The following is a 57,671-nucleotide window of genomic DNA, read 5'->3' on the forward strand; positions in this document are numbered from 1 at the left end:
TAATTATTGTTGTAATAACTGCAAAAAGCGTTGTGAACAAAAACGAATAAACAAGATGCGGATCTTTTAAAGCTCTATAGTAGTTACGAAAACCCACAAACTTACCATCAGTCACAGTAGTGAATTTTCTAAAGCTCAAGTACACACCCATAATAAATGGCACTAAGAAGCCAACAACAAACGCAGCAAACGTTGGCAGCGCAAATAACCACCACCATTTACGTATTGCTTTTCCGCTCATACTAATCATGACTCGTCACTTTCTCCTCCTTGAGCGCGACATCCACGTAGACATCGCTGTCCCGAACCAATAACTTCATTCTACTACATGAATTAGCTATGTCAAACGTTGTCATTTTCGATATGTCACTTCAAACAAATATCAGAATTTAGTTTTAAAAAAATTGCTTATTATCGTTGGCATTCCAGCAAAATTTGCTAAAATAGAAATGTCTGCAAACGTTTGTTTGTTTCGAACTATAAAAGTTCGCACTAAACAATTAAACACAAGGCTGTGCTACACGTTTGTTATACGCGAATAAAGGAGTTCACATGTCGGCAAATATTCAAGATGTAGCGAATAAAGCTCATGTGTCAGTTTCTACTGTGTCGCGTTCATTTACACGACCAAACTTAGTATCTGCATCCACTCGCAATAAAGTATTGGCCATTGCTGAACAATTGAATTTTTCTATTTCGAAATCTGCAGCAGCACTAAAATCTGGTAAAACCTTGCGCATCGCTTTATTGATTAGCGATCAAATTCGTCTATGGTTTTCTGCATCTATTATTCAAGGATTGAATCAAGTATTCCACACAGCTGGATACGATTTGTCAATTTTTCAGATTTCCAGCAGCAAAGAGCGTAGCGAATTTTTCACAATGCTCCCAACTAGACGTAATGCTGACGCCGTTGTTGTGTGCTCCTTTGACGTAAATACCGACGAAATCGCACAACTTAAATCAACAGGTGTACCAATTGTTGGCATAAACTGCTTATATCCACAAAAATGCGATTTTGACGCGACTATCAATATTGACGATGACCAAGGTGCAAGACTTATGGCACGCCACTTAATCGGTTTAGGGCATCGCAATATTGCATATGTGCGCACAACTCGTGACGTTTCACTACATTTCAGCGTATTGCAGCGTTACCATTCTTTTATTGATGAATGCCAAAATAGCGGGATCACACCTACAGAAATTGTGGCACCTGCTAATTCTGATCGCATAAGCGCCATAGTTTCTATGCTTCTTGGAAGTTCAATTATGCCAACAGCAATTGCATGCCAAGAAGATGGTATTGCAATACCGCTTATGTTTCAGCTTGCACGCAGCGGGTATTCTACTCCAAAAGATGTGTCAATTATTGGTTTTGACGATAGTTTTTACGCGCATGAAACTGGCTTAACTACTATTAGACAGGATCCAGTTGATATTGCTTCTACTGCGGCAAATATCACGCTTGCGCTTATAAACGCAGAGGAAGTTGAAGATCCATATCGCATTGTTCCAGCGCAACTTATTGTGCGTTCAAGCACAGCTGCATTATTAAAAGAGTAGACCTTTTATAGTTTTCTAGAAAATATCGAAATAACAAAATCCGCTAGGACTTAGCACTATAATGTGCCAGTATCCTAGCGGATTTGCTTACGTCACCTTTGCTTGCTTACGTCAGCAGGTATAACGTCTGTTTGTTTATTAATGGATCAGTTGTCATCTTCATGAGCCTGAGAATATTCCTTAGCCCAACCATCCACGAATGCTGTCTTGACCTTATCCCACTTGCCGGTGCCCTGAGCGTACTCAAGCAAAGCGGAGCCAAGGTCGTTCTTCCAGTTATCAGATGGCATTACGGTGAAGTTCCAGCTTACTGGAGTCTTACCAGACTTAGCATCTTCAACGGCTGCTTGAGTCAATGGGTTGTCAGACTTGATATCTGCGAAGCTCTTGAATGGAGTAGTGAAGCCCATCTTCTTAGACAAAGCATCCTTACCAGCATCGGAAGTAAGCAACCACTTCAAGAAGTCCTTAGTTGCCTTCTTGTTAGCATCAGATGTCTTCTCATTTATGCACCAATAGTTCTCAGAACCAGTTGCCAAGCCTTGCTTTTCTTCGCCCTTAGCACCAATATAAATTGGAAGCATACCAAGGTCTTCAGCCTTCATACCAGCCTTGGAGAGGTCACCCCAAGCCCAAGTACCATTCTGGTAGAACACAGCTTTACCCTGGGAGAACTCAGCATTAGCATCTTCACCAGTCTTGGAACCAATCTTTGTTGCTGGTGTAGTGGAATCAGTAATGTAAAGATCGAAAATCTTCTTATAACCGTCAAGGAAGCTACCCTTTACCTTTGCAGGCTGCTTGGTAACATGATCTTCCTTGAACTCATAGTACAAAGGAAGATTTGCAAGGTGGGTCTTAAAACGCCAATCAGAGCTGGAATCAAAACCAGCAGAAGTAAAGGCGCCTTCAACGCCAAGATCTGACTTGTGCTTTTGAATATCATCTGCAACAGCCTTCAACTTATCGAAGGAGTTGATTTCTTCAGCAGACTTTACCTTAGCATCCTTAAGCTCGGTGTACTTCTTAAGCAAAGCCTTGTTGTAAATCAAGCCGTAGGTTTCCATTGCATATGGAATACCAACAACCTTATCTCCATCCTTCAAAGCAATATCCTTGTTCTGAAGTTGGCTATAAAGCTCAGTATCCTTCAAATCAGCAGTGTAATCCTTCCAGCTTGCGTAACCAACTGGACCGTTGATCTGGAAGAGTGTAGGAGCTTCATTACCCTTGCTGATTTCACTCTTCAAAGACTGCTCATAAGTTCCGGAAGCAGCAGTTTGAACCTTAACCTCAACACCTGTTTTCTTGGTGTATGCCTTAGCTACTTCCTTCCACTGATCTGCAGCTTCTGGCTTAAAGTTCAAGAAGTAAACCTTACCTTTAGCAGAGCTGTCACTTGAGGAGGATCCGCAAGCTGCAAGCGCGCCAAAAGCCATTGCCGAGCAAGCTACCAGTGCAATTGTTGATTTAATTGTACGATTCATCATCGAACCTTTCTCCTATGCCGACAATCCCGTCATTGGACTGCCACACCTCTAGGTGTCCTTATCGACAATATTTATTATGCCTCAACTGCTGCAATATTGCAAACGATAGCATAAGTAAATTGACGCGTGTCATTATAAAAACACCACCCACTAATATATTCGATAAAATTAGCACGTATTTTTGGCAATAATTAAAGGGATTGCACAACAATTTAGCAAACGATTGTGCAACCCCTTGAGGATTATAGTTCAAAACAAATTATTTAATTAAACTAACTCTGCCCATGAGCAATCTTATATTCCTTAGCCCAGCCGTCAACAAACGCGGATTTAAGAGTAGCCCATGCCTTATTAGCGCCAATAGAAGTCATACCGTCTTTTGTTGCTTGAGCGTATGTAAGCAAATCAGAGCCAACATCGTCTTTCCAACCGTTAGATGGCATAGTAACAAACACCCACTTAACAGGCAATTTGCCAGGCTTAGCAGTGTAATCAACAGCAGCCTGAACTAGAGGATTTTCTGCTTTAGGGAAACCTTTGAAAGGAGCAGCAAAGCCCATTTTATTAGCTAAAGCATCCTTACCATAATTTGTAGTAAGTAACCAATTAAGGAAGACATTAGTTGCTTCCTGATTCCGCCTTGAAGCCTTTTTATTAATGCACCAATAATTTTCCGAACCGGTAGCCATGCCTTGTTTCTCTTCGCCCTTAGCACCAATATAAATTGGTAGCATGCCAACATCGTCAGGCTTTATGCCAGCTTTTGAAAGATCACCCCAAGCCCAAGTACCATTCTGGTAGAACACAGCTTTACCAAGAGCAAACTCATAAACAGCATCCTCGCCAGTTTTAGTACTTAACTGGCTTACAGGAGTTGTGGAATCAGAAATATAAAGGTCAAAAATCTTCCTGAAATTATCAACATAGTCGTAATTAATTGACTGAGGCTGACCATTAACGTTATTCTTAACGAATTGATAATACAAAGGCATATTTGCAAGATGCGTCTTAAAACGCCAGTCGGAGCTTAAATCAAAACCTGCGGACGCAAAAGCACCGTCAATACCAAGCTCATCCTTGCGCTTTTGCAAATCGTCTGCAACAGCCTTCAACGCAGCGAAATTAGTTATTTGATCTTCAAAAGATTTGCCGTTTTCTTCTGGCTGCAACTTTGCATCTTTAAGATCCACATACCTAGCAAGCAAAGCCTTGTTGTAAATCAAGCCGTAATTTTCAGTAACATATGGCACAGCAACCGGCTTACCGTTATCCATAAAAGCAAGATTTTTATTGCTAAGTTGCGTATAAAGAGGGGAATTAGTTAAATCAGCAGTGTAATCCTTCCAGTTAGCGTAGCCAACAGGACCGTTAATCTGGAATAACGTAGGCATGCTATCTGGATTATCTTTATATTTCTCAACTTCGGTTTTAAGTCTCTTTTCATACTGACCGCCAGTTGGCGTAACTATGCTTACTGTAACACCAGTCTGTTTTGTGTATTCTTTAGCAACTTCTTCCCACATAGCAGTAGCTTCAGGCTTCAAGTTGAAGAAAATAACCTTCCCATTAGCAGACCTATCGGCATTTGCGCCAAAAGACTGAGAAAAACCAAAAGCAGTAAACGCACAAGCCGCCAAAACAGCGCAAACCACTAGCGCAATAATCGACTTAACCGAACGACTCATCATCGAACCTTTCCATATACTGCTAATCTCTTACGAACTAACTAATTACTGCTATTGAATACTATTTAAATCACAGTAGTGAGCTAATATTACAGCAAACGCAAGACTCAAATATATAAATATCTTTGCAAAAAATTTGCGCAAATCGCACTAAAATATATGGAAATATCTGAAATTTTAAACCGTATTTCAACAATTCCAATGCACAATTACATTGTCGCCTTTATACGTGCCCAACACAGAATAATGCGCGGTATCCATACGAAGAAGTCGCGCAAAATCTGGGTTTACTCCAAGCCAGCGCGCAGTAAGAATACGCAACACATGAGCATGTGCAACAACAAGCACGTCCTTACCTAATTTCAATTTAGGCATTGCCATATCAATAATCTTTTGAGTACGATCCGAAACCTCTTGCAAGCTTTCTCCAGAAGTCCTGTGCACATCCACTGTCTCTCCACTAGGAAGCACTTCTTTAGCATCACTAACCATGTGAGAAGGAAGAACTTTAGGACCATGTTTCCACACATCCCACGCCTCAACTCCACTTAGTTTAGAAATATCAGCGCGCGTGCGACCCTCAGCAGCACCATAATCCCACTCCAGCGCGCTATCACAAATTGTATACGAAGCAAATCCAGCAAACTGAGCTGTTTGCTGCGCGCGACGAAGCGGGCTTACAAGCACACAATCCTCATCAAAACCTTTTGTGAACACACACTGCAATCTAGCACCAGCCTCTTTTGCTTGCTCAACACCAACTTCAGTAAGAGGCAAATCCGTGCGCCCAGTATGCTGACCAGACACACTCCAAGCGGTTTGACCGTGACGAAGTAACACCAAGCAACCCTGCTTCGAGCATTCTTTCTGAGAGGATTCTTTAGTGCCGTTATTTTGCATAGTCTTCACATTCCTCACCAGCGCCATGTACACACATCGCACTGGACGCCTAGCAGCACGATTGCTTTACGTAAGCATTTCTTAACTTGCAGCCACTTTGCCGCAAATCAAGATTACTGTTCCATGGTACCGCCAAAATTGGTATTTCGTTACCACTAACATAGAAAATATGACGCAATTATCATCGGCTAATACTAAAACTCAACGAAACCATCGTGCGACTCAAGCTACCGTACAACGACTGAATGCAGCGAATCGTAAGATTGATGCGCTTCGCGAGCGCCGATTAAAAAATCCAAATACTTTAGGAGATTCGTTGCTTAAAGCCGCACTTCCGTCTTTTGCAACGTTTATAGCTGGACAGATTGCGCACTTAATATGGGAAAAACATGTTGATACTAGAAAAATCAATTTAAACTCTAATAATCGTCCTAACAATCTTTCTAAAGAAAAAATCACACAAAAGCAACGTGTTAAGCAAGAAGAACCATTGCTAATGTCTCTTGGATTTGCAGTATTTTCTGCGATTCTTACTACGATTGTTGGTCGCTTAGTAAGTCACGGAACCTTGTCTTATGTTGCGCGGAGGCAAAGAAAGCGACAGTTTCGAAAAAATAAATTCTAATTTTGAACAAATGAAACTAAATGCAGAAATAATCGAAGAATAAGGAAAGTAAGGAATAAGAATAACGTGCAAAACTTACGTCACAACGAAACTATTGATACTCTACTGAACCGCCGATCTATTCGCGCTTTTTGCAACGAAGCAATTGACGAAGATACAGTCGCGACTCTTGAAACCGTGGCTCAACGCGCTGCTTGCAGCCAGTTTTTGAACGACTGGTCAGCGATTAAAATTACGAATAGCTCAATTAAGCAGAAGCTTTCCGAAATTGGCAATCAAACATATATTGCTACAGCTCCGCTGTTGTACGTTTTTATTATTGACCAGCACAGAAACGCTGCAATTGCACAAAAAAATGGCATCGATACAGGCAGCGACGAATTTATGCTTAAAACTCGTTACCGCTTTACTCAAGCTCAAAACGACGTCATTTTGGCACTTCACACCATGGAAACTGCCGCGGAATCTTTGGGTCTTGGTTGCGTAATCCTCGGTTCAATTTTGAACAGTAGAACTCAGCTTATTGATATTTTGAATTTGCCTGAATACACGTATCCCGTGCTCGGCTTGGCAATTGGTAAGCCTGCACAAAATCCGGAATTAAAGCCGCGCATGAGTACTAGCATGCAGATTTTTGAAAACACTTACCCTGCTGACGATGCTGAATTACTAGAGAATCTTGCCGATTTCGACAATCGCGTGCATCAATATTACGATTTGCGAAATACTAGCAGACCGGTTGACGCTTTCAGCGCGCAAAGTCTTGCTATAGCAGCAGACGATATTGCCAAAAAACACGAAGCAGAAGATGTTGAGCAGGTTGCAAGGCAAGGTTTTAATGTTGCATAAGATTTAACACCGTTTTAATTTAGTGCCGTTTTAACTTAACGCCGTCTTGGCTTGTACCCGCGCTTTCTAGATTTAGGCTTCGTGCTTGCGGATGGCGAGCGCATATCGGAATACATGCGATTTACCGGGTTTTTATGCGTCAAATGCCAGCAACCACAATATTCACAAGCATAAACCCATAACTGTGTTCCACGCTCTCGCAAACTTTGCTCCGCTGCCATAAGAGCCTGCCCTTTATTCTTGTACATGATTTTTTGGGTAGATTCGCAGCGCCTCGGAGTAAAGAAATACATAGCTTTTATGGTAGCAAACCGCTTAACAGTTTATGATACGTCCAATAATTACATATCCACGTTAGCATCAACGTTCATAACGTACACGTTATTGCGCAATTGCCGCTCTTGCATTCGCGTAATATCCCCATCTTCGTACATGTCATGAATTATACGTAACTCTATTGCGTAACTTTCACGCTTTACTTCTTCAATATTTTCGATTAAACGCACGCTCAAGCTCACATTAGGTCTAGAACGCAACAATCGTTCAACACTCCTGTACTCGCGCAAAAGTGCAGAACAGTACTCAGCTGCGTATTCCTGATTGCTCATGACATTATATAGTCGTTCAATAACGTGCTGAATAACTTCAATATGCAACTGACGAATATGCACAAAAATAACGTCTTCTTGTAAGAGTGGAGCTGTTCTGCGAATCATATTACTTACTCGCATTATGACTGTTCCAATACGACGCTGTAATGCTCTTAACCTTCCGCGAACATGCCACATGAGGGTTCCCAACTGCCTATCAGTGTGAATGTGACGTAAAGAATTCATAATTTGATCCAACAGACGCTCACAAGCTTCAACCTCCAGCAATTCCTGTTTCGATAAAGAACAAGCTTGCTTCAGCTTACGCAAACGCTGCTTAATATAATCTTTTTCCCAGTTAAGAGTTTCAATGCGCAAATCCAAATATTCTTTGGAGTCTCTATGCCCAATATTTTGCTTTAAACGTTCAATTCGTTCGGTATAAGAGTCAACAACAGACAATACTGCACGACGATTTTCGTTAGTAATACTAGAGGTTAATTCTTCAACCGTACGTCTAAGCACTTCAATGGCAATAGGAGTAACTTCCTCAAGTTCAGTATCGTTCTTTTTGGGAGAAATCATGGGTAACAAGAAGTTCGCCATAAGTAGCGTAACCACGATCACTACTCCCGATATAAAAATAAGTTCATTCCTAAGTGGAAACTTCACCGGTAATGTGAACATTAACGCTAAAGTTAAGGTTCCTTTTGCTCCACCTAAAGTCATAATTACAGCAGATTTTAATCCGCCTGTTAATTGGAATTGAGAAGATCTTGCGATGCGAACCATGGTGACCATCCATAAGAACCTCATGCCAACAACCGCAAGCAACGTTACAGCAATAATAGCCACAAGCAACAGGTTATTAACACCATAATCATTCCAACTTGAACTTACAACTTTTGGCAAAGCAATGCCAAGAAGAACAAAAACTGCACCATTCAGCCCAAACGAAAGAACACTCCACACGCTATTGGCAACAATATTAGTGCGCGAAACATTCGGACCTACTCCAGAACGATCAAATCTTGCTAGTAATCCTGCGGTAACTAACGCTAGCATTCCAGAAGCGCCAACACCTTCAGCACCCATGTAGAGCAGGAACGGCAAAAATAGTTCCATTAATATTCTTGTTTTTGTAGTTTCCCAGCCTAAAGATCTAATCTTTTCAAAAAGCCAGTTTGCAGCTAATCCTACAAATACGCCAATTGCAATTCCACCAAAGAATTTTGATGCAAAACTGCTTAGTGCTGGCGTGATATCGAAAACACCAGACGCAGCAACAAGAACTGCAAACTGGAAGCCTACGATTCCGGACGCATCATTAAACAGTGATTCACCCTGTAGTACGCTAAATTGTTTGTCAGTAAGCGATACTTCATGACTTAACGCACTTACTGCCACAGCGTCAGTCGGTCCCAAAGCTGCCCCTAACACAGCTGCAGCGGCAATCGGTATAAATGACCATATTGCAGGTAAAAGCACAGCAACTGCGACCATAGTTGCCAGTACTAAACCAACAGCAAGAGTTGCTGAGTATTTAAATGAAGACAATAACGCTAACTTATTTATCTCACGCGATTCAAAATAAATTAAAGGCGCAACAATTACGATCATAAAAAGCTCTGGATCGAGAGTAACGTTTGGGAAGAAAGGCAGTTCTGAAGCTATAACACCCATGGTTATCTGCACAAGCGGCACTGAAACTCTCGGTATAAAACGTTCCAAGAATGATGACAGCACTACAACCGCCATGATGTACAGAATTAGCTCAAAAACTGGCATACTATTATAACTTCCTCTGTTTATTTACCTTATTTTTCAGCTTATCGAAACATGGCAACTAATATAAAATCTATTGAAATGCAAAATAATTTAAAAATAAAGAGGAACTTGTTCAAAAGTTCAATATAAATTCAAAATAATTTATACCATTTGCAAAAATTCAAAATAAATTCAATTTTTACTTTGCAAAATACAAATTTGCGCGTAAAATCATCACTAAAAATATAAATAGTTCAATTTAATACTTATATTTTGAACTTTGCTATAAACTTGTTCAATTTATAAATGCCGATTTTACAAGAAAGACAGATTATGGCACAGAATTTTGATGATGAGCTTAAAAAAGCTATGAAGCGTAAGGGGTACAAGCAGATTGACGTAATCGAGCTTGCAGCAAAAAACGGTCATAAACTTGGCAAAAGCCAGTTAAGCCAGTATTTAAGCGGCAAAACCGAGCCTCGCAAAGACGTACGTAACATGCTAGCTGAAATTCTTGGAATCAGCGGCGACGGAATCAAAGGCGGTCATTCTTGTGCAAAAATCGAGCAAAACTGCCAGTCTGCAGAAGAACCACAATTAAATCAGCCACAGCTTACAGAAGCTGAACTTTCCCAAACACTTAAACATAGAACCTTCAACAAATCAACCAAACTCGAGCACGTGCTTTATGACGTTCGCGGCCCAGTTGTTGAAGAAGCAAACCGCATGGAAGCGAACGGAACGCATATTCTAAAGCTCAACATTGGAAATCCTGCGCCTTTCGGATTCCGCGCTCCAGACGAAGTGATTTACGACATGCAACAGCAGCTTATTGACTGCGAAGGCTACTCGGATAGTCGTGGACTTTTCTCCGCTCGCAAGGCGATTATGCAATACGATCAGCTTAAGGGCATTCCAGGCGTGCAAATGGAAGATATTTACACTGGAAACGGAGTTTCCGAGCTGATTAATCTTTCTATGCAAGCGCTGCTTGATTGCGGCGACGAGATTCTTATCCCAAGCCCGGACTATCCTCTGTGGACTGCGTGCGCGAGCCTGGCCGGCGGCACTCCTGTGCACTACATGTGTGACGAAAAGTCGCATTGGCACCCAGATATTGCCGATATTCGCTCTAAAATCACGCCTCGCACTAAAGCAATCGTGATTATTAACCCAAATAATCCTACGGGTGTGCTGTATAGTCGCGAAGTTTTGGAAGAGATTGTTAAGATTGCGCGCGAGTTTAATTTGATTATTTTTGCAGACGAGATTTACGACCGTCTTGTTATGGATGGCAAGAAGCATATTTCGATTGCTTCTCTTGCTCCAGACATATTCTGCGTAACTTTCAGCGGACTTTCTAAGTCGCATATGATTGCTGGCTTCCGTATTGGTTGGATGAGTCTTTCGGGAGATAAATCCAAGGCTCGCGACTACATTATGGGTCTTAATATGCTGTCTAATATGCGCTTGTGCTCGAACGTTCCTGCGCAGTCGATTATTCAGACTGCTTTGGGCGGATACCAGAGCGTTGAAAAGTATTTGGAGCCAGGCGGACGCGTGTATGAGCAGCGCGAGTATTGCTATAACGCGCTTCAAGAGATGGATGGCGTAAGCGTTGAGCGGCCAGACGCTGCTTTCTACATGTTTGTAAAGCTTGATCCAAGTCGATACAACATTCACGACGATGAACAGTTTGCTCTTGATTTGCTACGCGATCAGAAGTTGCTGATTGTGCACGGCAAAGGCTTTAATTGGCAGACTCCAGGCTACTTCCGCGTAGTCTACTTGCCGCGCTTGCAAACGCTTCGCGACGCAATGAGCAAACTCTCTAACTTCCTCTCCTACTATCGCCAGTAGAAAAAATAATTTTATATAAACAAAAAAATTATGCATATAGTGCCACGCTAAAAAACTTAACGTGGCACTATATTTTTCATAGGAGGAAGGAATCAAAGTATTTACTACGCAGCCTATTCTCTTATAGATGCTGCTGGGCCAATTGACTCACGCAGCAGCACAGTAATAGGTAGACATACGTGACGGGATGATGCTCGTTCATACCCAGCATTCAAAGTCTCTACTATATATTCAGCAGCTAAACGTCCTTTAGTTGTAACAGGCTGTTTAACTGTTGTCAACGGTGGATTACTACATGCAGACTCATCTAGATCATCAAAACCTGTAACAGAAATATCACGTGGGATTTGCAAACCAAACTGTCTAGCAGCATCCATTACTCCAAACGCAATAACATCACTAAAGCAGATGAACGCAGTTGGGAATGCAGAATTATTTTGTTTAGTTATTTGTGCAAAAGCTTCTTTTCCTCCAGCACGAGTGCATGGCACTTCAATAACATTTTTCTTATCGACCAGTGGGGCTATTCCATTCTCTTCTAAAGCAGAAATCACACCATCAATACGGCGACGAATTGTTCCATGCCAAGAAAGATACCCATCATCATTGCCTGATTCTGGAGAAATCACCACAAAATTGCGATGGCCCAATGAAATAAGATGCTCAGTTAATTCCTTCATAGCGCGCGTCTCATCAATATTGATACTTGGAGCCTGACTATGCACCTCACTGTCAACAATAACAAATGGCTTTCCTTGCTGCATAAGAGCTTCAACTTCACCACGATCTTCTTCTAAACCAGTTACTATAAAACCGTCAACTGCAGCATAAGGAATTGCTTTTAACATAGAATTACGAAGTGGAGGCACTAAAAGAAGCGTCAGTCCCTCTCGCTCACAGATTTGCCCAATACCTTGAATAAATTCCGAATAGTATGGATTTTCTAGCACTCGCCCTAATTGCTGTGGTAGTAACAATCCCAAACTATTTGTCTTTTGAGTTCGCAGCATATAAGCAACAGGATTACGCACATATCCTAGTTCCTTTGCAACTGAAAATATGTGTTCTACAGTTTCTGATGATAAGCGATCAGGAGTATTATACGCAAAGGAGACAGCAGATTTAGAGACACGCGCTGCATCAGCAATATCCTGCATTGTAATTTTCTTTCCCATGTCTCACACTTCTTACTTCTACATTATTTTTACTGTTGAGCTTGCAATACAATCATAGAATTATCTTTATTGGGGCGCCAACTATTTCCAACAGTTACACCATTTATAATTCGCCAATTATGATTTTGCAATTGTTGAGGTAGCTTCGATGAATTATATTCTACCAAATTATTACGTGAAATAATCATCAAAAGAGATTCTTCCTTATGCTCTCGAGAAATAATGACAGTATCTTCGTCAACAGCGTAACAACTTTGCGTGCCTCTTCGCAACGCAATATGATCACGCCGCAATGCATTTAATTGAACAATTGTACGGAATATTTCAGCATTTGCATCAAGACTATCCCACTGCATACCAGAACGACACCCTGGATCATTATCGCCAACCATACCAAGCTCATCACCGTAATAAATCATTGGAGCACCTTCGCAGGCAAACATGCAATAGTACGCGGTTATGCAATCCTCAGTATTATTTTGATGCGCAGTTAAAACACGCTCAGTATCGTGGCTACCCAACAAATTCATCATTCCATGGTGATATCCATACGGTATGCGCTCCTGCAAACGGTTAATACCGTTAACAAAATCGTATGCATTGAATCGCTTTGTCGCGGTAAAACCTAAAACTAAATCACGCAGAGTATAATTCATTGTGCTATCAGTAGTGTCTCCTTGCAACCATTGAGCAGGGTCTCTCCACTCTTCAGCTATCAAACATAATTCCGAATTTTTTGCTTTAACAACTTGCCTAAAGTCCTGCCAAAATTCTGGATAAATAAAATATGGAACGTCAAGACGATAACCATCGATACCTTGATCGATCCAATATCTTGCAACATTAAAATGATGCTCACGCACCTTTGGATTAAACACATTCCACTTCGGTAGATATTCACAACCAGAACAGGTTTTATAATTAGGCACAGGCAATGACTTAACTGGGAAGTTTTTCACTGAAAAATAATTCACATATTCTGAATTCTCTTCATTTTTAACAACATCTTGAAACATCCAATGAGTTTTACCACAATGATTTAAAACTGCATCTAGTACTATACGTATATTCCGCTTATGCGCTTCATCTACCAATGTATGAAAATCTTCAAGCGTTCCTAAAAGTGGATCGATTTTGAAATAATCGTTTGCATCATAACGATGATTTGTTGCAGCAGAAAAAATTGGATTCAAATAGAGCGCGTTGCAACCTAAATCATGAATATAATCAAGTTTTTCTGTAATTCCAGCAATATTACCGCCTAAGAAATTCTCACGCGTAGGCTCAGCATCCCATGGATCAAGCGGCACATGACCTTCAGTTAGCATACCGTAGCCTTCACAACGATGGAAACGATCAGGAAAAATCTGATAAAATCTTGCATCAGGCAACCACTGTGGTATAGACATAATAAACCCCATCCTTAATATTTCTACAATTTCTAATCTTTCATACCCGTATTTGCAATTCCTCTAACGAGCGCACGTTGGAAGAAAAGGAACACAATGATACTTGGTATTGTTGCAGTCAAAGTTCCTGCCATCAAATAATTCCAAGAGGTTCCATAACGCCCTACGAAGGATGCTAAACCAATCTGGATTGTACGAGTTTCATCCGTATTCGTAACCAATAACGGCCAAAGGAAATCATTCCACGCAAAGAGAAAACTGAAAATACCAAGCGTCGCAAACGCTGGATATGACAATGGAACAATCAGTTTGAAGAATATTCCAAACCTGCCACAACCGTCAATGCGCGCTGCCTCATCAAGCTCTCGAGGAATTGTTGCAAAATATTGGCGAAGTAAAATAATGCCAAACACATCTGCAAGTCTAGGAACAACCAAAGCATACAGCGTATCAACCCACCCCAAATTAGCGACTATCTCATAGGACGGAATAACAATCACAAAATTAGGAATCATCAATGCAGAAAGCAGCAGAATGAATATTGTTTTCTTCAAAGGAAATTCTAAGCGCGCAAAAGCGTAGGCAGCAAAGGCATCAAATATTAAATGTCCTACAACAATTCCTACTGTCATCAATAGCGTATTCCAGTAATATTGTGCAAACGGCGCAGCTTGCCAAGCGTGAATATAGTTTTCCCAATGCCATGATGTGGGAAAAATTGAAGTATTCGTGTATGTTTCAGCACGCATTTGCAAAGAAGTAGTGAACATCCACAAAAATGGAATGATTACTGTTGCTGAACCTAAAATCAGAATCGCATGACGCGCCAAACGCGACCATAATGATGATTTCATTATTCTTCTCCTTGTGCTCCAGAAACTTTCCATTGAACCATCGTCACGCCTAGCACTAGCGCAAGTGTAATAAACGCTATTGCTGTTCCATAGCCAAAATCACCAAGCTTGAACGCATCCCGATACATCATCATGCCAAGCACTTCCGTGCCTCCGCGAGGCCCACCACCCGTGAGCATGTATGCAAGGTCGAAGGATTGGAAGCTCGTCACCAATGCCTGAACTACTACAAAAAACGTCATTGGAGACAGCAATGGGAAAGTAATCTTCCATAATTTTTGCCACCCAGTAGCTCCATCTAATGCAGCCGCTTCATACACACTTTTTGGCAATGCTTGTAACGCAGTTAAATACAAAATAGCGTTAAAACCAATATTTTTCCACACGGTCAAAAGAATTAATGCAATAAGCGCAAGCCAGCGATTTTGTAACCAATCTGGTCCGTGTATATTGAATTTCATCAACACACTGTTCACGAATCCAGAAGGATCGAGCATATATTTCCACACAATGGCTGCAGCCACAGAAGATGTAACCACTGGAAGGAAGTAAATACTACGATAAATACTCCTACCTCGTATAGGTGCATCAAGCAAAAGCGCGAGCAACAATCCAGTCAGCACACTTAATACACATACACCAGCAGCATAAATAATTGTTACCATTAAGCTGTTGAAAAACTCAGGATCTTGGAAAAGACGAGCATAGTTTTCCAAGCCAATAAATTTCTTTTCTGGAGAGAATCCATCCCACGATGTTAGTGAAATATATACAGCAGACAACACAGGGTACAGCACGAAACCACCAATAATAAGCACTGCTGGCAACAAGAATACCGCAGCACAAATTACCTGATCTTTCTGGTAGTGCCTGTGCGCAGACTTGAGAAAATGACGTTTTTTCATTACATACTCCTTGATGCAAAGAACTCCGATAGCTGAGCCAACTTTATTTCATTCGACCCAGCTATCGGCACAGTATTTATGCAATCAGCCTTTGGCAATCACGTCGTTTACTGCCTTTTCAGCATTCGCAAGCGCTTCGTCAACACTCTGCTCTCCAGCGAAAGCCTTCTCCACAGCCTTTGCAAATTCGAAGGAAATCTTTGGATACAATGGCGTATTTGGACGTGTATGAGCAATCTCCATTTGTTCCACAAACGGAATTAAACGAGGCTGTTCCTTCTTAACCCAATCCAAATACTTATCAGACTTTGCAACACTCTTCGTTACAGGAAGCATGCCAGTCTTTTGCGACCACTTGATCACCTGTTCTGGCTGCAAGAACCAATTCAAGAACTCGCCAGCAGCCTTGGCACGAGCGTCAGAATTGTGGAAGACGATTGCTTGTTCACCACCGAGATTGGTTGCCTCCTTACCATCCTTTGGATGAGGGGCTTTTGCTACACCGAAATCAAATGGTGGATCTGGCGCCCAGATGCCAACCATCCAGCTACCTTCCTGAGCAGAACCACCCTTGCCCTTTTCAAATTCGCCCCACTTAGCATATGGGCTCACGCCGCTCTTGATGAGATCCATCCAGAAGTTCATAGCCTTCTTGCCTTCTGGCGTATTGAATGCAGCCTTAGAATTATCCTTCGTCAAGAATTCGCCGCCAGCTTGCCACAAGTTGACCTGGAAGTTCCAAGTTAAACCTTCGCCGTTATCTCCTGCTTGAGTAAGCAAATCATACCCTGGCTTGCCCGTCTTTTCCTTGATTGTCTTGGCAACTTTCTTCAACTCATCCCATGTTTGCGGTGGCTTGTTAGGATCTAACCCAGCTTCTTTATAAACATCCTTGTTGTACATGTACGCAAGATTATTGGCAGTCACTGGCACAGAAACTTGTTTGCCGTCAATATGACCATAGTCAATCAATGCAGGAGTCACATCATCGAGCGTTTTCGAGCTGATAACCTTAGAAAGATCAGTCAAATTGCCCATTTTTGCAATCTGTGGCACCCATACCAAATCACTTATAGAAATATCTGGCAAGCTCTTCGACGAAGCCGATGCACGAAGCTTCGTCATAAAATCAGAATTCGGGACGCTCGCAGTCTTAATCTTAATATTTTTATGCGAAGCATTAAAATCCTTCACCATTGCATCAAAGGTATCGGCGTTAGCGCCATCCCAATAATGCCAAATGGTAAGCGATGTTGCACCATTAGCGTCGGACGATTTCGTACTACCGCACGCACTTACGCTAACAATCATTGCAGCAGCACCAATCAGTGCACATATTTTTGTAAGTTTCTTCATTGTAACCTTCTTTTTATATTCATACGTTAACTTGCACTCATTTTGCATTTAGAAAATGGATGACGAACGATTCTCTAAAGCATCAGAAAACAAACTAATAATTTTTTTATTCTTTGTTGTATGACTACATAACAAGCAAACAGTTTTTTAATTGCCACAAACACTGGCTCATATAAATCTACATGTCATGTTCATACAGACACCAAAATCAAAAATGCATGCTTGTTTCTACCTCCTCCCCTCCAACTCCGAAGGCATTATCTTTAGACACCCACTGTTTGTCATCAAGCAATGCCTTAAATTGGAACTTTTTACCTTTAGGTATTCTTTCCATTTCAAATTCCCATATGTCGTTACCCAAATAATGACATGCACGACCATAATTCCAAGAAAGTGGATAAGTATCTCCTCTTACAGTTAGCGAATGACCTAAAGGAACATTCGCATGAACCATAATCTTCGTAAGATTCCGACGAACTGGGTGATACTCAGAAGTAGACGTCTCTGCGGCAAAAATAGCGACATCATGCGAAGATAACAGCACCTTAATCTGTTTACCGGTTACCCCTCCTGGCACAACAGTTGCTTTACGATTCGTATTCATCATATCTGTCAAAACAGTTCCTACAGAGATATGACTTTCTGCTCTAAGAGGTATAGTAACCATCTTTTCACCCCAAGTATTATGAGCAACTGTAATAACCTCATCGCTATTATCCTTGGCCATACGAGAGAAAGCATACACATCTTTGGCAGACCACATCTCAAGTTGACGACCTGTCCTCAATGAAGTGTGCTTACGACGAATCTCTGTTAATCGTTTAATATGCTGGTATAACGGAGATTTAGTGTTAAACGATTTCATATCTTTACGATTATCCTTATTTGCAATAGGGACTTCTGAACCATTGCCATTACCGTCATCAGCCTGTTCAGTGCCATAATAAATAATCGGCAAACCACGGGTAGTCATCATAAACGACAAGGCAGAACGTAAACGTTGATAATCATCATTTGCCCAAGTCAAAAACCTTGCTCTGTCATGATTATCAATAAATGTCTCTAATTGGTTTGGATTCCTATATTTCGTATCCTGCGAAAATAGCTTCCCTAAGTCACGCATATCCGTGTCTGCTGAAAAAGTTCTACGCACAGTGAAGAAATAAGGAAAATCTAATGCACCCCATTCGTAGTTTTGGTAATCAGCAACATAATCAACATCACCAACAAATATTTCTCCAAATGATGGAACCCCAACTTCTTTCTCAAATTTCTTTAACCAAGGTTTCGGGATAGAACGAGCAGCATCTACTCTCATTCCATCAAAGCCCATATCAATCCAATCTTTATATGTCTTAATAAGATATTTAGAGACTTGCGGATTAGACTGATCAAGATCATCTAAACCACCAAGATCACATTGCTCTATATCAGACTGCGATTCAGTATTATCGAATTTACAATCACCAAAATGATGATAAAATGCTGGATTATTCAAAAACCCTTCTGGATGATATGCCCCATTATATTTACGAGCATAAGCATCAAGATAGTCTGACGTGTGATTTGGCACAACATCGAGAATCATCTTTAATCCACGATTATGAGCTTCATTAATAAGCCTTTGCAAATCAGCTCTACTACCAAAATGTTTATTTGGTGTTGCAAAATCTTTAGTGAAATAACCATGATAGCTTGCTTCTTTACCGTCTTTTGACAACGGTTCTTGTTCAGACACAGGAGAAATCCAAATTGCAGTAACACCCAACCCTGCTATATAGTCCAAATGATTAGTTAGACCTTTCCAGTCGCCACCATGATAAAAACCTAAATCATTAGGGTTATATTCACCATGACCAAAATCATTGTTGGATGAATCACCATCCGCAAATCTATCAACTAAGACTTGATAAATAACATCACCTTCTTCCAATGGTCGCACACTATGAGCAGTGTTCGCAAAAGCAGAAGTAGGTGAATTAAAAAGTAACATTAAACTAATAAAAAATGAAACTATAAAAAATAAAAACCTACGCATAAATGCGCTAAACTTCATCGCTCGAGAGTTCATTTCAGTCTCCTTTGAACCGTAATGTTAAACTCTTGTAAATCAATTTACTACATTGTTAAACAAACGTCAATCCCTTAAAATAATTACATGTTATCTACTTACTACGCTTGCAAACACTTCGTGACGCAATGGGCAAACTCTCTAACTTCCTCTCCTACTATCGCCAGTAGCCGCAGCCCCTGCCTATAAACAGCAATAAAACACTAATTTCACTCGCAGTCCAGAAAAAGGTGTATATCAATAGGCATATATCATTCAGAATATGAAAGACATTCATAACATGAAAGAAAAAAGAGAAGGAAATGAACGCTGCGGCACGAATTCGCACAACTCTTATTATTGCCGTTTTATCGCTTAATGCTTTTCTTTTAACAAGCTGTAGATTTGGCGTGAGTCTATATCTTTTAATGCATGTCGACTTATCTCACGCAGCGCTTAACGCAGTGTCCGTAGCACTTATGACCTGCGTAGCGGCACCGCTTGGCGGAATTATTGCAGATAAATATCCACCAACTAGATTGTTTATAGCACTAACGTTTTGTTTTGCCTTGTTGTGTACTGGATACGGTTTCGCTTTAGTAGCACAGCATAATCTTATTGCTATTACGGTTACACTACTCGGCATAATATTCGGGTTCTTTACCGCATTTTCTTCGCCTAATCAAAAAGTATTGATGGCGTATAGTGCACCAACTGGCGAAAAAACCAAGTTTTTGGCAAGCATGCGTATGTGGATTAATCTCAGCAGGCTTGCTGCACCTGCGATTACTGGCATATTTGTTGATATATGTAATCCGCTCATTTTCTTTACGAGCATTGCTATTGTGATGATATTAGCGGCGCTACCTCTACTGTTAGTTAATCTAAACCAGCAAGCACAAAATAGCGCAAACAATACGAAAACAGGAAGCAATAAAACTGCTGGTTTTGCAGCCTCTCTACACTATATGAAATCTACACCATGGTTAATAGTCTTAGGAGCAGTATCAGCATTACAATCTGGATCATGGCTTGCTGCATTTAGACTAATGGGAGCACACCATTGTCTCACGCTTTTTCATTCGGCATCCACATGGGGATCAATAGTCAGCATATTTAACATTGGCATGATTGTAGGTTCAGTATTATGCAAATATATTGTGCTACATTATGAGATTTTATACTCCATTTTATTACCTGGATTCCTTTCTATTCCTTTACTTATTTTCGCACTTAATAATTGGATTGCTCTTTTTCTTTGCTCTGCTTTCATTGCAGGTATTATTTTTGACGCCACTATTGTCTATGGGCAAACAGCTCTTCTCGACGGCATACCAACACGCATTCTCGGCGCAACTACTACTTTTACTTCTATTATGGAGCAATGCGGCATTATCGTAGGGTATGCAAGCGTACTAGCATGGGGAAATCTAAATTCATCATTATTCATAATGATTGCTTCTGGCGTAATACTTATTTCAACAGGTATAGCCTTATGGATTATTCAAGCTCGTAAACAAACATACCCATCAATGCTTACCAAAGATTATTGGACACCATCAACATGGGTAAAAAGAAGCATATAACAAGCCATTTAGCGCGACAGCGCAACAAAGCTATACAAATGCAATTACATCACAGGACAATTAGTTTGCACATCCTGTTGGAATCCTGATGGATCTCCAAGTTTTGCTTTACGCATGTGCTCTTTGAAAAAGTTTCGCGTTGCATCATCACAACGATCTGGACCCATAAACGGCATGCTAGGCACTTTTTCAAGCTCATGCAAAGCTTTACTTGCCGCTTGTTCATCACTAGCATACGTGTCTAGCCATTGCCGCTCCCAAGCACACTGATAATAATTAGATGCTTGCGTATCGCCATATCCACTCTGGAACTGACTGTCTTTTTCTTCTCCAACCAAGTTTGCAGGAGCTTTATATTTTTCAGGCCAACTAAGCTTTGCCACAGATTCCTGATATTCCTTCTCTATATGAGCAAAATCAACAATCTCTCTAGGCGAACTATTTTGCGAGCGCGCGCCACCCATACCACTCGCATTATTGTTGTCTACTCCTCCACAAGCATTGAACATAAGAAGCGCACTAAGCACACCAACAATAAGAGTTGCTTTACCAATAGTATGATTATTCATTATTCCTTCTTTCTTATTTTTTGAAAATTAACGCAATGCTAATGCTGGTTGTAAACGCGATGCTTTTATTGCCGGCACCACACTTCCAGCAAGTGCTGTGATAAAAGCCGCAATAACAGCTCCAATAGCGGCTTCATATGGGTAAACTGGCGGACTAACTGGGCTTGATGCATCCCAAAAACTTGATGCTATAGACACAAGACCAAAAGAAACAGCGACGGCAGCAATCGAGACTATTAGTGCTAAAATAATCGCACTGCCTAACACGAGTGAAGCAATCGACCATCTAGTAGCACCCAAAGCTCTGCGTATAAGAAGTTCATGTGTGCGCTGCTCCAACGATGCTAAACCAATATTGATTAAACCTAGCGCGGAAACAAAAAGCAATAATGCTGCTACGATAGCAAAACTTAATTGCAATACTGTTATCACATTCTCGTAATCATCACTATTATCATGTCTTCTAATTTCGTTTACTTGCCCACCACAACAGTCATAAAGAGCATCTGAAACATAAGATTTAATTGATTTTTGAGAACGATTTTCTTTATTTAACCAGTAGATTGAGCCGTGAGTTTCTTTTTCAGAATATTCCCAAAGAGTTGGAGCGTAACGTAACAAGCCTAGAATATTCACGTATGCTTTTGCTGAGTCTACGCCATCGTTCACAACTCCAACAATCCTTATAGGACTCATTTGTGTTGTTTTGCGAGAAGTAATAAATGCTACTTCACCAATCTTGTATCTTTTGCTAGCAGATTGGTTTACTACCATTTCTAATGCGTTGCTTTTAGCGCTATTACTAAACCATCTTCCACTTACAATAGGTAAGTTATAAACTTTATTGTATCCTGACGTAGTGTAAACAGCATCAACATATTGAAGATTGCTAGTTTTATATTCTTCGCTTATTTTTACGCTCTTCAAAGCTGGCATAGAAGCGCTAAACAGTAGCCCAGTGTTTGGTTGTAGCATAACGTTAGCGTTACGATTTGCGGATTCAATGCGATTTAAGAATTTGTTAAATACTGAATATTCGTCAAAATTTTGTGCTGAAAAAGTAATCTCGTATGTTGGTCTACGACCGTTTAGCTGTTCGTTAGTTGCAATAAGATAGTCCTTACCAACCGTGCCAATAAGCACTGACGCAATAACGGCAATGATGCCGATAAACATTGAAAAACCTGTAAGGAAGGATCTCATAGGAGACAGGCGCAAATCTTTAAGCAGCATGATCATAAAGAACACCGCCTTCCATAGTAAAAATGTGAGAGCAAGAACGAGCCACTTTCATATCATGAGTGACTAATAGTAATGTTGTTCCAGATTCTTGAACACGATCATGCAACACTTGAAGCACTTTTTCTCCCGTGCTACTATCGAGCGCACCAGTTGGCTCATCGCAAATAAGTAATTCGGGATTAGTGACGAGAGCACGCGCTATCGCGACTCTCTGCTGTTCACCGCCTGATAGCCTTCCAGGGTATTCATTTAGTTTATCTTGCAATCCAACAGCACATAATGCTTCTTCTATCGTTTTCCTTCTTGTCTGCTTGCTTTGTTGTAGCCCTGCGTACAAAAGCGGCAACTCAACATTTTCTCTAATGCTTAAATGCTTAATAAGCGAATAGTTTTGAAAAACAAAACCAATATTTCTAGCGCGCATATGCGATACTGTAGCATCACTACACTTTTGGATTGATTTGCCAGAATAATAGTATTTTCCAGTAAAATTTTTATTCAAAAATCCAATAATAGAAATAAGACTTGTTTTGCCGGAGCCAGACCTGCCAACTACCGCGTATGTTTCACCTTGATTAAGTAACATAGAAGCAGAGTTGACAGTGGTAAGCCATTCGCCATTGCCTAGTTTTACACGCGCTGACACGTCTTGTAGTTCAACCAGTGGAACAGGATTGTTCTCCATAATCATTGCACTCCTGGAATGAGATCAGGAGAAACACCTGCTACAACATCACCCTCATGCAAACCAGACGTAATTTCAATATTAGCGCCGTCACTGATTCCAAGACCAACTTCTTTACGCTCCCAATTATCGCCTTTCTTGTATGAGACTAATCCTTTTTGGACTCTTCCAGCAACTGCACTAACAGGCAGAGTTAGAACCGATTGTTTATGCTTGCCATTAAAAACAAGCGTCGCATTTTGGCCTGATTCTACTTCTGTGCTTTTATCTATTAAACACGTTAAAACTTTTGACGATACACTAGGCGTACTTTGCGCACTCGACTCATCTGTTTGAGTTGAATCAGCATTATCATTCTTGCTACTACCCGAAGCTGCAACATCTGTAGAAGTTCCACCGCTTTGTACTATTTGCAAACAATTGGTTGGCCCAACACCATCTTCAACTTGGAAGCGACCTTTAACATCTGCAATATCCGCAGAACGAAGTAAAGCTTTTGCGTTAAGGCTTATTGAAAAACCTTCATATTTAAGAGTAAATAGCGGGAAAGATTTAGGCACGTCCGCAGATGATTCAGCCACTGACACAACTTTAGCGTCTACTGGAGCAATAACTTTGTTACCAGCATTGTAGCCTAAAATACTTCCAGCTTTTACAGCACTTCCTGCTTTTACCGATGGAGAAAAATTCCCTCTACTTACAGCAGTGATAACAAAGGTAGACGATTGTTCTATTGTTGCTTTACCCGACACAACTTGTGTTAAAGGCTGTTTTTTGACTGAAATAAGTGGAACTGAATCATGCGATGCCTGCTGTTGACTATCATCAACTGCTCTACCAGCGCATGCAGTAAGCAAACACGCTGGCAGAGCAGCTAACAAGAATACTTTCGTAAACTTACGCATAACACAAAGTTCCTTACTCTCCAAACTCGTAGACACATAGGATGCGTCGAAACAAGCCTCTCAAACTGATCCAAAATAAATAAAAGGCTCGGCAATGCTGCAATTAACGCTTTTATGATTACCACTTCATTTAGAATTTCAGCTCTTGGTTAATAGCTTATAATCGCCGTAAAGAGTTTGCATCATACTAAATGATGATTTTATTTATGATTATTGGAGCTTGCGTAATACCAGAGAATGATTTATTTTGCATAGAGTTTATACACTACTGAGCAACTTGCTTGCGCATAGACGCAACCACATTGTGATTAAATCACTAAGCTTTAATCGAACTTATTCGCTGCGGAGTAACCCCCCGTAAGCTCCAGTAACTACCTTTATACAATCTGCTTTGTAAAGGTTTTCCTAGACAAGATATTCATCATACAAATTCAAGTACTATTATTACTTAAATAATGCTTTTCTAAAGGAGCAATATGATAGCAAAGCATATTACTGTTGGCATTGTTGATGATGATTGTTTTTGTCTACACGGCCTAAAAACATATATTGAGCAGGTTGTTCCGTCCTGCAGTATTTGCTGGTTATCCGCGTACGCCAATCAAGCAATTCAATTTTGTCAAAATCAATGCCCAGACGTGCTGCTAATTGACATGTATATGTCTGGGGTTTCGGGAATTAAAATATTATACGAATTGCGAAGAAGATACTCACTCCCAATAATAATTGCTATAACTTCATTCCCTATAAACGATTATGCTTTAAAAGCATCAACAGCAGGCGCACAAGGCATTGTTGGAAAGAACCACCCAGAAACTATTTGCGCCATGCTTAGCAGTATTGCCCATGGCACATTCAAGCCACAAATAATAGGCAATCTTCATTTTGACGACACGACGACAGCATTTCAACGTTTGCAAAATAAGCCAAAAAATGGACGCCTTGCTTTAACGGATCATGAGACTGAAATTGTAAAGTTGTGCAGTAGAGGAATGACTAATGCGCAAATCGCTAAACGTTTATTTGTTGAAACTTGTACTGTGGAAACTATCCTTCGTCGCGTGTTCAAAAAACTGAATGTGACGAATCGTTCACAACTTATTACTACATGGCTGCATGATGAATATTTAGGAAATGATACACAATGATTATTTTCTTAATGCGTCGTTTACGAGAAAAGCTTATTGACAATAAAACATTTTTACTATTGGGATGTTTGTCGAGCGCAATGGATGCGTATATTTACTCGAATAGCGACAATAGCACAATACAACTTGTTATAGTTTACATGATTCTTGCTGCTATAAATCTGTTCCTTTGCTTGCTTCCGCATTTTATGAGCATGTGCTATATTTTTGTGCATCTCAGCATTCTTGCTATTCCTAGTCTGAATCTTCCACCAGTAACTTTCGGGCTCATCATATCATTTGTTTTTATTTCGTATTTATATCCGATTCAATTTACACTACCTTTATTCTTAGTAATAGACGCATTACACTACGTTGCATACCGATACCTATCAACTTTATCTTTCAAGTATCTTATTGCTTACCTTTTAATAAATATATTTTGCGTTTGCACTGGTATTATTTTGCGTATTTCTCACCAAAAAATGGTTCTTTATGAAAAAGATAAGCAAACAATTAATAATCTTCATCTGGCTGTGCGAATGCACGATAGATTAACTAATAAGATTGCAGATATTGCACTACAAAGTAAAATAGCATTACTTGACAAGTCTATTTCTAAAAAACAGCGAAGTGCTATTGAGGCAATAAATGATTTGGCAGATCAGGCTTTTGAAGAAGGACATAATATTATCGACATTCTACGTGGAAATACTGCTAAGCAAGATGCTCGAAGCGAGTTCATTCAGCACATCGAAGATACACTACAAATGAACGACTCAATCAATACATCTTGTGGATTAAAAGGAAGATCCATATGCAATATATCTAGTAACGATATTCCTGAAGACATTAGCGATGAAATCATCTGTGAAGTTATTGAATTAATCGAAGAACTATATTTGAACATGCGAAAATATGCTTCTTTAGTTTATTACATCAGAATTTCGATACGTAAAAAACAAATTGTTATAAAACAGTTCAATGTTCGATTTTTGGGCGGAAAAAGTAAAGATGCAATTCGCTCAGTATCTCAAAAAGGACTTCTGCTTCATCGCGATACCATAAAGCATTTAGGCGGTTCACTCTATTTTCGAGCCTTTGGTAAGTATTGGGAATGTAATGCAGTTATACCTTTAAAAAATAAACATAACTATATAGATAGTATGCCTTACTGATTCAGTTTAAAAGATTAATGAATCTTAAACAGTTTTAGATAGTAATTATTTGTAAAGGTTTTCATATACAAGATATTGTTTACCTTTTAGCACGCCATTAATTTATAAATTGTCAAGATTTTTGGCATAAACAGTTACTTCTCGTACAGAAAGGCATATTATGAAGAAGTTAGCTATAGCATGCGTATTATCTGCTTCATTAATTTTTAGCAGTATTGTTGTTCCTTCTTCTACTGCACTCGCTCTTGAGCCAACAGATAGCACCGTTGAAAAAAACATAGCATGCGAACACATCACAACAAAAGATGGTTACCGCGTGTATGTAGTTAATGGATATCTCATTAAAATTCCAGCATCTAACGCAGAACCAACGCAAGCAGAGCTTCGTAACATATTACAAGAACGTGGAAAAATTAGTCTTGTAGTTAAAACAATTAAAACTATTTATCATAAACTACCTAAGCAAGTTAAACAATTCATTAAAAGTCATTTAGGATTAAATGAGCTTATAAAATTTTTGGAGCATTGGACTGGAAAGATTGAAGACGGAATTTATAATGCCTGCAAATCAGCAGGGATGCCAGATTGGATGGCTTGGGTTGTAACAAAAGCAATTATGATGCTGCTATAGTAGGAAAAATATGAGTAATTCAGAATATACAAAAGCACAAATTCCATCCGTATTTTGGACAATAGCCAATGGCGTATTTCTTGCTAGCGGAATTGCGCTGATTGTAATGCGTAATGATTATCTATGGGGAGTGCCTCAAATTATCGCTGGATTATTTGGACTTGCAACCATGTTTCTCATTAAAAAACCGTGGTGCGCGCAGCTATATTTTATAGTATCTTCACTAGTCGTAATAGCAAATGGGCTTATGGAAATATTCGGCATAATCCACGGATCTGGATACGGTTATGTTCCGCTGATTATTGGCATAATCGTGCTTTTATTTATAGGCCTTGACAAGGATGAAAGTTCAAAAGCTCTTGGAATTGCCAAGAATAAATAAAAGCATTAGACTACGATTTTAACTTAAAAACATATCGCAATTTTCAAAGGTCAAGTTGTAGCCACACATCCTACAGCTTGACCTTTACTTATTTATCCGCTATTGATTTGTTCTGCATAGAGTTTATACACTACTGAGCAACTTGCTTGTGCATAGCCCCAACCGCATTGCATTAAATCACAGCTTAAGGCTATCCTCATTAAGCAAAAAATCAAATAGGTCCATGGTGACTACCCCACGATTATCTCTTGTAGCATGCAATCCATTTTTCGTAACTACTATCTTTTTGAAGGAATTATCAATATAGTAAAGCGAGCGTTTCTCTCGCAATGATTTTTCTTCCGTTGGCATAGCGGGCGCAGATTGTATATAATATTTTTCACTTCCCAAAGTAGCAATAAAATCTATTTCCAAAGATTTTTGCGCATAAATATCATGGTTATTTTTATCTTTTCGACCAGTATTTTCGGCAATATTCATTTCGCCAATATCCACGTTATATCCGCGATATCTTAATTCGTTGTATATAACATTTTCCATAATATGCGACTCTTCGATTTGCCTAAAATTAAGCAAAGCGTTGCGCACTCCAATGTCTTCAAAGTAAATTTTGAACAAGGAATCAATGTATTTTTTGCCCTTAATATTATACTTTTGAGCTTTACTTACAAGAAAAGCATCACTGTAATAGTCTATGAAACGACTAACAGTTGCTGAAGTAATTTCCCCATATCCGTGGCTAATAAACGTGTTAGAAAGTTTCCTTGGATTAACAGGAGCACCTATTGATGAAGCTATTACTTGCAAAGTTTCAGAAAGAGCCTGTTCTTTTCGCACGCCGTTTCGCTGAACTACATCTTTCAAATAAGTTTCTTTAACAAGATTTTCAAGGTAGTTTATTTGTTCCTCAACATTTTGCATTCTAGCTACAAGCGGTATTCCGCCAGTAACAATGTAATCTGCCCAAGATTCCGAAACCGTTTTGCTAGAACTTTCCATGTATTCGGCAAAAGTAAGAGGTTGAACGTGAACTTCTGTGCTTCTCCCCTTAAATTCAGTAACAATGTCTGATGAAAGAAAACGGGAGTTAGATCCAGTAACATATATGTCTAAATTTGCATGCCTTAAGTAACTGTTAAGTGTACCAACAAAATTGTCAAGCAATTGCACTTCGTCGAGGAAAATGTAAAACTTGTCACTATCATTTATTTGCGACGCAATGTAGCGACGGAACACTTTAGCATTTATAACGTAGCCAAGTTTTTTATCTGCGATTTTTACTGGCTCGCCATTTGCGAATGGCTCAAGACGATCAATATCTTCGTCTGCATCAAAGGCAAACCGAATAATATTCTTCTGCAAAACACCTTGAGAAATAAGAGAATTATAGAACAGCTCGTTAAGAATGAACGATTTTCCCGCGCGGCGCACACCAGTAATGATTTTAACCAGACCATTCCAACTAAGCTGGTTAAGTTTCTTTATGTACCTTTGACGATTGAAAATCATTCGCATTCCCTTTCCATCCACTTCTATCTTCAATTTAGCAAAGTACTTTGGGTTTTGCAAGATAGAATTAGCGAAAATAGGACATATTTAGCAATTCTATCTGATATTTTCCAAAGTACTTTGGGTTTTGCAAGATAGATTGGTTTTTGTGGAACTACTTTTCTTGCGCAAGTTCGATTGGCGGATGCTCCGCACGGAAAGCATTTACGTGCGCTTCAGACGCATACCCTAGCGCAAAACCAGTAATAAGCGCATACTCCGGCGGAATGTCAAATACTTCGTCAAGCGGTGAACGCCACGTGGCAAGAACGCCAAGCGGGCATGAATCTACGCCTTGATCTTTAGCAGCCAACAGTAACGTTTGCAGCATAATTCCAGCATCCAGCGCAGCAAATGGCAGAAAATCACGACGCACAAGCACAAATCCCATAACTGGCGCACCAAACGCCTGGAAGTTGCGCAAAGTGTGAGCATCTCGAGCAGGAAAATCTTTGCGATCAATATTTAAATGTTTATACAACGCCAACCCTAAACGCGCACTGCGCTCTTTAAGCGATTGCGGATACGGAGCCATTACAGGAAAATCTCCATCCGGCTGGCTCATTTTCTGAGCTATCATGCGCTCGTCTTCGCTAAGGGTAGCGTCTTTAGTACGAAACATTGCTTTGCATTTTTGCACATATGCGTCGATTAGCTGCTGCTTTAGTTCTCCTTGAGCAATAGCGAGCATGTAGCCACGAGTGTTGGACCAGCTCGGTGATTGTGCAGCTGTTTGTAAAATAGTTTCAAGTATTTTAGAATCGACTGGCTTATTTAGAAAATCACGTGCAGAAAATCGCGACTTTGCGAGTGCTTCAAAAGTTTGTGTAGTCATGCTTTTAGTATATCGCACCAAATACGCACGCAGTACTTTCCTCGCGTTTGCGCGACGACCTGCTTGAGCGCAGCATTGCGCGCGCGAAAGCAATTCGGAGCGTGAGCTTGCTCAGACGGAAAGTCCAGTGGACTTTCCTTGCAAGCTCAGCAGTGAGCGCTTATAGCGCGAGCGTTGTCCAGAGTTTGGAGGATTACAAAAACAGTAGTATACGAAAATAAAAAAAGCGGGGAGTGAAAACTCCCCGCTAGAAAAATAATGCGGCAGCGTGCTAGTCTCCCACACCCTATCGAGTGCAGTACCCTCGCCGTGTCAGGCCTTAGCTTCCGGGTTCGGAATGGGACCGGGCGTCTCACCTGAGCCATGACCACCGCAAAACTAGATTATACACTCAAAACCATTGAGTGGCAACACGTGGCGGTTTGGGAACCGGACATGAACGCGAATAAAAACTCTCTTACCAACTGATCGTTAAGCAAAACATTCAGTACTCATTAACGCTAGAAGAATAATACTCATGAGAAACTCACCCTCCCCACTCACAAAAGTGAGGAAGAATGTCACCATCGCCCGTTAGTACTAGTCAGCTCCACCCCTTACAGGGCTTCCACATCTAGCCTATCAACCACGTGTTCTACATGGGGGCTCACACACTAAAGTGCAAGGAATGCTTATCTTGGAGCAGGCTTCCCGCTTAGATGCTTTCAGCGGTTATCCCTTCCGAACGTAGCTAACCGGCAGCGCCACTGGCGTGACGACCGGCATACCAGAGGTTCGTCCACCCAGGTCCTCTCGTACTATGGGCAGGTCTCCTCAACATTCCAACGAGCGCAGAGGATAGAGACCAAACTGTCTCACGACGTTCTGAACCCAGCTCGCGTGCCGCTTTAATCGGCGAACAGCCGAACCCTTGGGACCTGCTCCAGCCCCAGGATGCGACGAGCCGACATCGAGGTGCCAAACCATCCCGTCGATATGGACTCTTGGGAATGATCAGCCTGTTATCCCCGGGGTACCTTTTATCCGTTGAGCGATGCCACGTCCGTACGCCGGCACCGGATCACTATCTCCGACTTTCGTCCCTGCTCGACCCGTCAGTCTCACAGTCAAGCCCGCTTGTGCGATTACACTCAACACCCGATTGCCAACCGGGCTGAGCGGACCATTGAGCGCCTCCGTTACTCTTTAGGAGGCAACCGCCCCAGTTAAACTACCCGCCAGGCACTGTCCCTGACACGGATAACGTGTCGAGGTTAGACGCCAGATATGGAAAGAGCGGTATTTCACCTGTCGACTCCACGCAAGCTAGCGCCCACGCTTCACAGCCTCCCGCCTATGCTACACGATCCACACCTAACGACAATACCAAGGTATAGTAAAGGTCCCGGGGTCTTTTCGTCCTTCTGCGCTTAACGAGCATCTTTACTCGTACTGCAATTTCGCCGGGCTCCTGGCCGAGACAGTGGGGAAGTCGTTACGCCATTCGTGCAGGTCGGAACTTACCCGACAAGGAATTTCGCTACCTTAGGATGGTTATAGTTACCACCGCCGTTTACCGGGGCTTAAATTCACCGCTTCACCGAAGCTAACGGATCCTCTTAACCTTCCGGCACCGGGCAGGCGTCAGAGCGTATACAGCGGCTTACGCCTTCGCACGCTCCTGTGTTTTTGGTAAACAGTCGCTACCCCCTAGCTTGTGCCACCCCCAACAGCTCCGCTTGTAAAAAACATCACCATCAGGGGTCTCCCTTATGCCGAAGGCACGGGAGTAATTTGCCGAGTTCCTTGGCCAGGATTCGCCCGATCGCTTCGGTATACTCTACCAGACCACCAGTGTCGGTTTAGGGTACGAGCGGAATCACACCTCACGTTGAAGCTTTTCTTGGCAAGCAGGATCACCGGAATCAGCCTTACAGCCTACCCATCACGCCTCAGCTTTAACATCCCCCGGATTTACCTAGGAGACAGCCCACACGCTTAGCCACGGAAAACCACCTCCGCAGCCGGCTACCTACCCGCGTCACTCCCACGCTAACCTACTACCGATACAGTCCCAACACAAACCAGCCAACAACCCCGAAAGGCAATCAACCAGCAAATGAAGGTTAGTACTCTCAGATTCAGTTCGAACGGTGTAACACCGGTACGGGAATATCAACCCGTTCATCCATTCGACTACGCCTGTCGGCCTCGCCTTAGGACTCGACTCACCCGGGGACGACGAACGTGGCCCCGGAACCCTTAGTCATTCAGCGGACGGGATTCACACCCGTCTCTCGCTACTCATGTCTGCATTCTCACTCCTGTAAAGTCCACGACAAGTTCACACTGCCGCTTCACCCCATACAGGACGCTCTCCTACCCCGCATGAAACAAATCATGCAGCCGCGTCTTCGGTGGCGTGCTTAAGCCCCGCTACATTGTCGGCGCGGAACCACTAGACCAGTGAGCTGTTACGCACTCTTTCAAGGATGGCTGCTTCTGAGCCAACCTCCTGGCTGTCTATGCGACTCCACATCCTTTCCCACTTAGCACGCGCTTCGGGACCTTAGACGACGATCAGGGCTGTTTCCCTTTTGACGACGGAGCTTATCCCCCGCCGACTCACTGCCGTGATAAACCTAACAGGTATTCGGAGTTTGGCTGCTATTGGTACCCGGTATGGGCCCGCAAGCATCCAGTAGCTCTACCCCCTGTAAGCAATAACACGACGCTGCACCTAAATGCATTTCGGAGAGAACCAGCTATCACGGAATTTGATTGGCCTTTCACCCCTAACCCCAAGTCATCCCCCAGTTTTCAACCTAGGTGGGTTCGGTCCTCCACACGGTCTTACCCGCGCTTCAACCTGCTCAGGGCTAGATCATCCCGCTTCGGGTCCAGGACATGCGACTCAAACGCCTTTTAAAACTCGCTTTCGCTACGGCTCCCCCACCCGGGTTAGCCTCGCCACATACCACTGACTCGCAGACTCATTTTTCGATAGGCACGCCGTCACCCCACAAAGAAGGCTCCGACGGATTGTAAGCGCACGGTTTCAGGAACTATTTCACTCCCCTCCCGGGGTGCTTTTCACCTTTCCCTCACGGTACTAGTACACTATCGGTCAGACAGGAATACTTAGGCTTACCCAACGGTCTGGGCAGATTCACGCGGGATTCCACGAGTCCCGCGCTACTTGGGAATAAACATAAAGAGACATCGCACGACAAGCTACGGGGCCATCACCCTCTACGGCTGGGAATTCAATCCCATTCACCTAGCACGACATTTTATCACTCTCCTCAACCCCGTCAGAGGCTGAACAGTCCATCCCACGACCCCGAATGCGCAACACCTGACGGCTATCACACGCACCCGGTTTAGCCTGATCCGCTTTCGCTCGCCACTACTCACGGAGTATCCTTTCCTGCAGGTACTGAGATGTTTCACTTCCCTGCGTACCCCCCACAAAAACTGTGGTGACCACTCATAACAGTGGCCGGGTCTCCCCATTCGGAAATCCTCGGATCAAAGCCCACTCGGCAGCTCCCCGAGGCATATCGCAGCCCGTCACGTCCTTCATCGGTCCTGTCTACCAAGGCATCCACCATACGCCCTTACCAGTGACAAACACTAAAGTAAGAACCCATCAGCAAAATTCTCTAGACAAAAAATCATCACACTAAACGATCACAAAACGATCAAGCGACTCCAACAAAAGGAGCCGGTTGAAATTGATAAAAGCAAAAAAATCGAAACAAAAAAGTTTCGCATTTTACTCGCGTCCACTATCCAGTTCTCAAACCACCACAACACCACAAAACCCAAGCCAAACACTCAAAAGCATCAACCTGAAATCCTGTGAGTCAAGGACCGCAACCCCAAACAAAGGGGGGTGGCAATCCGGGAACCCAAAAGCATGCCCAACAAACTCATCTAAAAACGTCAACTATTGTTTTCCACACCAGTAACCACACTCAAACCGAGCGTGCACAAAAACTCCGTAGAAAGGAGGTGATCCAGCCGCACCTTCCGGTACGGCTACCTTGTTACGACTTAGTCCCAATCACGAGCCTCACCTTAGACGGCTCCATCCCAAAAGGGTTAGGCCACCGGCTTCGGGTGCTGCCCACTTTCATGACTTGACGGGCGGTGTGTACAAGGCCCGGGAACGCATTCACCGCGACGTTGCTGATTCGCGATTACTAGCGACTCCGCCTTCACGTAGTCGAGTTGCAGACTACGATCCGAACTGAGACCGGTTTTAAGGGATCCGCTCCATGTCACCATGTCGCATCCCGTTGTACCGGCCATTGTAGCATGCGTGAAGCCCTGGACGTAAGGGGCATGATGATCTGACGTCATCCCCACCTTCCTCCGAGTTAACCCCGGCGGTCCCCCGTGAGTTCCCGGCATAACCCGCTGGCAACACAGGGCGAGGGTTGCGCTCGTTGCGGGACTTAACCCAACATCTCACGACACGAGCTGACGACGACCATGCACCACCTGTGAACCTGCCCCGAAGGGAAACCACATCTCTGCAGTCGACAGGCACATGTCAAGCCCAGGTAAGGTTCTTCGCGTTGCATCGAATTAATCCGCATGCTCCGCCGCTTGTGCGGGCCCCCGTCAATTTCTTTGAGTTTTAGCCTTGCGGCCGTACTCCCCAGGCGGGACGCTTAACGCGTTAGCTCCGACACGGAACCCGTGGAATGGGCCCCACATCCAGCGTCCACCGTTTACGGCGTGGACTACCAGGGTATCTAATCCTGTTCGCTCCCCACGCTTTCGCTTCTCAGCGTCAGTAACAGCCCAGAGACCTGCCTTCGCCATTGGTGTTCTTCCCGATATCTACACATTCCACCGTTACACCGGGAATTCCAGTCTCCCCTACTGCACTCTAGCCCGCCCGTACCCGGCGCAGACCCACCGTTAAGCGATGGGCTTTCACACCAGACGCGACGAACCGCCTACAAGCTCTTTACGCCCAATAATTCCGGATAACGCTTGCGCCCTACGTATTACCGCGGCTGCTGGCACGTAGTTAGCCGGCGCTTATTCGAAAGGTACACTCACCCGAAGGCTTGCTCCCAATCAAAAGCGGTTTACAACCCGAAGGCCTTCATCCCGCACGCGGCGTCGCTGCGTCAGGGTTTCCCCCATTGCGCAATATTCCCCACTGCTGCCTCCCGTAGGAGTCTGGGCCGTATCTCAGTCCCAATGTGGCCGTCCGCCCTCTCAGGCCGGCTACCCGTCGAAGCCTAGGTGGGCCATTACCCCGCCTACAAGCTGATAGGACGCGACCCCATCCCATGCCACTAAACACTTTCCCAACAAGACATGCGTCAAGTTGGAGCATCCAGCATTACCACCCGTTTCCAAGAGCTATTCTGGAGCATGGGGCAGGTTGGTCACGCATTACTCACCCGTTCGCCACTCTCACCAACCAGCAAGCTGGTCAGATCCCGTTCGACTTGCATGTGTTAAGCACGCCGCCAGCGTTCATCCTGAGCCAGAATCGAACCCTCCACGAAAAAACTTCAATGAAGAGCCAACAAAAGGCTCCAATATTAAAAAGAAAAAGACGAGACATTCTTTAAGGAAAGAACATCCCAACAAAAACCTCACCACCATTTAACCATCTCTCAGGCACCCTGCAATCTGCAAGGCAGGCAATGAACTGGCAATAATTAACTAATAAGTAGTACAGACACGCTCTTGAGTTCTCAAACCACCACCACACCAGCCGGCTCATCAACCTCAACCGAGGAGAACCAGCCGCGCTGAGCAGCAAGAGATAAACTTACACCAACCCACGCTAAAACGCAAACCCACCAAAAACAAACACCCCAAAACCATTGAAAACAAGCCAAAACACCGGCGTGTCGAAAATCGCGAAAAAACACCAAAAAACCAACACAAGACCAGGAACAATAATCAAAACCAACAAAAAATAATCAAGAATAGCCCCAAAAACATCAAAACCGGGAGTGTCGCACCGCCATACTCCAAACAAAACAGCAAAAAACGCAATTAATACAGAATCAACGCGAAAAATACACAATAAAAGCAGAAAAAGATGAGATATACGATTAGATATACACAAAAATATATGAGCGCGATATATGGAATACATACGGAATAAAAAATACCTATATAAATAGATACTTATTAAATAAACTTTTATAAAGCATACAAAGCACATAAAAACACAAAAAGCGTAAAGCGCATAAAGAAAAAAGAAAAATAAGAAAATAAGAATAGGGTATTAACAGACATTAATAAAAGAAGGAGCAGAAGAATGAGCAACAAGCAATCGAGCAATAAAGCACACCACATTGTTGTGCTCACAGGCGCAGGAATCTCCACAAGCGCAGGCATTCCTGACTTTCGCGGTCCAGATGGAGTTTGGACTAAACACCCAGAGCAAATGAGCGTTTATGACATAGACGCATTTTTAAGCAGTAAAGAGGAACGCGTCTACTCTTGGCGCTGGCAAAAAGAGTCTCCCGTTTGGAACGCACAGCCAGGAACAGCACACAAAGCACTTGTAAAACTCGAGAAGGCAGGAATGCTCGACCTTATAGCCACACAAAACTTTGACGCACTTCACGAAAAAGCTGGCAATAACCCAGACATTATAGTGAACTTGCACGGAAGCATTGGAACCTCACACTGCATGAGTTGCCACGCGAGCTATAAAACTGCCGATATTATGGCAGATTTAGATGAGCACCCGGATCCGCATTGCAGGCGCACTCTGCCGTACCGCAGCAATATGCCTTGTAATGGTCTCATAAAAACAGACGTTGTTTATTTTGGAGAAGCGCTTCCAGAAGGTGCTATGGAACGCAGTGCGCAAGCAATAGTTAAAGCGGACGAGCTGTGGGTTATTGGTTCCACGCTGGAAGTATTCCCAGCTGCCAGCCTCGTGCCGTTAGCTGCGCGCGCTGGAGTGCCGATTACGATAATGAACCTGGGCTCTACGCAATACGACTATTTGGCAGAGCGTATTATTCGCGAAGATATTGCGAAAGCTCTGCCAAAGTTAGTAGACGAAACTATTGCAAAGTGATTATTGCAAATTAACGCTATTAAAACTATTGCAAAGTAACAGCTATACCTTCCCAAGGCGCAAGCGTACCGTTTTTAAGCGATGTAAGCGCGTGATTCACGTCGTAGGTCGTAACCATTACGTCACGCCCTACAAAAGCGTTAGAGGCGCAATTTTGCAATAATTGCGCGCTCTGCGTAGGGATAGGCACAGTTGAGTCAGTCATATTAACCATTACGAGCATGCGTTCTGTAGATTCCGCGGAATTTGCAGCAGATTCCGCAGCAGTCTCTGCAGAATCTTCCTGCTTTTCGCAACCAGATTTAAGCTCGCGCACGAAAGCATACACGCACTCGTCATCTGCATCAACCAAATCCCAAGAACCAGCAGAAACAATCGGTTCCGAATGACGAAGCGCAATCAAATACTTATAGAAAGCGTAAACGGAATCTGAATCTTCCATCTGCTCTGCTGCGTTAATATCCACATAATTAGGATTCACACTAATCCACGGCTCTGCGTTATTTACCGACTGAACATTAAAAGGCATGAATCCCGCGTATTTAGAAGCATTCCACTGCATTGGAGTTCGAGAATTGTCGCGGCCGCGCTTTGCGAGCGCATCCATCATCGACTCAGCAGACTGAATATGCGCTTCTTCTACGCGCTGCTTAAACATATTCAACGCTTCCAAATCGCGATACTGCTCGAGACGCGTAAAGTGCGCGTTAGTCATACCAATTTCCTCGCCTTGGTACACGTAAGGCGTGCCGCGGTGCATGTGAAGAAGCATGGCAATCGCCTTAGCAGAGCGCACGCGCATCTCCTCGCTAGCCTCACTACCCCAGCGAGAAAGCGCACGCGGCTGATCGTGATTATTAAAGAACAGGCTCGCCCAACCAGCATCCGCTACCGCTTGTTGCTGCTCTGCCATCACGCTCTTTAATGCCGTAAGCTTTAGCGGCACAGGATTCCACTTAGTACCGTTTTCGCAATCGATATCCACATGATTGAACAGGAATAACATGTCAAGTTCGCTGTGGGCAGGGTCAGTAATATAAGTATTACGGTGCGGAGAAATTCCCGGAGCCTCGCCGACAGTAAGATAACCTTCGCGACCGTCGAAAACTTCTGCACGCATCTCACGCAAGAATTCGTCTAAACGAGGACCGTCCGAGCAGAACGGGAATGGCGAAGAATAGCCGTCAGCACCAGCTGGCAAATCTTCAATTTGGCAGCCATCTTCACCCGGCAAACGACCTTCAGAATCAACATGCTTGGAAATTTGCGTAATCACATCCATGCGGAAGCCATCAATTCCGCAATCCATCCACCAATTCATCATCTTGTACACGGCAGCGCGAACCGCGGGATTTTCCCAATTCAAATCTGGCTGCTTTGGCGAATACTGGTGAAGGAAGTATTCTCCGCGCTTCGGATCGTAAGTCCACGCGGAACCGCCGAAATACGAACCCCACTTATTCGGCTCCGCACCCGGCTCACCAGGCACACAACCTTCACGCGCAGGCCTCCACCAATACCAATCAGCGTAATCACTAAAAGCATCTCTTGAAGCCTGGAACCAAGCGTGCTCGTCAGAAGTGTGATTTACTACTAAATCCATCACGACTTTAAGACCGCGCTCGTGAGCTCCAGCCAGCAGCTCGTCCATATCTTCCAAAGTTCCGAAAAGCGGATCAATATCTTGATAATCGGAAATATCGTAGCCGTTATCGTCTTGTGGGGACTTGTAAACAGGGCTGAGCCAGAGCACGTCAACGCCTAAATCAGCCAAATAATCAAGGCGCGAAGTAATTCCCTTCAAATCACCAATGCCGTCACCGTTCGTATCCTGGAAGCTTCGTGGATAAATCTGATACACAACTGCATTCGCCCACCAAGGGTTTGGAGTAGCGCCGTTTGTGCGCACGGATTCTGGCAAGTTTGCTCTGTCAAAAGTAGTCATTTAATCCCCATCAATTTACGTTAATAAGTATTTTTATTACAGTTTTATTCATTACAAATAATTTTATTTATTTAGTAGTATTTATTATTTTAGACTCTAAATTTTATCAGCATATTAGATGTTACGCGCGGATAATAAAAAGCGACCCGCAGTAAAAACCGCGAGCCGCGCCTCCTTCTCATTCATGTTACGAATTGTAGAATGCTCTCCAAATCATTGCTGATGGTGCAATTTAAAAGCAAGTTCCGCTAAGTGTACGCCGTGAGTTAAGAATTCGTGAGTGCGGCAAACGTAATCATTTTCGCGACCGAGCTTTGCTATGTAACCATTAATGTAATCGACTTCAGTCTTTCGTCCGCGACTCATATCTTGGTACATAGAAGGATAGTGCAGAGGATTTGCAACGCGACTTACGTAATCGATAGCCTCTAGCTCCTGCTGACGCGTATTAACCATACGAATTCCGGCACGATCGCACACGTCGTACGCTTCGTTAATAAGCTGTTGAGCCATATCCATAGCCCCAGGGTACGAAATAAACTGACCCATTTGAATCTGATACATTGTGCACAAAGTGTTAACTACGGAATTGAAAACTACCTTCGCCATGCACGTACCCTTGAAATCTTCCGTAATAGTAGGATTCAATCCGGCAGCTTTAAAGTCGTCTCGCATAGCAAGCTCAACGTCACTCACCTGCTCGTTCAACGCGCACATATTCATAGTTCCAACGCCAACTTTACCAATAAAATCAACGTCGCCTGGACCGTTCAAAACGGTTGCAATCATGGCAGTTCCGCCGTAAATATGATCATCCGGGAAGTACTGCTGCAACTTTTCAAAATGACCCCAGCCATTCATAGCAGCAAACACAACCTGATGCTCTTTAAACAGATGCTTACAACGCTCCAACATTTCCGCAAGCTGCATTTGCTTCATAAACACAATCCACACGTCTGGATCGCCGTCATAATCTTCAGGCGTATACATATTAATCGGCACCAAATGACGGTTTTCATGGTCACGGCTCACCATTACGCCGCCTTGCTCGCGAACTTTATTCACATTCTCATCCCAGGCATCAATGAAATCAACATGAATGCCAGCCGTTTCCTGCAACAAAACGCCATAGCGATATCCCATAGCTCCCGAACCGATCATTGCATATTTCATGCCACTCATAGTGACACCTCCTTTTAGGTAAAAATGTGCTTAGGCGAAATTCGTGCATACATGAAAATTCGTCGAAGCGACTGTAAATATAGTAAAAAGCAGTAAGGCTGATTGTAGTGACTAAAATCAGCCAACTGCTTTTTGGTTTTTATAGCATATTACACAGTTTTAGAAGAATGTCAAAATTCTGCGCATCGGCAAGGCGCGAACGTCAACTGAATATACTTACAATTTATGCATGCATCACCTACTTACAAGTGAAAAAATTGACGAATTTGAGCAACTGTACCGTAAGAAGCTTGTGCACCAAAACCAGTAGCAGCATATGCAGCTACATAAGAAGCGAGTGACGCTGCATCAACCAACCGCATATCCACAGACAAACACGCAAGCACAGTACCCATAAAAGCATCGCCACAACCCGTAGTATCAACGGCATTGACATGCTGAGCCATAATTCGATGCACCGAATTATCAGCATAATCCAAAACCATAGACCCACGTGAGCCAAGTGTTACTATTGCCTCATTAAAGCCAAACTCATGCATTGCATGAAGCGTATGCTTCCAATCAAATGAATCCCAATCACCGCTATCTGGTTCTGAAATATGCAATAGCTGTGCCATTTCATGCTCATTGACCAGTAAGATATCTGCAGATCGTATAAGATCTTGCGGTAATGTATCCAAAAAAGGCGAATTATTAAGCAAAACTTTTACGCCATGCTCATGCGCTAAGCGAGCGCACATCGTAACCGATTCTAATGGACTTTCCAAGCAAAGCCCTAATACTTTTGCATTAGTAATAGCAGCTTGCACAGATGGCGACTGAATATAATCAATATCAACTTGCGAGTTAGACCCAGGCGCATAAACAATAGTATTTTCGCCACTTTGCGCATCCACTGTAATCACTGTTGCGCCACTGTTGCAATTGGGTACATGACGTACATACGTCGTATCAACACCAGATTCTCGCAAAGCACCAGTAAGAAAATCAGCATTAGCATCATCACCTACAGCACCGAACATACATACGTGCGCACCAAGCTTTGCAGCAGATACTGCCTGATTACCTGACTTACCTCCAGGCAGTATTCGTATTTCGTTACCTTTAATGGTCTCACCAGGCATAGGAAGACGATTAGCAACAATAGTATAATCCGCATTCATAGAACCAACTATCGCTACAGTAGGCATCTTCATATTTCGTAACGCAGGCAATGTCTCATGTTGCAAAGCCACGTTAACAGGCTGAATGACTTTAATCTTTTCTAAACTCTCTAACGAGTCAAGCATATGATAACTACACATAATTCTCCCTAAATATTGCGCAAAACAAAGCTTAGAATGGAACGCCACAACGCAGCAACACGTTAGAATACGGAGTAGTCTCACCCGTTCGAATCACGAATTTAGCTTGCGAAACAAGAGCCTTAAACCCTCGTTCGCCATCATGCGGCACATAAGTCAATGGCACACCAAGCAAATCCTTGATCCATGTTTCTGGAACATCATCACAAGCTTCTTCCGCCATAATACCAGACTCAAGAACAAGATCATCCTTTATTGACGCAAGCACATCAGGAAATCGCGGTATTCCAAAAACCAAAGCTAAATCAATAACTTCTACGCCCGCTGGGACAGGCAAGCCACAGTCAGAAACAACAAATTGATCCTTATGCCTCAATTTTGCAATAGCAGCTGCTAATTGTGCGTTCAAAATACCATGAGTTAACATAATTCACCCCATATCGTGGCTCATGAAAGTGACATCAACAATGATCATCACCTTCATAACAAGTGCGCCACCACGAACATATATGATAAAAAATCTTATTAAGAAAACAATGGCGTTGAGAACACTAAAGCATACGGTATTAATAAATTTTACTGTTGCGATTATTTTCACGAAAGCATCATGAATGCTCTCAACACCATATAAATTTTGCATTAGCTATATTAATCCATAAAACTACTCAACATAAACTTTAATGTTTATATACAGAATTACATAGTTTTATGCAAAATATGTATTACTCAAAATCACCCACATTCTTTACTGTCACTGTTTTCACAGTAATTGGTTCAGTCTTTGGAACACTTTGCCCTTTAATAGCTTTTACAGCAGCAGCAACGGCAGAACGACCAAGTTCCTTTGGCTGCTGAGCAATTGTTCCAGCCATTGCGCCGGCCTTAATAGCTTTCATACCGTCAGCAGTGCCATCGAAACCGACTACTTTAATTTCTTTACCAGCTTTAGCTCCTAATGCTTGAATGGCACCTAATGCCATCTCGTCATTTTCGGCGTAAATGCCGGTTGCATTCGGGTGCGATTGCAACAAATTAGTAGCCACATTTAATGCTTCAGCACGGTCAAAGTTAGCAGTTTGTTCTGCTACAACTTTAATATTTGAATATTTCTTAATACGATCTTTGAATCCTTTGCCACGGTCGCGAGTAGAAGCCGCTCCAGGAATACCTTGCAAAATCAAAACTTCACCCTTTTCGCCCATACTATTAGCTAGCGTGTCAGCAGCCTGAGCACCACCAGCAACGTTATCGGAAGCAATATGCGAAGTAACTTTTTCACCAGTTACAGAACGGTCAACAGAAATCACAGGCAAGTTCGCGCTTAGCAACGGGGCAACTGCAGGACCAGCAGCATCAGAATCTACAGGGTTAATAATAACAACTTTTGCACCTTGTGATTGAGCATTCTGCGCTTGATCCTGCTGCTTTGCAGAATCATTCTGAGCGTCGGAAACTTGCAAATCAACACCAAGTTTCTTTGCTTCAGCTTGGGCACCATCACGCAAATCCACAAAGAACGGATTGTTCAAAGTAGAAACTAGCAATGCGACTTTATCGCCACCATTAGTACTACCACATGCACTCATGCTGACAATAAGTGCAGATGCTGCTGCAACCGCGCAAGCAATCTTTACGCCTCGACGCATAATTGGATAATTCATCATATCTCCTTTGATTATTGCCCTGTGCTACCGCAAGTTTTAGTTCGATAAATCCACAATGTTGCAGTGACATAAGGCTGATGTTTCACCATCTCTTTACCTTATTGTTACGTAGTTTTGAGTTATAAAGTTCAGTTATAATATTCCAAATCGTCTCAATTCTTGCTGAAAATATTGATTACTCGCCACTTACGAATCAACATTTGCAAGATTCACCTCCTTCCTACGAGAAGATCAAGTTTATAAAAAGTATTAATTTGCTGTCAGTGCGTATCTTCCTTGCGGCGCAAAGTGTCAAGGCTCACAGCAAAGGCAATAACCAAACCAATAACTACTTGCTGCCAGAAGGAGGAAACATTCAAAATATTCAAGCCATTACGAATTACAGCCAGCAAAATTGCTCCTACGAAAGTGCCAGAAATCTTACCTTTACCGCCCGAAAGCGAAGCACCACCGATAACAACAGAAGCAATAGCATCCATTTCATAGCCAGCGGCAGCCTGAGGCTGAGCGGAATGTAAACGACCGGCAATAACTAAACCAGCGATGGCAGCGAAAATACCGGAAAAAACAAACACCATAATTTGCGTTTTATGAATATTGATACCAGAAAGGCGAGAAGCCTCCATATTTCCACCAACAGCATACATAGAACGACCAGTAGTGGTGAAGTTCAGTATTACTGCAGCAATAACACCCATGATAATCATCATCACAATTGGCATTGGAATACCTAATATCTTGGCACCAAAGAAATTCACCATGCCAGAAGTGGAAATAGGACGACCGTCTGAAACAACAAGGGTAAGTCCACGCGCAACAGACATCATTGCCAATGTAGCAATAAACGACGGTAACTTAAGAAAAGCGTTTGCAACACCTGAAATAAGACCAAAAAGCGCACCGGTTACTATGCCTACAACAACAGTTAACACTGGTGGCAAACCCATAGAAACGCCTGTATACGCAACCAACATACTAGAAATTGCAGCCACCGCACCTACTGACAAATCAATACCAGCGGACACGATAACAAAGGTTTGACCGAATGCCAAAATAGCAACTGTCGCAGCTTGAATACCCACATTGAGAATATTCACACTTGTCAAAAATGCTGGCGTGGCGCACGAAAGCGCAGCACACAAGATAATCAAGCCGATAAGAGCGCCATTGCGTGATGCAAACTTTTTCGCTGCAGGCAAAAATCCTTTATCAACTGCACCGTATCCCAAATGCTCAGATTTTGCACTACTCGTAGCAGCCATAATTTATACTCCTTTAACAAATTTTGCTATAACTCACTGCACTGCTGTGTGCAATAAATTGTTGTATGCAAGTTTTACGTTTGATTGGTAACTTTAATTTTTAAGATTTCAATATGGCTCATGTATCAGTTTCATATTGAAAGCAGTAAGGTTTTACTCATTCCTGTATGCTCAAATACCAGATGTATTAAGGTGAGTCACTGCAAGTTCCATCACACTTTCCTGCGTAGCCTCGCTTGCAGCTAATTCACCGCTGATTCTGCCGTTCGACATCACCAATACGCGATCTGACATGCCAAGCACTTCAGGCAAATCTGAGGATGCCATCAGCACAGCACCTCCATTTTCTACGATACTGTTAATCAACTCGTAAATTTCTACACGAGCACCAACATCAACACCACGAGTAGGCTCATCCAGCAATAGCACTTTCACGTTCGCCATAGACCATTTGCCGAACACGATTTTTTGTTGATTACCGCCAGATAGCGAACCAGCGAGTTGATCAATGTTTGCCATACGAATACGCAATTTTTTTGCAGTTTCTTCCTCGCGAGTACGCTGCCCTTTCAAATCCGCAAATCCTGCATGTGCTGTAGGAACTAATGTAGAAATTCCCAAATTTTCTGCAACAGATGCTTCAAGAATCAACCCTTGTACTCGACGATCTTCTGGGACTAAACCAAGACCAGCTGCGATGCTTCCTGCAATATTCGCTTTTGCAATAGATTTACCATCAACAGTTATTGAACCTGAATCATAACTATCTGCACCAAATATTGCACGAAGAACTTCGGTACGACCAGCACCTACCAAACCTGCAAGACCCACAACTTCGCCAGCATGAACGCTGAAGGATACATTTTCTAACGTACCTTTTCGCGTTAAGCCTTCTACTTTTAGCAGCTCTTTGCCTTGACTACGTTTGCCATGAGGGAATTGATTTGTAATATCACGACCTACCATGAGTTTTACAAGTTCCTTCTCAGGAACTTGCGCATCAACAGTATCGACGTATTTGCCATCGCGAAGTACGGTTACAACATCACCAATACGCGCAATTTCATCTAAATGATGAGAAATAAACACCATTCCAACATTTTTGGATTTTAAATCTTCCATAATGTTAAATAACTGTTCACATTCTGGTTTTGTTAGAGCAGCTGTTGGTTCATCAAGAATAAGGATAGATGCATGCTGCATAAGTGCTTTGGCTATTTCTACCATCTGTTGACGAGCTACACCAAGTTGTCCCATTGGCTTATTGACATCTTCATCTAAACCGATAACTTGCAATGCAGATTCCGCACGAGCACGCATCGTCGCGCGACTAACAAAACCAGCTTTCGTAGGAAGCATACCAAGGAACAAATTTTCCATAATAGAAAGTTCTGGCACCAAATTTAACTCTTGGTGAATCACAGCAATGCCCAATTTGCGAGCAGTATCCACATTAGGAATTCGCGCTGTTTCACCATTGATCTCAATATGACCTTTATCTGGCTGATAAATGCCGCTCATCATCTTAATAACTGTTGACTTGCCCGCACCATTTTCACCAAGGAGAACATGCACTTCACCTGGTTTTACTGTTACAGACACATTGTCAACTACCGTAGAATTACCGAATATTTTCGATACTCCTACTAGCGATAGTTCCGTCATGTCTTACCTCTTTCTTCGCTACAGCACCACTGCTGCCACGAAAATGCAATAAATTACGCTACATTACGCTTGTACTTTGGATGAGAATTATGCCGCAATGTGCATGCAAAAACGTAACAACAACGGTACGCTCAGGTGATTGCTGCACACGCTTACAAAGTCACGGTACAAAAATCAATAACAATAGTGTCAAGCTATAGAATAACAGCCTTACAGCTACGCATTTCCTAACGATTCACGCGGAATATACATAGTTTCTACTCGCTGCGATTGAACATCAACATTATGTTCTAACATATCCAAAAAAAGTGCAGCACTAGTACGACCAATGCGCTGAACTTGTTGCGAAATAGTAGAAATACGCGGCGTTGCTAAGCGGAATATTTCAACATCATCAAACGAGATAAGTGAAATGTCACTGCCTATCACTAATCCTTCACGAGCCATTACATCCATCACTCGCAGCGCATCTGGCGAATAACCGACAATAAGTGCTTTTACACCAACGCTAATCATGCGATGCAACACGCTAGCGCATGAGGATTGTTCAAATCCCGTAGATTCTACAAATACATGTTCTTCGCCAAATATCTCCGAAGCCACTGTACGAAATACTTGTTCACGTTCTTGCAGTGACGGTGAAGCGATAATTGGACCCGACACGTAGCCAACTGAGCAAAAACCATGTTGTTTAACATCCAATAATGCTTCACGAATACCTTGCTCTGGATCCGAATCCACAACTGGCACATGCGTCAAATCGCCAGTCCGAGACTCCACATGTCGATCCATAAACATAAGTGGAAGATGCTGCTCCATCAACATTCTCATAGCATCAGTTTCCTCACCTTGAGGCACAATAATCGCACCATCAATGCGTTGAGAAAGAATACTTGTAATGAATGAATCTTGACGAGCTGCACTCTCAGAAGATGTTCCAATAAACGCACAATAGCCGGCATCAAACAACGAGTCTTGCACAGTATACGCAAGCTCAGCAAAATACGCATTGCGTATATCTGGCACAAGTAGCCCCACTGTCTTAGTACGAGATGACCGCATCGCCTGAGCGCGAGAATCTGGTATATAACCTAGTTCCGCAACTGCACGCTCAACTTTCGCCTTAGTGTTTGCCGATATACGACCCGTATTATTCAATGCGCGAGAAACAGTTGATACTGATATACCAGCACGTTGCGCAACATCGCGAATCGTAATGTACGACATGACACCTCCAGCTCATCTCTTATGCTCAACCAGTGTTAACAATTTTGCACTGTTATCGATATGTTTTGATTTTAGCTTGTACTCCATGTTTTATACTACGTTTTTCCATATACTCCTCTCGTTGGAGAAAAACAGCACTATGCAACCATGCATAAGAGCCTCTGTGCAATCTTATTCTCAATGAGCAGCTTCATCAGCGCTGAATAGAATCCGCAATTGAGATAACGTTCCCACAATTGTCGGTTTCTTCAACTTACCTCATGCGGTAACGTTACCGCAACTATAACATTTTGCTAGAATGAACACAAGGGGAACACGCTAAAAATTACTTTTCATGCACTGCGTTATCTTGAATTAAACGCAACATTAAAAAATAATGCAACACTTATCTAACGTTGATGCGCAAAAAAGTTTCGCAAGGGTTGAGCACACTCAGATTCGCATACTGAACCAATGACTTCCGGACGTGAGCCAACATGAGGATCTCGCAAAATATCCCATACAGAACCACACGCACCAAGTTTGGCATCCCACGCCCCGAAAATCACGCGTTTAAGGCGCGTTTGCAGCACAGCTCCAGCACACATAGGGCAAGGTTCAAGAGTTACTACCAGAGTACAGTCAGATAGATTCCAAGATTTACGCGAGGTAGCAGCATCTTTCATAGCAAGCACTTCAGCATGAGCCAAAGGATCAGCGCTCTGCTCTCGCATATTTGCGCCTTTGCCAATAATATTACCGCTACCATCAAGCACAACTGCTCCAACTGGGACTTCGCCTGCAGAAGCAGACTCTCGAGCCAAATTCAAGGCTTGATTCATTGCAAATACTATCTCATCGCGCATATTCATGAAATCACTTTACAAATTAATTTACAGATTAAGAAAAAACAAAATCGAATAAATTTACATAAATCTAAGTAAATTTACATAAGCCCAGAAGAAATACCGTGAGTTACGAACCACTTGCGAATATCGCCAATTTCGTTCATATCAACAGCGTGATCCAACCCGCGATAACGACGTTCTTCAAGCCAAGTGTGCTCCTCAAGCCACGCTGCAGCAGCCGAGAATTCGTAAGGAGGAATCACGCCATCCTCTAATCCGTAGCCGAAAAATACAGGAGTATTACGCTCAGCTAAATCGTTATCTTGTAATGCGATTTCTTCCGAGGAAGCAGGAACACTAGGCGCTATGAACCCGGAAAGCGAAACGGCCGCACGGTAGCGCGAAGGATTCAAACGCAAAACGTGCACCGCGAGCGCAGCGCCTTGCGAAAAACCAAATGGCACAATGTCGCGATTCGCTGGAATATTTTCATGCACCCATTCGTCAATTGCTACAGCAGCAGCATACATATCGTAATCTAAATCTTCTCGCTGCGGCACAGCATCGTGGAACCAACTGTAAGCGCCTTCTGCCAGCTTAAGTGGAGCACGTAAAGCGATTGCATCATTATATGGTGCAACTACTCGCAACAAATCCAATAAATCTTCCTCGTTAGAACCCCAACCGTGAAGGAGCAAAAGCAGCGGATGCGTTGGATGAGCTGAAGCATTCCCTTGCGAATACTGTGCATTCATAACTTTTAAAGGCTCACCAAAACGACCCGGCACAACGTGAGATTCGCGACCAATATGTGGATCGTAAGAATTGTCACCTACATTATTGATATTTAGTTCATCGTTAGTGTTCATTACATCACCGTCGCTTGTAATAAATAAAAGTTTGTACAATACTCGCACTTTTTTGCATTGCAGTTGCAATATAGTTGCCTTATATTTGCACAAAAGGCCAGAATAGTAAGAGGCAAAGCCCTTGCAATTCCAGCCTTTTTAACTAGTGCGAACGGCGGGACTTGAACCCGCACGAGCATACGCTCACTGCCACCTGAAGACAGCGCGTCTACCATTCCGCCACGTTCGCATACAAAGTGCAAGGCTATCATATTTAACATAAATTCGCAATATTTAACCTAGCATTTTGCGCTCAAAACTACTCTCAGCCTTTAGAACCGTTTTCGTAATAGTGTGCAAGAGTCTCATCGCGGAACTCTTCAAAATATCCGCCGTCAATAGAAGCTCGAATATCGTCGAGCAGCTTCACAAAGAAACGCTCATTATGAATGGTTGCAAGCGTAAATCCATTCATTTCACTAGCGCGCAACAAATGATCCACATACATTCTGGAATAATGCGTGCAAGTGTAGCAATCGCAGCCTTCTTCAAGCGGACGCTGATCATGCTTAAACTCTGCACGTTTTACGTTGTAGCGACCATGACGAGTAAAAATTGCTCCGTTTCTTCCGCAGCGAGCTGGAGCCACGCAGTCGAAAGTATCTCCGCCGTTTTCAACGCAAGCAAAAATATCATCCACGGCTGCAATACCAAGCACGTGGCGTGGGCGATTTTCCGGCATAGCATCGCAAATCCAAGCGCAAGTATCACCAATAATTCGCTTCTCAATAGCGCCACCAATGCCTACGCCATCAAAATCTAAAGAAGCAATCTGCTCGGCCGCATGCCTACGCAAATCCTCATAATTAGCACCCTGCACAACGCCATACAATGCTTGATACGGCTTGCCTACACGCTCCTCGGTTAAACGCTGATGCTCTGCAACACAACGCTTTGCCCAGCGGAAAGTGCGCTCTACAGATTCCTCTTGATATCGGCGAGTATTCATCAAAGTAGTAAGCTCGTCGAAAGAAAACATAATATCCGCGCCCAGCTTATGCTGGATTCCCATAGAAATTTCAGCACTAAAACGGTGCTTAGCTCCGTTAAGAGGAGACTTAAAAGTTACGCCATCCTCGTCAACAAAAGCCATACGCTCCTTACCGGCTGCAATAACATCATCCGACTTCATGCCAGTAACGTCCATTGCAAGGGTCTTCTTAAAACCAGCACCCAAAGAAAGAACCTGAAAACCGCCAGAATCCGTAAAGGTTGGCTTATCCCAGTTCATAAACTTTCCCAATCCGCCAGCTTCGTCAAGAACATCCGCGCCAGGACGTTCGTACAAATGAAAAGCGTTTGAAAGCATGCACTGAGCGCCCAAATCCTTAATGCTTTCTGGCAACACTGCCTTCATTGCAGCTTGCGTTGCAACAGGTACAAATGCTGGGGTCTGAATATCTCCGTGAGGCGTGTGAATTACGCCGGTGCGCCCATAGCGAGCACCGTCACGACCTTTACCTTCAGCAGTATTGGAAAGTCGCGTTTTAGTTGTAAACGAAAATTCTTTGCGGTCACCAGGCTTCCCAGGCTCAGCTCCGCGTGGATGTTCAAGAAGACTTGTCATAGCATTTACTTTATTAGAAGGCATGACGAGTATAAATAAAAAACACACACAATTTATATTTTTCTGTGACAATATCCAAATTAATTTGCAAAATTTATGAAATTTACAAGGCAAATTATTTAAAAAATTATAAAAAAACATACTATCTCTTACATAGATAATGGCATGGTTTATTATGGTGTGTTAAGAGTCTTTTGTAAGGAGGATGAATGGCTGACGATATGTATGGTGCAAATCAGCAGGAATCCAATGAAACTGCAAATAATGGATATTACGAGCAGCAGGAACAACCGACGCAACCAGCACAACCAACGCAAACAACGCAACCAGCACAAACATATAGCCCAGCTCCTGAATTCGGAGCTTACGGCCCAACAAATAACGAAAATGAAGTTGGTACAAACACTACACAGTATCCAGCTAACAATTACGCCGTAAACCAAAATAACGATGCGGATAATACAAATATCAACAATGCTCCTACGCAATACATTGGATCACAAAATTACTACGGAAATAATAATTTTAACGGCTTCGGAAATCCGTATAATTACGGCACAGACAATAATTCTTACCCAAATAATGAAGTTGGCAATCAAACACCAGCGCAACAGAATTTTAACAATAATGCAAGTAACGAAGAAAATGAAAATATAGCAAAAACAAGCATTATTAGCACAAATGCAGCAAATACAAACGACACAAACAAAAAAGGTAACAAAAGAAAAACAAAAAGCTCTTCGTCAACTGCTTTTGTTGCCATTTTATCCTCCGCAATTTCTGCAATAGTTTGCGTAGTTGTAGTTCTATTTGTAATCTCGCAAGGTCTTATTTCAATTCCACAAAGCGGCTCTTTCGCAAACATCGGCTCTCATTCTTCTGGCCCTGGGACCGCAGTAGTTAAAGGCGGACAATCTCCGGATTGGCAAGGAGTTGCAAAAAATGTTTCCGGAGCCGTTGTTTCTATACAAACTCGTTTAGAGAAAGGCATGGGGAAGGGTTCTGGAGCAATTATTGATTCAAAAGGTTATGTTGTAACAAACAATCACGTAATTGCTAATGCAAAAGAAATTCAAGTAACCCTTTCTAATGGTCAAATTTATTCAGCTACATTAGTCGGAGCAGATAAAACTACTGATTTGGCAGTACTTAAATTAGACAATTCACCAAATAATTTAAAGACAGTCCAATTTGCAGATTCTAATCTGCTTTCCGTTGGCGAACCGGTTATGGCAATCGGAAATCCGCTTGGATATGACGATACAGCTACCACAGGCATTGTTTCGGCTTTAAATCGTCCAGTATCAGTTATGGACGACCAAAGCCGCTCTGAAATTGTAACTAATGCAGTACAAATTGATGCAGCTATTAATCCAGGAAATTCAGGCGGCCCAACTTTTAACGCTGCCGGAAAGGTCATAGGTATTAATTCTTCTATTGCAGCGACATCAGCTCAAGGGGAGACTACAGGATCTATCGGCATCGGCTTTGCAATTCCAGCAAATCTGGTGAAACGAGTAGTTACAGAAATTATTAAGAATGGTTCTGTAAAGCACGTAGCACTAGGGATCATGATTAAAAGCACAGCAGTTGAGTCCGAAGGAATTACTCGCGGAGGAGCTCAAATTGTTTCTGTCAATCAAGGAAGCCCTGCTGAAAAAGCCGGACTCAAAGCCAATGACACTATTGTTGCCTTTGACGATAAGCCTGTATCCAATAATTACGCACTCCTCGGGTATGTGAGAGCAACAGCGTTCAATCAAAAAGCTACGCTCACAATAGTTCGTAACGGCAACACACTTAAGTTGCAAGTTACATTCAACCAAGAAGAAACTGCTGTTAATGGCACAAATAAGCAAGAAAAGAAATTAAAGAAAAACCAAAAGAAGCCTGGTAAAAAACGCGGAAGTAACTCGTACGATGGTGACGATGACGATTTACAACAACGTGGAGATGACGATGGTGACGATGGTGGAATATTTGATCCATTCGGTTTCTGGTAAATAAAACCGCATGTTCTACTATTAAAAAGTAAGACACTGTAATAAAAATGCCCCTAAATAAGTTAGTTAACTTACGCAGGGGCATTTTCATAATGTAATTAAATATATTTAAATATAATTATATAAATGCGCTAATTATTTTTTGCGCTCATATACAATAATTCTTCCTTCTGAGACTCCTGCTTTCCAAGATGATTTTGTTTTAGCAATAGTATGCTCAGTATAATGGTCGATATTGTAGTTTAAATACACAAAATAATACCAAGGCTTATCTGATTCTGTGACAAAGAATTTAGGTTCTTTCTTTGCTTTGCAAGCACCCATTTCATTTGATGCCTGTTCTTGAGATGGCTGCTCATTTGTAATAAACGAGCTATTCTTATAACTGCAATCAATAAGATTCTTCGAGAAATAAGGATTTGCTGTAATAAGCTGCCACGAATATTGATGAATATCTTCAAATTCAGGAACAATAACATTACCTTGTTTATCCGTTTTTTCATCTTGATGTAGCCAAGACGTTACGAATCGCATGTTTTCAGCATGATTTTGCTTAATAAATTGCGCAAGTGCGCGCGAACCTGAATAGTCGAATCGAATATCGTTAACGCAAGAATACCCGTTCCAAATCAAGCTTGGGGATAATAAAACAACAATAATAATGCCAGCAATAACTTTGCTTCCGGCAGATTTACTTGCAGATTTACTATTGCTATTTTCAGCTTTATTTGCAGCTTTGAACAACCTAAAAATAATCGCCGGAATATCTTTAGATTCCAGTGGCTTACGCGCAATACACATCCAAAGTTGAGATACGAAGAATGCAAAAACGATTCCTGCGTGATGCAAAGTGAAATATTGCGTGGCAATTGCCGCAAAAGTCAAGTAAGGAAGTATCAAAGAAACAAGCATGCCTCTTCGATAAGCGATTCTTACAGCGAAAGACCATATTAAAATCGAAATAATAACGCAAATAATCGCGGAAGGTACGCTTAGCATAAGTCTACGTAAAGAAACATCGCCAGCAAATTGAGTGAACATACTTTCTGATGGCATAACGAAAATAAATGACAAGAATTGTATAAGAGGAGAATTTCCGTCGAATGTTTCACGCGATGCGAAAGCGTTAGCAGCAGGCCAAATGCAAATAATGCTTGCAATTCCAACTAAAGCAAGGATTATCCAGCTTACTAATCTGTTAGTGTTAGAGACTATTTCAGCGAAAGCTTTTTTAATTCCTGCAGATTTTACAACTCTCCAAATCCACGCAAAAGCAAAACCTGCTGCTAAAGCAATGCCATAAGCACTGATTGCACATAAAAGTACAAGACTCAAAGCGAGTTTCCAAGTATCAGAAGGCTTAGAATCAGATCGTTTCCAATAATGTGCAACCATAAACAAAGCCGCGCAAAGAAGAGCATACGGGCGTGAAGTAACGCCATATTGGAAGCACAAAAAATACGTAAACGGAAGCAAAAACACAGCCAATTTACTAAAAGGCGCGCGGAAAATAAGCCAGCCACCCAAAAGCGCAGTGCATAGAAGTTGCACGCCTTTAAGACCAATTTCGTATGGAACTCCTGTTTTTGCAGGTATGGAAAGAAGCAAAGTCCAAAGCGGCGGATGGCCTTCATAATGTGGTCGAAGAGTTAACAAATCAGCAAACGAAGAATCGCGTGCAATAAGCCAACTTTGAGCTTCATCAAACCAAGGCTCGTGGAAGCACATAACTGCTACGACGACAGATAGGTATGCAATAAAAATAAGCGAACGAGCATTCTTTACGAACCATAATTTATTTGTTGTTTTTAAAGTTTTTGTCACATTTAAAGTTTTTTTTGTTTTTGACGTACTTGTGTTCGTATTTGTACCTGTATTTGTAACAGTATTTTCGTTCATAAGTGTTTTATTTTCTTCTATAGTATTTTCGCTAATATGCATATTTCTATTTAATTATTTCTTTCAAAATTGCGTAAGTACTAAACTTCAGCAAATCCAAAGCCCCAACCAAATAAAATCACGCTAACACCGTAACAATACAGTGCAAGCGTGATTTTAAAGTTTGAAAATTTCAGTTTTGATTCAATGCAGCCAAACGACGAGCGTTAGCAACAGCGTACAAACTGATGCCTGCTGCAACAGAAGCGTTAAGAGATTCAACCGCGCTAGAAATTGGGATTCCAGCAATAGCATCGCACGCTTCTCTCGTAAGGCGACTCATGCCCTTACCTTCAGAGCCGAGCACAACAACTAACGGATCAGTTTCAAAGCCAGTTTCTCCAACAAGCTTATCGCCGCCGCCATCAAGACCAATTGCATACCATCCGCGCTCTCGCAAACCTTGAATTGCCTTATTTAAATTAACAACTCTAGCAACTGGCAAATGAGCTGCAGCACCAGCAGAAACCTTCCAAGCAGCAGCAGTTACGGAAGCACTTCTGCGCTCAGGCAAAATCACACCATTAGCACCGAAAGCTGCTGCAGAACGAATAACAGCACCCAAATTTTGAGGATCCGTAACGCCATCCAAAGCAATAAACAATGGTCGAGCATTAATGCGAGCAGAATCTGAATCAGCAGCTTCCATTGCGCGCGCCTTCTTTTCCGCTCGTTCAACCAATTCTTGCAAAGAGTGATACTGGTAAGGCTGAACTTTCAAAATAATGCCCTGATGATTCGTACTATGCGCAATACGATCCATTTCAAGGCGATCCGCTTCAAGCAAACGCAAACCCTGCATGCCTGCTAACTTCACGATTTCGCGCGTGCGATCGTCATGCTCAATGCGATTAGCCACATACAATTGAGTGCTTGGAACTCCAACTCTTAACGCCTCTAAAGCAGCATTGCGACCAATTACCAACTCATCTGAATCGCTACCAAGCTTATCCACTCTGCGGCGCGCAGCCAAACGCGGATCTGCAAATGTGCGCTTAATAGCAGCTTTCTTAGCAAAATAAGCTTTGTGATACACGCGATCTTCAGCCTTCGGAGTAGGACCTTTTCCGCGCAAAGCATTGCGATGTTTTCCACCCGACCCCTTGGTCGGCCCTTTTTTCGTAGTCATACTCCTATTCTCACATGCCCCCAAGGCATTGTTTAATAGCTTTCTGAAGCTGGCAAAGTCTGCTGATTCTAAGCTCGGCGCGTTGTATGGCATAATAGAACGGTACTTAATTGTTGCAAACTATTGCAATATTCCACAACCGCGCAATAGTTACAATACGAAGCGCTAAAAATAGCGTTAGCATTGCGATTATTGACTACTCCGCGGCACTCCCAAGGGGGAAGATATGGTTGATCACGCTCTTGATCAATCCAATAAAACAGCTGACTCTTCAGCTAATAGCAAAGATCCATCATTGTGCGATGTTCAGCAAGTAGCTAAATCACTTAACGTAGATATTACATGCGGTTTAAGCTCTGAGGAAGCTGCAAAAAGACTTAATCAATTCGGCCCAAATGCACTTGCTGCTGCTCCTAAAATTCCAGCATGGAAACGGTTCCTTGATCAATTTAAAGATCCGCTCGTTTACTTGCTTATTGCAGCAACTATTATTTCTGCAATTGCGTGGTTTGTTGAGCGCGCACAACATAAAGGAAACAGCGGTGGAGAGATTCTGCCGTTTGATTCAATCGTAATTATCATTATTTTGATTGCAAACGCAGTGCTTGGCTACATTCAAGAGTCGCGAGCAGAAGAAGCAGTCGAAGCTTTAGCTAGAATGAGTGCTCCGCAAACTTCAGTTTTGCGCGATGGTAGCGTGGTGCGCATTAATACTGCAGAAGTTGTGCCAGGCGATATCTTAGTGCTTGGCGAAGGAGATGCCGTGTCTGCAGACGGTCGACTTATAGCAGCGGCTTCATTACGCGTAGCTGAGGCAAGTCTTACAGGCGAATCTGTTGCAGTAAGCAAACGTCCGAATACGCTTTCGTCTGCAAAAGCTTTAGGCGATCGCACAAATATGGTTTTCAACGGAACTGCTGTTACGCAAGGAACCGGTCGCGCTGTAGTCACCTCTACAGGTATGCGCACACAAGTTGGCAAAATCGCGGATATGCTTTCAAAATCAGATGACGAAGCAACACCTCTCGAGAAAGAAATGGTACACGTTTCTAAAGTTCTTGGAATTGCGGTGTGCATTATTGCAGCTGTTGTTCTTGCTTCCATGTGGCTGATTGAAGGCTTCCACAGTATTCAAGATATTATTGATTCTCTGCTGCTTTCTGTTTCCCTAGCTGTTGCTGCTGTTCCAGAAGGTTTAGCTGCGATTTTGACAGTAGTTCTTGCGCTTGGCGTGCAACGAATGGTGAAGCATCATGCTGTTGTAAAAAAGCTTTCATCCGTGGAAACACTTGGTTCTGCTTCTGTTATTTGCTCCGATAAAACAGGCACCTTAACTCGAAACGAGATGACTGTTGAACGCGTAGTAACACCTAGCGGCGAAGTTCAGCTTACAGGAAGCGGTTACAAGCCTGAAGGACGCATGATATTAATTGGTTCTGCGGACGCAGATTTAGCAGTACCGCAAAATCTTGCTACAGAAGTATTAGGCGCGTTAGGCTCCGGATGTTTGGCTAACGACGGCGATTTACATTATGACGAAACTACTAAAAGTTGGCAGCCAGTTGGAGACCCTACAGAAGTTTCGCTAGTAGTAGCAGCTCGTAAAACAAAAGCGGACAAACGTTACGCTCATTTGACTCGAGTTGCGGAAGTACCTTTTACTTCTGAACGCAAACGTATGTCTGTTGTTGTTAAAGATGGTTCGGATTCTGGAAATCTGATTGTTTGCGCTAAGGGCGCTCCGGACGTGTTGCTTTCTTATTGCACGCGTATTGCAGTAGCTGGTGCCGTGCGTCCGCTTACTGACGGCGATCGCGAAGATATTTTAGCAACTGTTGAACGTCTTTCTGGAGAAGCCTACCGCACGCTTGGAATGGCTTATAGGCCGCTTGGAGTCGATAGTCTTTCAAAAGTTGATGGCATGGTTTCTAACGCTGCAGGTCAAATCGCGGACGTTGCGGAACAAAGTGACGTACTAGAATCTGATTTGATTTGGAATGGTATGGTTGGAATTATTGATCCTCCGCGAATTGAAGTTCGAGATAGTGTAGCTCAAGCTCATCGCGCTGGAATCCGTACTGTTATGATTACAGGCGACCATCCTCTTACGGCTACGCGTATTGCTCGAGATCTTGGAATTATTGGAAAAGATGAGCATGCACTTACAGGCGACGAACTTGACGAATTGCTTTCACGCAACGACGATAATATTGCTTTTGATGAA

Annotated in this window: 43 protein-coding genes, 1 tRNA gene, 3 rRNA genes and 1 pseudogene (2 of these 48 cut by a window edge); 12 read left to right on the plus strand and 36 right to left on the minus strand. The window is 42.6% G+C overall.

From position 1 onward, the window contains the following. Nucleotides 1–250 carry the beginning of a carbohydrate ABC transporter permease gene (locus HXT41_RS04095; protein WP_004118392.1) on the minus strand. It extends 602 nt beyond the left edge of the window, so 250 of the gene's 852 nt are visible here — the first part of the coding sequence; the start codon lies at nucleotides 248–250; its stop codon lies off the left edge, out of view. A 302-nt stretch (nucleotides 251–552) separates the two neighbouring features. Between HXT41_RS04095 and HXT41_RS04100 the strand changes: the two genes are divergently transcribed. Next, nucleotides 553–1,566 (plus strand): LacI family DNA-binding transcriptional regulator, encoded by a 1,014-nt coding sequence (locus HXT41_RS04100; protein ID WP_012914534.1) that lies wholly within the window; start codon nucleotides 553–555, stop codon nucleotides 1,564–1,566. 146 nt (nucleotides 1,567–1,712) lie between these two features. Here HXT41_RS04100 and HXT41_RS04105 read toward each other — a convergent pair whose 3' ends face one another. From HXT41_RS04105 to HXT41_RS04115, 3 genes are all read right to left on the minus strand, one after another. Beyond that, nucleotides 1,713–3,056, minus strand: a complete 1,344-nt coding sequence (locus HXT41_RS04105; protein WP_012914535.1) for an ABC transporter substrate-binding protein — start codon at nucleotides 3,054–3,056, stop codon at nucleotides 1,713–1,715. A 272-nt stretch (nucleotides 3,057–3,328) separates the two neighbouring features. Beyond that, nucleotides 3,329–4,744 carry an ABC transporter substrate-binding protein gene (locus tag HXT41_RS04110; RefSeq protein ID WP_116995000.1) on the minus strand — a complete coding sequence of 472 codons (1,416 nt, stop codon included), beginning with the start codon at nucleotides 4,742–4,744 and terminating at the stop codon, nucleotides 3,329–3,331. 186 nt (nucleotides 4,745–4,930) lie between these two features. Next, a complete protein-coding gene (locus HXT41_RS04115) occupies nucleotides 4,931–5,641 on the minus strand; it encodes a histidine phosphatase family protein (protein WP_012914537.1) in 711 nt (236 codons plus the stop codon). 169 nt (nucleotides 5,642–5,810) lie between these two features. Between HXT41_RS04115 and HXT41_RS04120 the strand changes: the two genes are divergently transcribed. Next, on the plus strand, nucleotides 5,811–6,266 hold the full coding sequence (locus tag HXT41_RS04120; RefSeq protein WP_012914538.1) for a DUF4235 domain-containing protein: 456 nt from the start codon (nucleotides 5,811–5,813) through the stop codon (nucleotides 6,264–6,266). A gap of 66 nt (nucleotides 6,267–6,332) precedes the next feature. Then, complete coding sequence (locus HXT41_RS04125; RefSeq protein ID WP_410310278.1) at nucleotides 6,333–7,115, plus strand: nitroreductase family protein; 783 nt, start codon at nucleotides 6,333–6,335, stop codon at nucleotides 7,113–7,115. A gap of 35 nt (nucleotides 7,116–7,150) precedes the next feature. Here HXT41_RS04125 and HXT41_RS04130 read toward each other — a convergent pair whose 3' ends face one another. Both HXT41_RS04130 and HXT41_RS04135 read right to left on the minus strand, forming a co-directional pair. Next, on the minus strand, nucleotides 7,151–7,408 hold the full coding sequence (locus HXT41_RS04130; RefSeq protein ID WP_076003106.1) for a hypothetical protein: 258 nt from the start codon (nucleotides 7,406–7,408) through the stop codon (nucleotides 7,151–7,153). A gap of 48 nt (nucleotides 7,409–7,456) precedes the next feature. Beyond that, nucleotides 7,457–9,493: a cation:proton antiporter gene (locus HXT41_RS04135; RefSeq protein ID WP_033888413.1), complete on the minus strand. Its 2,037-nt coding sequence runs from the start codon at nucleotides 9,491–9,493 to the stop codon at nucleotides 7,457–7,459. 312 nt (nucleotides 9,494–9,805) lie between these two features. Here HXT41_RS04135 and HXT41_RS04140 point away from each other — a divergent pair, with 312 nt between their 5' ends. Then, on the plus strand, nucleotides 9,806–11,332 hold the full coding sequence (locus tag HXT41_RS04140; protein WP_116995001.1) for an aminotransferase class I/II-fold pyridoxal phosphate-dependent enzyme: 1,527 nt from the start codon (nucleotides 9,806–9,808) through the stop codon (nucleotides 11,330–11,332). A gap of 113 nt (nucleotides 11,333–11,445) precedes the next feature. Here HXT41_RS04140 and HXT41_RS04145 read toward each other — a convergent pair whose 3' ends face one another. The 6 genes and pseudogenes from HXT41_RS04145 to HXT41_RS04170 all read right to left on the minus strand — a co-directional run. After that, nucleotides 11,446–12,507: a LacI family DNA-binding transcriptional regulator gene (locus tag HXT41_RS04145; RefSeq protein ID WP_004108190.1), complete on the minus strand. Its 1,062-nt coding sequence runs from the start codon at nucleotides 12,505–12,507 to the stop codon at nucleotides 11,446–11,448. A 29-nt stretch (nucleotides 12,508–12,536) separates the two neighbouring features. After that, on the minus strand, nucleotides 12,537–13,916 hold the full coding sequence (locus HXT41_RS04150; RefSeq protein WP_004108193.1) for a glycoside hydrolase family 13 protein: 1,380 nt from the start codon (nucleotides 13,914–13,916) through the stop codon (nucleotides 12,537–12,539). 32 nt (nucleotides 13,917–13,948) lie between these two features. After that, the gene (locus HXT41_RS04155) at nucleotides 13,949–14,770 is read right to left on the minus strand and encodes a carbohydrate ABC transporter permease (RefSeq protein ID WP_004108195.1); all 822 of its coding nucleotides are present in this window, start codon (nucleotides 14,768–14,770) and stop codon (nucleotides 13,949–13,951) included. After that, a complete protein-coding gene (locus tag HXT41_RS04160; RefSeq protein WP_012914542.1) occupies nucleotides 14,770–15,675 on the minus strand; it encodes a carbohydrate ABC transporter permease in 906 nt (301 codons plus the stop codon). The genes HXT41_RS04155 and HXT41_RS04160 overlap by 1 nt, the downstream gene beginning before the upstream one ends. A gap of 84 nt (nucleotides 15,676–15,759) precedes the next feature. Further along, the gene (locus tag HXT41_RS04165) at nucleotides 15,760–17,031 is read right to left on the minus strand and encodes an ABC transporter substrate-binding protein (protein ID WP_033888414.1); all 1,272 of its coding nucleotides are present in this window, start codon (nucleotides 17,029–17,031) and stop codon (nucleotides 15,760–15,762) included. Nucleotides 17,032–17,968: 937 nt separating this feature from the next. Then, a pseudogene (locus tag HXT41_RS04170) lies at nucleotides 17,969–19,102 on the minus strand (alpha-amylase family glycosyl hydrolase); the annotation flags it as partial. A gap of 302 nt (nucleotides 19,103–19,404) precedes the next feature. On the opposite strand from HXT41_RS04170, the gene HXT41_RS04175 reads away from it, so the two are divergent. After that, complete coding sequence (locus tag HXT41_RS04175; RefSeq protein ID WP_410310277.1) at nucleotides 19,405–20,667, plus strand: MFS transporter; 1,263 nt, start codon at nucleotides 19,405–19,407, stop codon at nucleotides 20,665–20,667. 44 nt (nucleotides 20,668–20,711) lie between these two features. On the opposite strand, the gene HXT41_RS04180 is transcribed toward HXT41_RS04175, so the two are convergent. From HXT41_RS04180 to HXT41_RS04195, 4 genes are read right to left on the minus strand one after another with little or no spacing between them, the layout of a single operon-like run. Beyond that, on the minus strand, nucleotides 20,712–21,236 hold the full coding sequence (locus HXT41_RS04180; protein ID WP_102703483.1) for a hypothetical protein: 525 nt from the start codon (nucleotides 21,234–21,236) through the stop codon (nucleotides 20,712–20,714). A 27-nt stretch (nucleotides 21,237–21,263) separates the two neighbouring features. After that, the gene (locus HXT41_RS04185) at nucleotides 21,264–22,475 is read right to left on the minus strand and encodes an ABC transporter permease (RefSeq protein WP_103014047.1); all 1,212 of its coding nucleotides are present in this window, start codon (nucleotides 22,473–22,475) and stop codon (nucleotides 21,264–21,266) included. Then, nucleotides 22,459–23,169: an ABC transporter ATP-binding protein gene (locus tag HXT41_RS04190; RefSeq protein ID WP_102703485.1), complete on the minus strand. Its 711-nt coding sequence runs from the start codon at nucleotides 23,167–23,169 to the stop codon at nucleotides 22,459–22,461. Before HXT41_RS04190 ends, HXT41_RS04185 begins: the two co-directional genes overlap by 17 nt. Next, complete coding sequence (locus tag HXT41_RS04195; RefSeq protein ID WP_102703486.1) at nucleotides 23,166–24,068, minus strand: efflux RND transporter periplasmic adaptor subunit; 903 nt, start codon at nucleotides 24,066–24,068, stop codon at nucleotides 23,166–23,168. Before HXT41_RS04195 ends, HXT41_RS04190 begins: the two co-directional genes overlap by 4 nt. Nucleotides 24,069–24,544: 476 nt before the next feature. Between HXT41_RS04195 and HXT41_RS04200 the strand changes: the two genes are divergently transcribed. From HXT41_RS04200 to HXT41_RS04215, 4 genes are all read left to right on the plus strand, one after another. Beyond that, nucleotides 24,545–25,216, plus strand: a complete 672-nt coding sequence (locus HXT41_RS04200; RefSeq protein ID WP_004108214.1) for a response regulator — start codon at nucleotides 24,545–24,547, stop codon at nucleotides 25,214–25,216. Beyond that, entirely contained in the window at nucleotides 25,213–26,373 is a 1,161-nt protein-coding gene (locus HXT41_RS04205) for a hypothetical protein (protein ID WP_004108215.1), read from the plus strand. The genes HXT41_RS04200 and HXT41_RS04205 overlap by 4 nt, the downstream gene beginning before the upstream one ends. A gap of 160 nt (nucleotides 26,374–26,533) precedes the next feature. After that, a complete protein-coding gene (locus HXT41_RS04210) occupies nucleotides 26,534–27,004 on the plus strand; it encodes a hypothetical protein (RefSeq protein ID WP_004108217.1) in 471 nt (156 codons plus the stop codon). Nucleotides 27,005–27,014: 10 nt separating this feature from the next. After that, a complete protein-coding gene (locus tag HXT41_RS04215) occupies nucleotides 27,015–27,386 on the plus strand; it encodes a hypothetical protein (protein WP_004108219.1) in 372 nt (123 codons plus the stop codon). A gap of 177 nt (nucleotides 27,387–27,563) precedes the next feature. On the opposite strand, the gene HXT41_RS04220 is transcribed toward HXT41_RS04215, so the two are convergent. From HXT41_RS04220 to HXT41_RS04245, 6 genes are all read right to left on the minus strand, one after another. Continuing rightward, nucleotides 27,564–28,895 carry an ATP-binding protein gene (locus HXT41_RS04220; protein WP_233186364.1) on the minus strand — a complete coding sequence of 444 codons (1,332 nt, stop codon included), beginning with the start codon at nucleotides 28,893–28,895 and terminating at the stop codon, nucleotides 27,564–27,566. Nucleotides 28,896–29,049: 154 nt separating this feature from the next. After that, nucleotides 29,050–29,769 carry a nitroreductase family protein gene (locus HXT41_RS04225; RefSeq protein WP_102703492.1) on the minus strand — a complete coding sequence of 240 codons (720 nt, stop codon included), beginning with the start codon at nucleotides 29,767–29,769 and terminating at the stop codon, nucleotides 29,050–29,052. A gap of 258 nt (nucleotides 29,770–30,027) precedes the next feature. Then, nucleotides 30,028–30,144: ribosomal RNA gene (gene rrf, locus HXT41_RS04230) — 5S ribosomal RNA — on the minus strand. A 179-nt stretch (nucleotides 30,145–30,323) separates the two neighbouring features. After that, a 23S ribosomal RNA gene (locus tag HXT41_RS04235) occupies nucleotides 30,324–33,382 on the minus strand. A gap of 376 nt (nucleotides 33,383–33,758) precedes the next feature. Next, a 16S ribosomal RNA gene (locus HXT41_RS04240) occupies nucleotides 33,759–35,285 on the minus strand. Together the 16S, 23S and 5S rRNA genes form the textbook arrangement of a ribosomal RNA operon. Nucleotides 35,286–35,477: 192 nt before the next feature. Further along, nucleotides 35,478–35,624 (minus strand): hypothetical protein, encoded by a 147-nt coding sequence (locus tag HXT41_RS04245; RefSeq protein ID WP_162861153.1) that lies wholly within the window; start codon nucleotides 35,622–35,624, stop codon nucleotides 35,478–35,480. Between the two features lie 428 nt (nucleotides 35,625–36,052). On the opposite strand from HXT41_RS04245, the gene HXT41_RS04250 reads away from it, so the two are divergent. Continuing rightward, nucleotides 36,053–36,826, plus strand: coding sequence for an SIR2 family NAD-dependent protein deacylase (locus tag HXT41_RS04250; protein WP_012914553.1), 774 nt, complete (start codon nucleotides 36,053–36,055; stop codon nucleotides 36,824–36,826). A gap of 25 nt (nucleotides 36,827–36,851) precedes the next feature. Here HXT41_RS04250 and HXT41_RS04255 read toward each other — a convergent pair whose 3' ends face one another. From HXT41_RS04255 to tgt, 12 genes are all read right to left on the minus strand, one after another. Further along, on the minus strand, nucleotides 36,852–38,771 hold the full coding sequence (locus tag HXT41_RS04255) for an alpha-glucosidase (RefSeq protein ID WP_102703275.1): 1,920 nt from the start codon (nucleotides 38,769–38,771) through the stop codon (nucleotides 36,852–36,854). 213 nt (nucleotides 38,772–38,984) lie between these two features. Then, on the minus strand, nucleotides 38,985–39,953 hold the full coding sequence (locus HXT41_RS04260; RefSeq protein WP_012914555.1) for a ketopantoate reductase family protein: 969 nt from the start codon (nucleotides 39,951–39,953) through the stop codon (nucleotides 38,985–38,987). A gap of 242 nt (nucleotides 39,954–40,195) precedes the next feature. Then, nucleotides 40,196–41,242: a ribokinase gene (locus tag HXT41_RS04265; RefSeq protein WP_004109420.1), complete on the minus strand. Its 1,047-nt coding sequence runs from the start codon at nucleotides 41,240–41,242 to the stop codon at nucleotides 40,196–40,198. A 46-nt stretch (nucleotides 41,243–41,288) separates the two neighbouring features. After that, complete coding sequence (rbsD, locus tag HXT41_RS04270) at nucleotides 41,289–41,684, minus strand: D-ribose pyranase (RefSeq protein WP_004109421.1); 396 nt, start codon at nucleotides 41,682–41,684, stop codon at nucleotides 41,289–41,291. Between the two features lie 295 nt (nucleotides 41,685–41,979). Continuing rightward, nucleotides 41,980–42,918: a D-ribose ABC transporter substrate-binding protein gene (locus tag HXT41_RS04275; RefSeq protein ID WP_410309431.1), complete on the minus strand. Its 939-nt coding sequence runs from the start codon at nucleotides 42,916–42,918 to the stop codon at nucleotides 41,980–41,982. A 263-nt stretch (nucleotides 42,919–43,181) separates the two neighbouring features. Continuing rightward, nucleotides 43,182–44,183 carry an ABC transporter permease gene (locus HXT41_RS04280; protein ID WP_004109423.1) on the minus strand — a complete coding sequence of 334 codons (1,002 nt, stop codon included), beginning with the start codon at nucleotides 44,181–44,183 and terminating at the stop codon, nucleotides 43,182–43,184. 171 nt (nucleotides 44,184–44,354) lie between these two features. Continuing rightward, entirely contained in the window at nucleotides 44,355–45,848 is a 1,494-nt protein-coding gene (locus HXT41_RS04285) for a sugar ABC transporter ATP-binding protein (protein WP_033888531.1), read from the minus strand. Between the two features lie 216 nt (nucleotides 45,849–46,064). After that, the gene (locus HXT41_RS04290) at nucleotides 46,065–47,075 is read right to left on the minus strand and encodes a LacI family DNA-binding transcriptional regulator (protein ID WP_004109425.1); all 1,011 of its coding nucleotides are present in this window, start codon (nucleotides 47,073–47,075) and stop codon (nucleotides 46,065–46,067) included. Nucleotides 47,076–47,464: 389 nt separating this feature from the next. Then, nucleotides 47,465–47,926, minus strand: coding sequence for a nucleoside deaminase (locus tag HXT41_RS04295; RefSeq protein WP_064622043.1), 462 nt, complete (start codon nucleotides 47,924–47,926; stop codon nucleotides 47,465–47,467). 74 nt (nucleotides 47,927–48,000) lie between these two features. After that, nucleotides 48,001–48,771 (minus strand): alpha/beta hydrolase, encoded by a 771-nt coding sequence (locus tag HXT41_RS04300; RefSeq protein ID WP_116994958.1) that lies wholly within the window; start codon nucleotides 48,769–48,771, stop codon nucleotides 48,001–48,003. Between the two features lie 146 nt (nucleotides 48,772–48,917). Then, nucleotides 48,918–49,000: transfer RNA gene (locus HXT41_RS04305), tRNA-Leu, on the minus strand. Nucleotides 49,001–49,075: 75 nt separating this feature from the next. After that, the gene (gene tgt / locus HXT41_RS04310; protein WP_004109431.1) at nucleotides 49,076–50,401 is read right to left on the minus strand and encodes a tRNA guanosine(34) transglycosylase Tgt; all 1,326 of its coding nucleotides are present in this window, start codon (nucleotides 50,399–50,401) and stop codon (nucleotides 49,076–49,078) included. Between the two features lie 185 nt (nucleotides 50,402–50,586). Between tgt and HXT41_RS04315 the strand changes: the two genes are divergently transcribed. Next, nucleotides 50,587–52,380, plus strand: coding sequence for a S1C family serine protease (locus HXT41_RS04315; protein ID WP_004109433.1), 1,794 nt, complete (start codon nucleotides 50,587–50,589; stop codon nucleotides 52,378–52,380). Between the two features lie 135 nt (nucleotides 52,381–52,515). On the opposite strand, the gene HXT41_RS04320 is transcribed toward HXT41_RS04315, so the two are convergent. After that, entirely contained in the window at nucleotides 52,516–54,321 is a 1,806-nt protein-coding gene (locus tag HXT41_RS04320; RefSeq protein ID WP_102704531.1) for a hypothetical protein, read from the minus strand. Nucleotides 54,322–54,451: 130 nt separating this feature from the next. Then, entirely contained in the window at nucleotides 54,452–55,447 is a 996-nt protein-coding gene (gene rlmB, locus HXT41_RS04325; RefSeq protein ID WP_064621762.1) for a 23S rRNA (guanosine(2251)-2'-O)-methyltransferase RlmB, read from the minus strand. 226 nt (nucleotides 55,448–55,673) lie between these two features. Between rlmB and HXT41_RS04330 the strand changes: the two genes are divergently transcribed. After that, nucleotides 55,674–57,671, plus strand: the 5' portion of a protein-coding gene (locus HXT41_RS04330) for a cation-translocating P-type ATPase (protein ID WP_004109440.1). Its footprint extends 993 nt past the window's final position; 1,998 of the gene's 2,991 nt are visible here — the first part of the coding sequence; the start codon lies at nucleotides 55,674–55,676; its stop codon lies off the right edge, out of view.

Origin of the sequence: Gardnerella sp. DNF01189, assembly GCF_049244195.1 — a bacterium.
Classification (GTDB): domain Bacteria; phylum Actinomycetota; class Actinomycetes; order Actinomycetales; family Bifidobacteriaceae; genus Bifidobacterium; species Bifidobacterium swidsinskii.

What these genes read in the sequence shown, in the direction of transcription:
- rlmB (WP_064621762.1), bottom strand. Translation starts at nt 55,447, where the DNA reads ATGACTACGAAAAAAGGGCCGACCAAGGGGTCGGGTGGAAAACATCGC.
- HXT41_RS04135 (WP_033888413.1), bottom strand. Translation starts at nt 9,493, where the DNA reads ATGCCAGTTTTTGAGCTAATTCTGTACATCATGGCGGTTGTAGTGCTG.
- HXT41_RS04105 (WP_012914535.1), bottom strand. Translation starts at nt 3,056, where the DNA reads ATGATGAATCGTACAATTAAATCAACAATTGCACTGGTAGCTTGCTCG.
- HXT41_RS04180 (WP_102703483.1), bottom strand. Translation starts at nt 21,236, where the DNA reads ATGAATAATCATACTATTGGTAAAGCAACTCTTATTGTTGGTGTGCTT.
- HXT41_RS04220 (WP_233186364.1), bottom strand. Translation starts at nt 28,895, where the DNA reads ATGATTTTCAATCGTCAAAGGTACATAAAGAAACTTAACCAGCTTAGT.
- HXT41_RS04185 (WP_103014047.1), bottom strand. Translation starts at nt 22,475, where the DNA reads ATGATCATGCTGCTTAAAGATTTGCGCCTGTCTCCTATGAGATCCTTC.
- HXT41_RS04205 (WP_004108215.1), top strand. Translation starts at nt 25,213, where the DNA reads ATGATTATTTTCTTAATGCGTCGTTTACGAGAAAAGCTTATTGACAAT.
- HXT41_RS04140 (WP_116995001.1), top strand. Translation starts at nt 9,806, where the DNA reads ATGGCACAGAATTTTGATGATGAGCTTAAAAAAGCTATGAAGCGTAAG.
- HXT41_RS04160 (WP_012914542.1), bottom strand. Translation starts at nt 15,675, where the DNA reads ATGAAAAAACGTCATTTTCTCAAGTCTGCGCACAGGCACTACCAGAAA.
- HXT41_RS04130 (WP_076003106.1), bottom strand. Translation starts at nt 7,408, where the DNA reads ATGTATTTCTTTACTCCGAGGCGCTGCGAATCTACCCAAAAAATCATG.
- HXT41_RS04210 (WP_004108217.1), top strand. Translation starts at nt 26,534, where the DNA reads ATGAAGAAGTTAGCTATAGCATGCGTATTATCTGCTTCATTAATTTTT.
- HXT41_RS04115 (WP_012914537.1), bottom strand. Translation starts at nt 5,641, where the DNA reads ATGCAAAATAACGGCACTAAAGAATCCTCTCAGAAAGAATGCTCGAAG.
- HXT41_RS04155 (WP_004108195.1), bottom strand. Translation starts at nt 14,770, where the DNA reads ATGAAATCATCATTATGGTCGCGTTTGGCGCGTCATGCGATTCTGATT.
- HXT41_RS04200 (WP_004108214.1), top strand. Translation starts at nt 24,545, where the DNA reads ATGATAGCAAAGCATATTACTGTTGGCATTGTTGATGATGATTGTTTT.
- HXT41_RS04315 (WP_004109433.1), top strand. Translation starts at nt 50,587, where the DNA reads ATGGCTGACGATATGTATGGTGCAAATCAGCAGGAATCCAATGAAACT.
- tgt (WP_004109431.1), bottom strand. Translation starts at nt 50,401, where the DNA reads ATGCCTTCTAATAAAGTAAATGCTATGACAAGTCTTCTTGAACATCCA.
- HXT41_RS04190 (WP_102703485.1), bottom strand. Translation starts at nt 23,169, where the DNA reads ATGATTATGGAGAACAATCCTGTTCCACTGGTTGAACTACAAGACGTG.
- HXT41_RS04280 (WP_004109423.1), bottom strand. Translation starts at nt 44,183, where the DNA reads ATGGCTGCTACGAGTAGTGCAAAATCTGAGCATTTGGGATACGGTGCA.
- HXT41_RS04120 (WP_012914538.1), top strand. Translation starts at nt 5,811, where the DNA reads ATGACGCAATTATCATCGGCTAATACTAAAACTCAACGAAACCATCGT.
- HXT41_RS04110 (WP_116995000.1), bottom strand. Translation starts at nt 4,744, where the DNA reads ATGATGAGTCGTTCGGTTAAGTCGATTATTGCGCTAGTGGTTTGCGCT.
- HXT41_RS04290 (WP_004109425.1), bottom strand. Translation starts at nt 47,075, where the DNA reads ATGTCGTACATTACGATTCGCGATGTTGCGCAACGTGCTGGTATATCA.
- HXT41_RS04265 (WP_004109420.1), bottom strand. Translation starts at nt 41,242, where the DNA reads ATGCTTGACTCGTTAGAGAGTTTAGAAAAGATTAAAGTCATTCAGCCT.
- HXT41_RS04295 (WP_064622043.1), bottom strand. Translation starts at nt 47,926, where the DNA reads ATGAATATGCGCGATGAGATAGTATTTGCAATGAATCAAGCCTTGAAT.
- HXT41_RS04255 (WP_102703275.1), bottom strand. Translation starts at nt 38,771, where the DNA reads ATGACTACTTTTGACAGAGCAAACTTGCCAGAATCCGTGCGCACAAAC.
- HXT41_RS04225 (WP_102703492.1), bottom strand. Translation starts at nt 29,769, where the DNA reads ATGACTACACAAACTTTTGAAGCACTCGCAAAGTCGCGATTTTCTGCA.
- HXT41_RS04195 (WP_102703486.1), bottom strand. Translation starts at nt 24,068, where the DNA reads ATGCGTAAGTTTACGAAAGTATTCTTGTTAGCTGCTCTGCCAGCGTGT.
- HXT41_RS04250 (WP_012914553.1), top strand. Translation starts at nt 36,053, where the DNA reads ATGAGCAACAAGCAATCGAGCAATAAAGCACACCACATTGTTGTGCTC.
- HXT41_RS04260 (WP_012914555.1), bottom strand. Translation starts at nt 39,953, where the DNA reads ATGAGTGGCATGAAATATGCAATGATCGGTTCGGGAGCTATGGGATAT.
- HXT41_RS04165 (WP_033888414.1), bottom strand. Translation starts at nt 17,031, where the DNA reads ATGAAGAAACTTACAAAAATATGTGCACTGATTGGTGCTGCTGCAATG.
- HXT41_RS04300 (WP_116994958.1), bottom strand. Translation starts at nt 48,771, where the DNA reads ATGAACACTAACGATGAACTAAATATCAATAATGTAGGTGACAATTCT.
- HXT41_RS04145 (WP_004108190.1), bottom strand. Translation starts at nt 12,507, where the DNA reads ATGGGAAAGAAAATTACAATGCAGGATATTGCTGATGCAGCGCGTGTC.
- HXT41_RS04285 (WP_033888531.1), bottom strand. Translation starts at nt 45,848, where the DNA reads ATGACGGAACTATCGCTAGTAGGAGTATCGAAAATATTCGGTAATTCT.
- rbsD (WP_004109421.1), bottom strand. Translation starts at nt 41,684, where the DNA reads ATGTTAACTCATGGTATTTTGAACGCACAATTAGCAGCTGCTATTGCA.
- HXT41_RS04275 (WP_410309431.1), bottom strand. Translation starts at nt 42,918, where the DNA reads ATGAATTATCCAATTATGCGTCGAGGCGTAAAGATTGCTTGCGCGGTT.
- HXT41_RS04150 (WP_004108193.1), bottom strand. Translation starts at nt 13,916, where the DNA reads ATGTCTATACCACAGTGGTTGCCTGATGCAAGATTTTATCAGATTTTT.
- HXT41_RS04320 (WP_102704531.1), bottom strand. Translation starts at nt 54,321, where the DNA reads ATGCATATTAGCGAAAATACTATAGAAGAAAATAAAACACTTATGAAC.
- HXT41_RS04215 (WP_004108219.1), top strand. Translation starts at nt 27,015, where the DNA reads ATGAGTAATTCAGAATATACAAAAGCACAAATTCCATCCGTATTTTGG.
- HXT41_RS04100 (WP_012914534.1), top strand. Translation starts at nt 553, where the DNA reads ATGTCGGCAAATATTCAAGATGTAGCGAATAAAGCTCATGTGTCAGTT.
- HXT41_RS04175 (WP_410310277.1), top strand. Translation starts at nt 19,405, where the DNA reads ATGAACGCTGCGGCACGAATTCGCACAACTCTTATTATTGCCGTTTTA.